The following is a 57,671-nucleotide window of genomic DNA, read 5'->3' as shown; positions in this document are numbered from 1 at the left end:
AAGGTGCAATCAGGTTGGCAAAGGCCTCTGATGTTTGTACCGATCCGCCACCATTATACCTTAAATCTACAATTAGTTCGGTAATACCATCCGTAGTGAATTGACTGAAAGCCTTATCTAACAAGGTTGCAGAATTTGTTGTAAATGTGTTAAAAACAATATACCCAACTTTTTTAGCGCCAATAGTATATGTCTTACTAAATAATATTGGGTTAACATTATATTCAGCCTTAGTTACCGTTACATCCTGAGTGGTCTGATCAGGTTTTAAAACAGTTAAGGCAACAGTAGTACTGGATCCAAAAATCGCATTCACTACATAATTAATACTGGCATCACTAGTATTTATGGTTGAATTACCATTAATTTTTATAATCTGATACCCTCTTTTTAGTCCCTGACCGGCAGCAGGTGATGCAGCATACACATATTTAATCCTCAAATCTTTATCTCCCGCAAAAAACACCGAAAATCCAAAATCACCATTCACGCCCCCCAGCTGACCAGCAACAGAGCCATCATCTATAAAAGAATATTTAGGAGAGGTTGAACGCTCTACATACTCGTATGGTTTGTTTGTTTGTGGATTAATTGCAATCTGAGTCATTGCATACAACAATTTCTCGTTGGATGAAAAAGCTCTTGGATTGAATTTATCGTAAGTAGGCAAACTCTTATTCCAATAATAAGTTTGCTTGGCGTACAGAAAGATAGAGTCTTTAGTGAGTAGTGCCCGATCGCTGGTTGGTGTTTGCAACAGATTGGATTCAACATCTGTATTGGCGTCAGGATTATTATTCGATTTTTTACACGACACGGTAAATCCAACCAAAATAAGCAAAGCATATAAAAATGCATTTTGCGAAATAAATTTTCTAAGCATATTTACTTGTAAATTTCTAGTGACACAATATACGGCAAATTAATTAGTTTAGATTGTTGCTCATCAAATTTATTTGCGCCAACAACTAACGCTTGGTTAGGCGATAAATTATTGCTGTTTAGTATGTTCTGAAAAATTTCTGCTTTAGATTGACCAAGTTCTTCAACAAAGTATACGGTTAGGTATTGCTCCAGCCCATTCCACTCTGTCTGCCTAATTTTATTAAGTTGTTGCTCAGGGTTTCCAGCCGTTACAATAACAATTTGTTTACGGTCTACTACAAGTTCCTGCATAAATTCGAGCATATTTTTATAAAGCAAAAGCTTTAAAGGCAAGCGGGCATTTTGATGCAGGAGGTCGAAATTATACTTATATTTTGGATCAATGCCGAACTGGTTTGCTGTTTTTTCAAAAAGCTTTTCTGCGCCATTATTTTCATATTCGCTACGCATAAACCCGAGAATGGGCTGTGCGCTTTTTTGCTCGGTGTACTCTATAAATTGGGCAAACAGATAATAAACCTGTAGTAAATAATCTTTCTCCGGAAATAACACATCATCCAGTTCAAAAATTACGATCTGCTTATCTTTAACGTATTGGTTGGCATCCATGTTAAATTGTAAAAAGTTTTAAATCATCGGCATTGTTAAAGCCAAAAACCCCATTCAGGCTTGAAGAAGCACTTACATGCACAAGGCGCTCTTCGGTTGAAAAAATCCGGTCACCATGAATAAACACCGCAAAATTCTGACGAGTAATTTTTTCTGTAGTTAAATAGTCAGCAATTACATCAGCATTGGGCAAAAGCACCTGGATTCCATACTCCCCAAAAAGCACTGCAGATTTAGCCAGGGGCAAAACCTCATACTTATGCAAAGGGATAATACAATCTATGGCTTCTGTGATGCAAAAATTTAATAGAATATGAGCAATGCTATCTTTATTGAGCAGCCCCAGCGATGAAAAGGCATAGTTTTCAGTAACTATCGCCGGCACATCACCATAATCAGCCAGTAGCACAAAATGGCTGGGGAAAGCTTTCATCAGCTTCAAAGCCTTGGCATTGTTCCCCCCTGTTATCAGTATTTTCAAGGTATAATGATTGAATGAATAAATTAGTAATTAATGAATGATCGAATGAGTGAATTAGAGAATAATCATGACCTTAGACAATTAAACCGTCTTTCATGCTCACTACACGGTCGCTGGTTTTTGCAAGGTGTTCGTTGTGCGTAACAATTACAAACGTTTGCTGGAAATTATCGCGCAACGTCACAAACAGCTGGTGTAATCCTGCTGCATTTTCAGAGTCTAAATTCCCTGAAGGTTCATCAGCCAATATAATTGAAGGGTTATTGATCAGCGCTCTGGCAATGGCCACCCGTTGCTGCTCACCCCCAGACAGCTGATTGGGTTTATGCTGCCCCCTATCTTTAAGCCCGAACAGATCTAACAGCTCAAGCGCCCTGTTTTCAGCCTGTTTTTTATTGGTTTTGGCAATAAATGCCGGAATGCAGATATTTTCAATGGCACTAAATTCTGGCAACAAATGATGGAACTGAAATACAAATCCGATATTCTGATTTCGGAAAGTACTCAATAAATCGCCATTCAATTTGTTTATAACCGTACCTTTTAATTCTACAAATCCTTCATCTGGTTTATCCAATGTTCCTAAAATATGCAACAAAGTACTTTTACCTGCACCAGACGGCCCAATAATACTTACAATCTCCCCTTTTTGTACTTCAAAATTTACGCCTTTTAAAATTTGCAGATTTCCGTACGATTTTCTTATTCCAGTGGCTTTTAGCATGCCTCAAATTTAGTAAAATGGTTTGTTAGTTCAATAGTTCATTGGCCAAAGGTTTATTGGTTCATAGTTGATGGTTTATGAGTTCATCGTTACTTTTCCAATAGTTTAATCGTTTATTGATTCATGAATAATCGCCTAATAGTTGATTAGCTTACGCTTTAACTGACAATAGTTTATTGCTTATTTCACATTGATTATTAAACAATTACCATTAAATATATCTCTTGAATATTCAGGCTATCAGCCATGAACTATGTGACCATTAACCAACTACTAACCTACCATTAACCAAAAAAAAACAAAAAAGATTTGCAGATATCAATTTTCTATTTAACTTTGAAAAACAAAGCACTTTTAAAATGAACACTCCGGAAGAACAATTGAATACCCTAAAAGATATCAGACAAATGATGGATAGATCATCAAGATTCATTTCTTTAAGTGGATTATCTGGTGTTTTTGCAGGCGTTATCGCTTTAATCGGGGCTTATTTTGCAAATGATGAAATTAACAAATTCATTAATAAACGGGGTTACGGTTATGGTGTAGATGGTGAAATGGACCTGGAATTTAACCTGATAAAACTCGGTATTTTTGTTTTGTTGATTGCTTTAGCCGGCGGCGTTTTATTTACCTATAGAAAAAGTCAGAAAAACAATCTTCCCATCTGGGATAAAACCTCTAAATCACTTTTAATTAACTTATTTATTCCGCTGTTTGCAGGAGGTTTATTCATCATTGCTTTATTGATTAACCATCCGAATACTTATACCATTATTGCGCCGAGCTGTTTAATTTTTTATGGCTTAGCGCTGATTAACGCCAGTAAATATACTTACAGCGATATTCGCTACCTGGGGCTTTGCGAGGTAATACTTGGATTGATATGCATGTTTTACGTGGGTTATGGCTTAATTTTTTGGGCTTTTGGCTTTGGTGTATTGCACATTGTTTATGGTCTTTTAATGTATTTTAAATATGAGAGAGGTCAGTAAGGATGAAAAACCCAATAGCAGATTTAAATAAAATATTCGATAGCCGGATTAGGTTGGGCGTTATGTCTGTCCTGGTGGTAAATGATGAAATTGGTTTTAACGACCTGAAACAAATGCTTGAGTTGACTGATGGCAACCTGGCCTCGCACCTGAATACTTTGGAACAGGCTGAATTTATTAAAGTACACAAAGGTTTTATTGGCCGCAAAACCAGCACCACCTACTCTATTACCGCTTTGGGCAAACAAGCTTTTAAGGCACATTTAGATGCACTTGAAAAAATGATTAGAAAGCTATAAGCTAATTTTTTTTAACTACTTACTTTGAAATACAAAGCACTTTTAAAAATGAAAAAAGAAGAAATAAAAAGACCTGAACTCATTGAAACTGGCAAATGGATGGCCGTGTGTTCTGCCTCGATTGGCACCATCATACTTGTGGCATATTTTGCGCTAAAAGTTAACGAACTTATGTTCGTCGGACTGTTCTACATTTATTTTGCTACCGTAATAAATGGTGTATTTTTCCTCGTCCTCCTCCTCAAGTGCTTCAGGCAACAAAACCATTGGCGAAAAATTGCGACTATAATGCTCTTCATGCTCCTAAACATTCCCCTAAGCATATTTTATTGCTTTTTAGCACTAAACTAATCATCAAAACTTTTAAAAAATGAAAAATAAGTCCAACCTCATGTTACTGTCTGTCCTACTGGGCGGCCTGCTGTTTACTTTTCTCTTTTGGGAAGAAAGACTTGCGCTCAATTTGCTTATTTACAGCATCTACCTGTTGGTAATCACCTTTATTAATCCGGATGTGGCCAAAAGCACCAAACTTAAAATTTATGGGCTGGCACACTTACTGGCTGTAGTGCTGGTGGTGGTTAACAATTCCGATTTATCTGTGGCAACCTATTACATCAGCTTACTATTATTTATTGGTTTTGGTCATCATCAACAAATCAGGACCGTTTTTACTGCTTTTTTAGCGGCCATTTTACAGATGGTAACAGTACCGTTTAATGCAATAAAACAACTAAGCCAAATCAGTATTGGCAATGTGAGCCTTAAGCCCGTTTTTACTTTGATTAAATATATTTTCATACCCATCATCATTGTAATCATATTTTCATGCCTGTATGCAGCCGCAAGTGATGTTTTTGCACATTATGCAGAGACAATCTTAACGAGCATTGGCGACTTTTTAGATAATGTATTCCACTTCTTTTTTAAAGACATGAGTTTTGATCGCATCATGCATTTTTGCTTTGGATTGGTTTTAACAGCAGGTTTACTGCTTGCATTTTTTGATAAAAGCCTCGAAAAAGCTGAATTGAAATGCAAAGAGCAATTGGTACGGATGAGAAGAAGCTTAGGTCAGAAAACGATATGGTACAATGTTGTAGAAACATTTACCGGCAACTTGCTGACCCGAAAAATGGCACTAAAAACGGAGTACATCGTGGGTATCATTTCATTCGCTGCACTTAACCTTTTATTGCTAATGTTAAATACCATTGATATTACCACACTTTGGTTTGGCTATGAACCTTCGGGCAATTTTTCGGGAGAACTCCACCAGGGCACAAACTCATTAATTTTCAGTATTGTAATGGCCATGGCTGTAATCCTCTATTATTTTAGGGGAAACTTAAACTTTTACCATAAAAGTAAAACCTTAAGGTTATTGGCCTATACCTGGATGGTTCAGAATTTTATCCTCATCATCTCAGTATTCATCCGCGATGGTTATTATATCGAATTTCATGGCTTAACGCATAAAAGAATCGGTGTTTTGGTATTTGCCACTCTTTGTATCATTGGTTTGGCAACCGTTTATTTTAAAGTAGCCAGACAGAAAACTATATTCTACCTTTTCAAGGTGAATGGGAATATCTGGTTTGCTCTATTATTGACTTTTACGCTCATTAACTGGGATGTCTTAATCGTGAAATATAACCTGAATCATGTTGATGCTGTTTCGATCGATCCTTATTATTTAACCTCTCTGTCAGAAAAAACACTCCCTATTCTTGATAAAAACCGGTCAAAAATCCATCCTTCGAAGAATAACGACTCGGAAATTGCTAAAGTAGATCAGCCGGAAGAAGCATTGATGAGAAAATTAGATCAACGGATTGGTTATTTTAAAGAGCGTTATGGTCAGCAAAGCTGGTTATCATGGAATTTACAGGATTGGAATACGGCAGAATATTTTGGCTTGAATAAATAAAAACTAAATGAATAGACGATATAAAATAATAGCCATGTCGTCAGCAATAATTGCACTAGCGTGGTTCGTTTTGAACCATACTGTTCACAAAATTTTCAACCTACACATCGACTGAAATATAAGTTAATTAGCTAATCCATGAAAACACAAACCTCAGCATATTGGACCAATTACTTCTCAAATAACAGCAAAATTAAGAGGATTGATTGGACGCTTAAACCGGAAATTTCTGATTTAGAAAAACAAAGCATACTAAAGTCTCTGCAGGCCTGGCAGCTTGGGGAAACGTCGGAAGGAAAGCACTTGATCAACGCTTCAAAAAAATATGCAAAAGCTATAAATGATTACGAATACCTAACCGCGGTAAAACTGTTTATAAAGGAAGAGCAAAAACATGGAAATAACTTAGGTATGTATCTTGATTTAATCGAAGAAAAAAGAATTAATAAAGATTGGGGAGACACATTATTCCGGAAAATAAGATACTTCAATACCAACATGGAGCTTTGGACAATCGCAGTAATTACCGTAGAAAGCGCCGCACAAATATTTTATCAGGCACTAAAAGATGCCACAAACTGCACATTACTCAAACAAATCTGCACAGATATACTAATTGATGAGGCTGCTCACATTACTTTTCAAAGAGAACGTTTGTATATCATTTTTAATCAAAAGAATGCTTTCATGAAATGGATTGCTTACCATGCCTATTCGTGCTTCTTCATTTGTACAAGTTTAGTGGTTTGGCAGGCACATAAAACATTATTTAAAGCAGGTAAGCTTAACTTTTATCGCTATTTAAACAAGATGAAATATAAATTAAGTAAGGTTGCAGGTAGCTCTGTACTTAATGAAAAAGAAAAGCAACAGCCACTTTCATTTAAAGAATTAAATCAAAATCTTTTATAATTAACCTCTCTCCTTTGCTAAACTTTTGTTGGATTTGGTTTTCCCGGTGCAATTTAGCACCGGGAAGCAAAGGTTTAATTTTCAACTATTTAAATCATATATTATAATTATAAAACAATGAAAAATCAAGAAACACTTAGCTCAGGCAAACTAAGGATGATCATCATTTTAAGCGTGACGGCATTTTTATTGGCCATTCCACTGGTTGCTATGCAATTTACAAATGAAGTGGATTGGACGCTATCCGATTTTGTAACCGCAGGAGTTTTATTGCTCAGCACGGGTTTGGCCATCGAACTGGTGATTAGAAATTTAAAAGCCGGCGCGTTAAGAACAATAGTTCTTGTTGTCATTTTACTGGCGCTATTTCTCATCTGGGCAGAATTAGCGGTTGGTATTTTTGGGACACCGTTTGCGGGAAGTTAAAGAACACTATTAACCGTTTTGTTCACGCAAACAAAAGATGATTAGCGCAGAGAAAATATTTTTTTTTGCATTTGCAGGAACCAACTTTGTTTTTAAGCCTGATTGCAGCGGTAAGCCCCGGAGCGTAGTGAGGACTTATAGCGAAAAGCAGGGCCACCAGCCGCCACGAAGAATAGGCCCCTCACTTTCAAATGAAAAATCTCTGCGAAATCAGCGGGATACCATAAACTACCGCACATTACCGGCGCTAATTTTCCGATTAACATAAAACGTTCATTTTCTGAAAAAATCGGCAATTTCTATTTGTTTAAAGGGTTTGAAATTGTAGCTTTGGGCAAATTTTGTAGCAAATGAATATTCACGAATACCAGGGTAAACAAATATTAAAAAGTTTCGGTGTTAACGTTCAAGAAGGAATAGTTGCCGATACTCCTGAGCAAGCTGTTGAGGCTGCTAAGCAACTTAAAATAGATTACAATTCTGACTGGGTTGTAATTAAAGCGCAAATCCACGCTGGTGGCCGCGGTAAAGGTGGTGGTGTTAAATTAGCCAAAAACCTCGAAGAGGTTAAACAACGTGCAACCGATATTATTGGTATGCAACTAGTTACTCCTCAAACCGGCCCAGAAGGTAAATTAGTGAGTAAAATTTTAGTGGCTCAGGATGTTTATTATCCAGGTGCTTCCGAAACCAAAGAATTTTACATCTCTGTATTATTAGACCGTGCTAAAGGCCGTAACATCATCATGTACAGTACCGAAGGTGGTATGGATATCGAAGAAGTTGCTGAACATACTCCACACTTAATTTTCAAAGAAGAAATTGATCCTAAAGTTGGCTTACAAGGTTTCCAGGCCCGTAAAATAGCATTCAACTTAGGTGTTAGCGGAGCTGCACATAAAGAAATGGTTAAATTTGTAACTGCTTTATACAAAGCTTACGAAGCTACAGATTCTTCAATGTTCGAAATCAACCCGGTATTAAAAACTTCTGATGACAAAGTAATTGCTGTTGATGCTAAAGTTAATTTAGACGAAAACGCGTTATTCCGTCACCCTGATTATGCAGCAATGCGCGATGTAACAGAAGAAGATCCAATGGAAGTTGAAGCAAGTGCCTCGAACCTAAACTTCGTTAACCTTGATGGTAACGTAGGTTGTATGGTTAACGGTGCTGGTTTAGCAATGGCAACCATGGATATTATTAAATTGGCTGGCGGTGAACCTGCTAACTTTTTAGACGTTGGTGGAACTGCAAATGCTCAAACAGTTAAAGCGGCTTTCAACATTATCTTGAAAGATCCAAACGTTAAAGCAATTTTGATCAACATTTTCGGTGGTATCGTTCGTTGCGACCGTGTTGCTCAAGGTGTAATTGATGCTTATAAAGAAATTGGTAATATCCCTGTGCCAATTATCTGCCGTTTACAAGGTACAAATGCTGAAGAAGCTAAAAAATTAATCGATGAGTCTGGCTTACAGGTTTACTCAGCAATCGCTTTAAAAGAAGCTGCTGATTTAGTAACTAAAGTATTGGCTGAACAAGCGTAATAAGCTTAAAGCAAAAAGACTAAAGCTTAAAGCATTAATCATATCATATAAACCTTTCAGTGAAAACTGGAAGGTTTTTTTTATTCCCCTCTTTTAAAGGGGTGTCCGCAGGACGGAGTGTTCTTTTAAATGTCATTACTAGAAATCTAATAACCTGAACTCGATTAATAACATGCCATTAAAGATCTTCTGCAGATATTTTAACTCACCGTCGTCACCCTGACCTGTAGCGAAGCGGAAAGCTACGAAGTAAACCGAGCCTTAAGCGAGCTCACCGAAGGTAATTTATTTCAGGGTCTATCTAGCAGGAAAGATGCTGACCACGAAGTAGCTATTAGACCTTTAAAAAGAATAGAAAACAACTAATAAAACAAGTTCAGCATGACGATCGCGTTAGGAAAAAGAGACAAAAAATTGATCACAATGGGTAAATATTAATCGAACTAAGGTTAATAGCAATTTCGCTTAAATGTACTAAGGTGCCTGAGATGTTCATTTTTTTTGGAAATGTAAGTTCCTGTGTTAATGGCAGAAGATAGTCCTGCTATCTCTTCAAGTCCTCGCTGCGCTGTGGGCTTTCCGCTCTATCAGGTTTATTTAACTTGGGTTCGTGGTACTTCGGCAAAAAACAACATCGCTAAACTGACGAAGTCCTTCCCAAGCTTCAGCCCTTTTAGACTTCGTAAGTTACTTTATACGAAATTCTAAAATATCGCCAGGCTGGCAATCTAAAACTGCACAGATAGACTCCAACGTCTCCAAACGGATTGCTTTAGCCTTACCTGTTTTTAGTATCGATAAATTAGACATCGTAATCCCTACCCGCTCACTCAATTCGGTAAGCGACATTTTGCGACGGGCCAACATTACATCTAAATTTATAATTATAGGCATGGGCTTATATCGTTAAATCGTTTTCTTGTTGCAACTCAATTCCTTTTCTAAATACAAATGCTATTGTTAAAAGGGTTAGACCAAAAATCAATAACCAGATCTGAAAATCAACATTTTCAATTACTTTAAATGCTAAATCCCGGCGATTATTTAATTGATTTGCATATACTATAGCGTTGTAAATAAACAGCAGAAATGGAATCATAGTGCAATACCATCCCATACGCGTAAGCCGCCCTGTATTTTCGGTACTGAAAACATTGCCCATCTCTATCGAATTAATAAAACGATAGAGATAAACCAACACCCTTGAGCTAAAGAACATAATTATCAATATAAATAAACCCTGTACCAGACCCAACAGACCGCCTTTCCCAGCGTCTGTATATCCTTCTTCAAAGCTCTTGGATGCATCTTTAAGCGAAAACAGTAATACGATTAAAAGTGTTACCAAATAACCCATTTTAATTAGTTTAATTTGATTCTGCGTTTTCATGTTAAATGGTTAAATCTTGTTCTTGTTTAAGTTTCCTCGAGTACGAGAGCAACTCATAAATAATACTGAATATGGTAATGATCGAGATTACACCTAAATTGATATTTCCGGCATCCATAGGCTGATATGTAAATGGCTTTACCAGTCAAATCCTCCACATAACCCTTCATCAGGAAAAAAAACAGAAATTTTAAAGCAAAAAATAAAATCCCCCCTGTTCCCACCAATTGCCATAATCTATTTTCAGTAAGATCTTCAAGCCATTTTGGTCTGGTATAAGCTATAAACAGAATCACACTTCCAATAATGAGGTAAAAAGCAGCATAGGCTCCAATGCCATCAAGTTCCTTGTCTGATAAAATAATGGCCTGCTTTAAAGTCGGTTTAAATGTATAAGTACCAAAATGACTATTGGTAAACTTGGCTGCCCCAATGGTTTTTACTTGCTGTGCAACATTATTTTCAGTTAGATTAATCGAAAGCTGTCCAGCGTTGTAATTATCAACAGCATTAATTAAACGATTGGCGATAGAAACCAGCGCTATAAAAATCAAGCTAAATCCGGCATACCTAAAAATTCTAAGAAGTTTATTCATAGTTATATCGTTAAATCGTTTTCTTGTTGAATTTCTATTCCTCTGTTTACAACCTGTACGATTATAAAAAGCACAACAGCCATAAAGAACCACACATCAGCCCCATCCATATTTAACGATTGGAGATTAGCGGCCATCCCCCCTTTTCCTGTGAACCAAACGGTAAATTTATAGCCCAAATGAGCAAATAAACCTATCCCAAGAGCTAAAAAAACCTGTATCAGAATAAAATGCCTCAATTCTATACTGAATGGTTGAGAAATACTGAGTTTTTTATCGGCAAACAATTTCACAATTAGATAGAACATGATTGCTTTTAGCACAGCAACAATAATCATAACGAGTGTAATGACCAGAAAATACCCTTGATCAAATTTGTATACACCTGACAGATAATCTGCTCCATCCCAAAAATTCCGCACACCCTCTGGGTTTATAAACGTTGTAATAATTGTATTAACAAGTACCCCGCCTGCTTCGACACACAAGCCTATAAAAATTATCCAGGAAAGTATCTGTAATACTTTCAAAATCTGATTGGTTGTTATTTTAATTTCCATAATACATACCAGTTTAAAATGTAATGCCTGAGATTTTAATTTACTGTTTAAATATTTAAGCCGATTTCTTGTTTTGATTTTTATACATACAACCTGACAAAAATTACATGATCAAAAACACCAAATAATATTGGCTTTTGTTATTTGCTTTAAATAGTTGAAAAATTAAGAAACGTCATATTTATTCAATCATTTATAGTACAAACATAAGTAATAAATTATTATAATTCAAAATATATTTATTGAATTAAAATAAATAATGATCGAAATACAGCTATAATACCATATATTGATCAAAACATGTCAAAAACTTTATTGGAATGATTTTTGTTGTAAGTAAAAGTGTAAAAAACATGTGCAAACGGTAACATTTTCAGCATTTTATCCTTTCGGATTGCCGTACAATTTCGTAACTTTGCACACTTCAATAATTAAAGAGCACACAAAACGTATAAATGAGACAACTCAAGATAACGCAATCCATAACCAACCGTGAAAGTCAGTCGTTAGATAAATACCTACACGAAATTGGTAAAGTAGATTTAATAACAGCAGAAGAGGAAGTAATTTTAGCAAGGAAGATTCGTGAGGGCGATCAGGCCGCATTAGAGCGCTTAACTAAAACCAACTTACGTTTCGTTGTGTCTGTTGCAAAACAATATCAAAATCAAGGTTTAACTTTAGGAGACTTGATTAATGAGGGTAACTTAGGTTTAATTAAAGCGGCAAAACGTTTTGATGAAACCAAGGGTTTCAAGTTCATTTCTTATGCAGTTTGGTGGATCCGTCAATCTATTTTGCAGGCAATTGCTGAGCAAAGCCGCATTGTTCGTTTACCTTTAAACCAGGTAGGTTCGTTAAGTAAAATCAGCAAAGCGTTTTCTAAGCTGGAGCAGGAATACGAACGTGAGCCTTCTCCGGAAGAATTAGCAGATATTTTAGAGACAACTGTAGATAAAATCTCAGATACTTTAAGTAACTCTGGTCGTCATGTATCTATGGATGCTCCTTTTGTACAAGGTGAAGAAAATACATTATTGGATGTATTGGAAAACCATGAGCCAAATACGGATAGTTCATTGATCAACGAATCTTTATCAGAAGAGATTAAACGTTCTTTATCTACCTTAACAGAGAGAGAAAGAGAAATCATCGTTTTATTCTTCGGCTTAGGTTCTAATCATCCACTTTCTTTAGAGGAGATTGGTGAGAAATTTAATTTAACACGCGAGCGCGTTCGTCAGATTAAAGATAAAGCATTACAACGCTTACGTCATACTTCAAGAAGCAAAATCTTAAAATCTTATTTAGGATAAGAGATTAGATTTATACAGTATTAAAAGATCAGCTAACGCTGGTCTTTTTTTGTTTAACAGCAACTTTTAACTCAGGTTAAAAAATAATAGTTAAATTTGTATATGGCAACACTAATTGTAGAAACAAAAAATACAGAGCAACTAACAGCTGTTGAAGCAGTATTAAAGCTATTGAAAGTAAGTTTTAGAAAAGCTGAAGATTCACCTTATGATCCGGAATTTGTAGAAAAGATATTGCAAGGTAGAAAAGACATTAAGGATGGAAAAGGAGTTAAAATCAAAACATCAGATCTGTGGAAATAATTTATACTCCACAGGCAATTGAAGATCTAGAATATTGGCGAAAATCTGGAAATAAATTAATCCAAAAGAAAATATCAGCTTTGATAGAAGCAATTGAATTAAATCCCTTCGCTGGCATTGGTAAACCAGAGCCATTAAAGCATAATCTTGCAGGCTCTTGGTCTAGAAGAATAAATAGAGAACATAGATTAGTCTATGAAATTTTATCTGAAAACGAAATTATTATTTTAGAAATACAATCGTTAAGAGGCCATTACTAAAACGCAAAACTAAATTTATCGTTATGATTTTATATCTTTAAATCATGTCGATTGGTTTACTCAAAAAATCCTTAACTGTATACAAGCCCATTTTTTTATGGAATGTATTGGTTAGCTTACTCACATCGGTATTTTTCATTTTAAATGGCTTTAAGGAGCCTGGAATTTACAGCTTTGCCCTATTCATCAAATTTATTGGCTGGTTATTTTCAATAGCCATCTACTTTATGTTTTATCAATCTACTGCATATTATTTCAAAAATCAGGGCATAGGATTTAGAAAAATCATGACAAACCTGGTTTTATATGATTTAATAGTTTTTATCGGAATTTTAATTGTATCATCAACATGCAGGGACTTTCTATCGACAGTGTTAACCAATCTTTTGCAGACCGCGAAGTATTAAGCAGTGTTTACTTAAACTGTAAAATTGGCGAAGTAGTCGGTTTATTGGGCAGGAATGGATCAGGTAAATCAACCTTATTAAAAATCATTTTTAGAAGTGTTAAAGCGAATTTTAAGTACCTTAATATAAACAACAAAGTATACGAAAAAGGTTACCTATCTAAAAACCTGTCCTATCTGCCTCAAGATAATTTTATCCCAGGCAAGATTTCTGTTTTGCAGGCCATTAATACCTTTTGCAAAAAGCAGCAGGCTGAATTACAGCAATTTGAATTTGCAAAAAATTATTCAAATGCTAAATTCTATGACCTATCTGGTGGAGAACGCAGGTTTATGGAATGTTTACTAATGATTTATAGCGATGCCGAATATATACTTCTTGATGAACCATTTTCACAATTATCTCCGATATGGATTGAAGAATTAAAGAAACACATCAATAGCACAAAAGCATATAAGGGCTTTATTATTACCGATCATTACTACAAGTCCATTTTGGATATTTCCGATAGAATTGTACTGTTGCACAACAAATGTAATTACAACATCGATAATGAGGATGACCTGGTGACGCATGGCTACTTGCCAGGTTTTAAAGCTTAAATATAGGCCAATTACCACCAAGACACTAAACACACTAAGAAAATGTCTTGGCGAGCTTTGAGTCTTTGTGGTCAGCTTAATTACACGCTAAAACAACAAGTGTTTAACTGTTAATCCATTATTGATTAACTGTTTTAATGAATCGATACCAATGCGCAAATGCGTTTCTACATATTTTTCTGTCACAGTGCTATCACTTTCTGCCGTTTTAACTCCCTCAGGAATCATAGGTTGATCGGAAACCAAAAGCAAGGCACCAGCCGGTATTTTATTCGCAAAGGCCGTGGTAAAAATCGTTGCCGTTTCCATATCTACAGCCATCGCCCTTAAAGTTTTCAAGTATTTCTTAAACTCTTTGTCGTGCTCCCAAACCCTGCGGTTTGTAGTGTAACAGGTTCCTGTCCAATAATCTCTACCATGATCACGTATAGTAGTAGAAATCGCTTTCTGCAAAGCGAATGCTGGTAAAGCAGGCACTTCTGCCGGCAGGTAATCGTTCGAAGTACCTTCTCCCCTAATGGCCGCAATCGGCAGGATTAAATCGCCCAATTGGTTTTTCTTTTTCAAACCGCCACATTTACCCAAAAACAAAACTGCTTTAGGTTTAATGGCCGTTAATAAGTCCATCATGGTTGCAGCCAGCGGACTTCCCATACCAAAGTTAATAATCGTAATGCCATTTGCGGTAACGCTTTGCATAGGCTTATCTAAACCCATAATCGGTGCATTATCGTTCCATTCAGAAAACATACTTACATATTTACTGAAATTAGTCAACAGGATATAATCGCCAAATTGATCTAAGGTCCTGCCAGTATAACGTGGCAACCAGTTTTTAACAATTTCATCTTTGGATTTTAATCCAGATTTAACAGGACTTTCTACTTCTTTTACTTTTTTAGATTTTTCTACAATTTCCTCGTTTTTTTTTACGTCTTTTTCTTCGTTCATATTTTTTGGTTTAGAGCATGGCGCATAGCGTTAACAATACTATATTACAAAAAATCCCTCCCGAATTACGGGAAGGATTGATTTTTTAAGCGGCCTGAAGCTTTTTAAAATCGGCCTTTTCAAATTTCTCTATCGCGTAATCGAGATTGATGTGCAACTCCTTGACATCCGTCTGCGTTGGTGTATCAAACATCGCATCCAACATAATCGCTTCGCAGATTGATCTTAAACCACGTGCTCCCAGTTTATATTCCATTGCTTTATCTACAATAAAATTTAAAACATCTTCATCAAAAGTAAGCTTCACGTCTTCATAAGCAAAAAGCTTCACATACTGCTTGATTAATGAATTTTTAGGTGCGGTTAAAATGTTTCTTAAAGATTCTTTATCCAATGGATTTAAGTGAGAAAGAACCGGTATACGACCAATTAATTCTGGAATTAATCCAAAAGATTTTAAATCCTGAGGTGTAATATACTTATAAAGATTTTTAAGATCTAAAACTGTCTCATCTTTCTTTACTTTATAACCTACAGCCTGTGTGCGTAAACGATTGGCAATTTTACGTTCGATACCATCAAATGCCCCACCACAGATAAATAAGATGTTATTCGTGTTTACCGGGATCATTTTCTGATCTGGGTGTTTACGTCCGCCCTGAGGTGGAACGTTAACTACTGTACCTTCTAAAATCTTCAATAAGGCCTGCTGAACACCTTCGCCTGACACATCACGAGTAATGGATGGATTATCGCTTTTACGCGCCACTTTATCTACCTCATCAATGTAAACGATACCGCGTTCCGCAGCCGTTACATCATAATCTGCAGCCTGAAGCAAACGCGTTAAAATACTTTCAACATCTTCACCTACATAACCAGCTTCTGTTAAAACAGTTGCATCGCAAATACAGAAAGGCACATGCAAAATTTTCGCAATGGTTTTAGCCAAAAGCGTTTTACCTGTTCCGGTTTCACCCACCAACATGATATTCGATTTTTCAATCTCAATCTCGTCTTTATCAATTTTTTGATTTAAACGTTTGTAGTGATTGTAAACAGCAACAGAAAGCACCTTTTTAGCATCATCCTGACCAATTACATATTGATCCAGGTGTTGTTTAATTTCAAGTGGCTTTAATAAGTTTATCGCCTCCTGAATATTTTTAGTTCCTTTGGTTCCTAATTCCTGAGCAAGCAACTGATTGGCCTGGGTAACACATTTATCGCAGATAAATGCGTCCATGCCTTCAATCAGCATTAAAGTTTCATGCTTGCCAGAATGGCAGAACGAGCAACGGGATTCTTTATTTTGTTTCGCCATCTTTCTTTGCGTTTCTCGATAATACTTCATCAACCATACCAAAACCTTTTGCCTCATCGGCAGTCATCCAGTAGTCGCGATCTGAAGCTTTCTCTACCCAATCATAAGTTTGACCAGAGTGTTCTGAAATAATATCGTATAATTCTTTTTTTAATTTCAACATTTCTCTTAAGTTGATCTCCATATCAGATGCCACACCTTGTGCACCTCCTGATGGCTGGTGGATCATTACTCTTGAGTGAGGCAATGCAGCACGTTTACCTTTTGCACCTGCCACCAATAAAACAGCTCCCATTGATGCTGCCATACCGGTACAGATGGTTGCTACATCAGGCTGGATATACTGCATGGTATCATAAATACCTAAACCTGCGTAAACTGAACCACCTGGTGAGTTAATATAAATCTGAATGTCTCTATCAGCATCTGCAGATTGCAAAAACAACAACTGCGCCTGGATAATATTGGCATTCTGATCGTAAATGGCATCACCTAAAAAGATAATGCGGTCCATCATTAATCTTGAGAAAACATCCATCTGTGCTACGTTAAGCTGGCGTTCTTCAATAATATATGGTGTCATGCTCTTAGGATCCAAATTAGCCTGAGCAATAAATTTATCTACGTGTAAACCACCAATTCCCTGATGTTTAACGGCAAATTTCCTGAATTCTTGTGAATCTATGTTCATGAGTTATGAGTTTTTAGCAGAGGGCATAGAGTTTTGAGTTCCTGTTCCCCATCGTTTCGTGAATAATAAAAAACCAAAATATAAATAATATTTTAATTATGTTGGTTTAGACAAAGAGTATACCACATCGAAATCTATGACAATATAGCACTCCGTTACTTCAAACTTTTAGAAAAGCTGGAAATCATCCTCGCTAAAATATCTAAATCTTCCAATAAATCTGCCAGATCCTTGTCAGAAACTAGTAATCTTAAATTTAACACCAAAAGAATATTCGCATTTTCGAAAATGGACCGATATGCATAGTTTAAAAAACGTTTGAAATCGGCAACAGAATTGGAACCAGACCCTTCTGCGATATTATTGGATACGCTAAGAGCAGCTCCTCGAAGCTGCTCTGCGAATCTAAACTTTTTTATTTCTTCTAATTTTTCAGAAATATCAATTAATTTGTTGCCTACTATGATGGCTCTCTGCCAAATTAGCAAGTCTTGAAATCTAAATTTTGCCATATAGCAAAATAAGATTTTATATTATGATATTAAAAGCTCTTGGCGCTATGACCTATGCTTTTTTCTCCACTAGCGCTAAAAACTTATCGTAATCAATATCTTTTTGCTCTAAAGTAACAACAGATTTGATTTGTTCGAAAGTTTTTAATGCTTTTACCTCTTCGAAAACACGGTTTGCATTTTCTTTTTCCTGTAAAAACTGAACAGCATATTGAGCCAGTTGATCTTCAGGAAGTGGGCTTGGGCTGTACATTCTGAACTGTGCATCTAATTTAGCTTTAGCCGCCTGAACTACATCCTCATATTTGATTTCAATACTATTATCTTTAATGATTTTGTTTTCGATTAAAGTCCATTTAAGGTTTTTAGCGAAATCATCATAACCTTCAGTTAATTCTTCGTCGGTTAATTTTTCGTTTGTAGCTTTTAACCAGCGACGTAAAAATTCATCAGGCAATTCAAAAGTGTGTTTAGTTAAAAGTGCTTCATAAATATCGTTTGATAATTTACGTTCAGCATCTTGTTTAAACATACCTTCTACTTCTTCGGTAATTTTAGCCCTGAAACCAGCTTCGTCAGTTACAGTACCTTCACCAAATAATTTATCAAAAAACTCCTGGTTTAAGTCAGACTCTTCCAAACGGTTAACGTTTTTAACGTGAAGTTTGAAGTTTGCTTTTAAAGCAGTAGCCTCTTCTTCTGAAATATTTAAAGCTTTTGCAATTACAGCAGCATCTTCAAATGCTTTTTGGATGTCGATGGTTACTTCGTCATCTTTCTTTAAACCAATTAGCGATTTAAGAATCTTTTTATCTTTAATTTGATCTAAACGAACACTTGCAGTACTGGTAATACCACCTTCAATAACGGCACCATCTTCAGCTACCTGAGTTAATTCGGCGTAAAGTACATCATCATCAGCCGAAACCTCCGGATTAGTCATTTTACCATAACTACGGCGGATATTTTTGACACGGCTTTCTAAAGTTTCCTGATCAGCTTTAATTACGTATTCTGTAAATTTATCTTTAGACGAAAGGTTTACATCAAAAGCAGGCGCTAAACCTAACTCATAATCGAATTCGAAATCATCTGTATTGTCCCATTTAAATTCACGCTCATCGTCCATTTTAGGAAGGGGTTGACCTAAAATTTCTAACTTTTGCTCAGCGATATAGTTAGATAAGGTATCGTTTAACAAGTTATTAACCTCTTCTACCAGGATACTTTTGCCATACATTTTTTTAATGTGGGCAGCAGGAACCATTCCTTTACGGAAACCAGGTAATTGTGCTTTTTTAGCTTGATCTTTAATGGCTTTCTCTACTTTTCCAGTGTAATCAGCAGGTGCAATCTTGATTTTTACAACAGCATTTAAGTTGCCGGTTTTTTCCTGTGTAATATTCATTTTTTCTGAGATATAGTAAGATGTACAGTTAGACGGGAGATATGAGATATGAGATTTAAGAAGAAACCATATATCGCCACAACCGGCAAAGCACATCAATTTTTATTAATCAATGTTTTTAAAAACAAAACCGTTCCGATTTTTAAATCGGAACGGCCTTTATCTTGTTGTGCGGAAGAAGGGACTCGAACCCCCACGCCGTGAAGCGCCAGATCCTAAGTCTGGTGCGGCTACCAATTACGCCACTTCCGCAGTTAGGATGTTGTAAGGACTGCAAAGATAGAAACAAGATTGAATAATCAAAAGGCATCTGCAATATTTTATTGATTATTTTGGTCAAAAACCGCTAACTCTTTAATTTTTAAGGAGAAAAAATTACTCAAAAGATTTGCTGGTTGCTTTTGTGATGATGTATGCAGACAAAAACCATAAATAATTTTTAAATTAAAGCAGGCCTATTGCTGAAATAAAATATTGGTTCATTTAAGCCTTTATTCTTTTTGGAAAGCAGATTCAATAGCGTTTAGGATGACACAGTCCCGCTGTACAGCGGGTTTAGATGGCAGAGCCGGCAGAGAGATTGATGTTTAAACACCAAACGTTCCTACGGAACGAAAATGCCAAATTTGCACTTGGCTACCAAGGAGTCGTTCCTCTGGAACGAAAAGGAAGTATTATTTAGCCTCCAGCATATAAAGGCAGGCGTAAACATCACTGACTAGTGATAAAAAAGATGCACACAGATATAAAATCCGTGTTTATCTGTGTGCATCTGTGGTTAAAAATAGCTAAGGCAATACTGATTACAAAAATTGATGGGCTGTGCCATAAAAAAACCGCTCTGATTTTTAAATCGGAACGGTTTATCTTTTGTGCGGAAGAAGGGACTCGAACCCCCACGCCGTGAAGCGCCAGATCCTAAGTCTGGTGCGGCTACCAATTACGCCACTTCCGCAGTTAGGATGTTTTAAGGATTGCAAAGATAGAAACTAAATTGAAAAATCAAATTTTTATAACTTATAAAAGTTTGATCAGAGATGGTCTGTGAGACGTAGTAAACTCAACCCGCTATCCTTCTTGCACTTCCATCTTACCTAAAATTTCACCAGCGTTACATCGATCAGTTCCGGGCCACCGTCAACAGGATAACCAGCAACCTTTTTTTCCTTTAATCGTAACCTTTTTATCTAAATAGTTATCAAGATTTATGGAACCACTTTTTATAACGTAAGTTTTATTGTCTGCTTTTAACAGGTGTGTGCCATATTGAAAGGTTGTCATTCCTAGTTTTTGGATAGTTCCGCTTGCGGTAACAGAACTGGTATGGTTTGCATCTTTCAAAGGGCTACAGCCAGAAATTACAGCAACAAACAGAGATAATATTAAGATTTTTTTCATGGTGGTGTAAACGGGTAATTTTATTTTATGCTACAATTTACAAAAATTAAAACGGGATGATTAATAAAGTTGTTTTTGGAATTCGAAAAAATATTGAACAGCTTTAACCAATCTGCTTCCATACCAACTGAACATTTCTCCATCAACCAGCATAATTTTGGCATCTGGTATGGCCGCTTGAATCTCTTCGATGTGTTTTTCACCAAAAGGATAAGGCTCTGATGAAAGTAAAATAAGTTCACAGTTTAAAGTTTTCAGTTCTGCTAGTGTAACCGATGGATAACGTTCTTCTTTAATCACATTCGTCATACCGTTAATCAGCAGAACATCATCAATAAATGTATTTTTTCCTGCGGCCATATACGGCTTACGCCAGATGAGATAGGCTACCTTTTTATCAATATGATTTTGGAGGGCAAGTGTTTTTAAATCGTTAAAACCTGCTGATATTAAATGATTGAGGTAACTCGCTTCCGGCTGCCGGTCTACCAGCTCCCCTATCTGTGCAATGGTTTTCATGGCATCATCCAAAGTAAATATATCACTCATCCATACAGGAAAATATTCGGCTAATTCTTCAATATCGCTTTGCGTATTTTCTTCCTTATTACCGATAATGAGATCGGGTTGCAAATCTTTAATCAAATGGATATTCAGCTTTTTTGTACCGCCCACCTTGGTACGTTCTGCAAATTTTTCTATCGGATGGATACAAAATTTGGTTAATCCGATGATTTCCTGATCCAGCCCCAGATCAAACAGCAGCTCTGTTTGGGAAGGAACAACAGAAATAATCCGTTTGGGTGGAAAATTAATTGTAATTTCTCTTCCGAGCTGATCGGTAAAGTTTTTTTGCATTTATTTCTATTTGTGAAATACAAATTTAATGAAAACATCCTGTCAAATGTTTTTTCATCCATTTTCTTCTATGCCACTGATTATCCCCAGCTGAAAAGCATGAATGGCCAGCCCAATTGAATTTTTAACCTGCATTTTTTCCAATAATTTGGCGCGGTATCCTTCAACTGTCCTGACACTAAGATAAAGCTGGTCGGCAATTTTTTTATTAGTAAACTCCTTACAGATAAGCTTAATGATTTCAATTTCACGTTCAGAAAAATTAGCATCACTAGGCCTGCCATCCTTTTTTGCCCTGCTTTTGGCAATCACGGTGGCCAATTTTGCAGAGGTAGTTTTGCAATAAAAATTATTGCCTATTGCTACTGCAGTAATGGCATCGTAAATATCATTTTTATCGGCATTTTTAAGCAGGTATCCTCTTGCCCCTGCTTCTAACATTTCTACAATCAGATCTTCTTCATCGAACATGGATAGTGCAATAATACCCAGATCCGGATTAAGTTTAACCATTTGTTTTGCGGCCTCAATCCCATCCATAACCGGCATTTTAATATCGGTTATTACGACATGGGGTTTCAAATTTATAGCCAGTTTTACCAATTGCTCACCGTTACCGGCAGCGCCTACCAGTTCTATGTTATCTTTATTGCTCAGCACCATGGCCAGTCCTTCTCTAAAAACCACATGATCATCGGCAATAATAATTCTGATTTTTTCTTCATTCATCATTTTTTATCAGCTTTAACCGGAATTTCAAAAGTGTAAGTTACTCCTTTCCCATTATTTGGTGAAGGTATCCTTACCGTGCCTTTCATTACCTCTATACGACTTTGCAGGTTAAGCAGACCAAGTCCGGAATTCTGCTTTATAATTTCCTGAAAATCGAAACCGATACCATCGTCGGTTGTCTGCAAACGCAGTACCTCATCATTTTCTTCCAAAACAATCATCAGTAGATTTGCTTTTGCATGTTTGATGGTATTATGCAAAATTTCCTGTACAATGCGGTACACGTTAAGTTCTATATCGGCTGTTAAACGTTTATTTAGATGATGTTTAAATACAATCTTAAGTGTTCCGTTCTGTTGCACACGGTTAATAAAATCCTGAATGGCCCATACCAGCCCCTTTCTTTCCAGCATATAGGGCATTAAATTGGTCGAAATTTCGCGCATCCGCTGAATAATGGTATCAATATGCTTTCCTGATGAGCGGATCAAGTGTTGCATTTCATCAGTATATGCATCCAGATGGGCGATCTGGAATTTTACGGTCGAAAGCAATGGCCCTATTTCGTCGTGCAGATCAGATGCAATCCTCCGCCTTTCGTTTTCCAGTGTTTTGATTTCTGCCAATATCCTGTCTTTTGATAACCGCCTGCTTTTTCGGTGCTGCATAATCATGGATACAATAAAATAAAGCATAATGAACCCAATAATTGAAGCAGCAATTAATACGGCATTATAAAATTCTTTTTCTTCGGTATCCATAACACGGCTAAGGCAAAAACCAGATTGGCAAAAACATTGATAACCCGCTTAATATCAAACACATTTTCTTTAAAGATAATACTAGAACTCGAATTAAAATAAATGATTTCGATAAAAATATTAAAGGTAAAAAATACAATCAGGGCTATGCAGATCAAAAATCTCGAATCTTTTAAAATATTCCCATCAACCAGGGTGATCAACTTATTTAAGCAGGTGATAGATAGCATTACCAGTATAAACGAGTACACGATCCGGAAAAAGCCACTATTATCCGATAGCTGGTGGAGGATAAAATAATCTACTCCCCAAACAATCATAAAGATGATGGCTAAGCCCAGCAATATCTTTGATTTTTTGCTAAAGATAAACCAGTTACCAAATTGCCATAGCAGCAATAAGGAAGATAAAAGCAGGTAAATATTGATTATAAAGCAAGGATTAATGCGCTTCACAATCAAAACAAATACGGTAATTTCAGTAAGGCAATCTAAAAAACAATAGAACAGGAAAGGCCTAAAGGTGGTGCCAATATTGTTCCACCTGAACAGACCTATTACACAGGCCAGTAGAATAGACTGGGATAATATAAAATTCTGGACTTGCTGCATCTAACTATGATATGGATACAACTGGCCAGGGTGGTACACGCTGAGAATCGTCTAAACTATAGGTATCCAAATTATCTTCATTGCCGTGATTGGTATTGGCAGATAAGGCCATTAATTTTGGTTCCTTTTTACCAGGTCCGGAAACCGGGCCTACAATATCGTTTCCAAAGCCATCAACGGCTCTTAACACCAGTACAACCTGCGAATGATCGTTGAGTCCAAAATGTACCCTAAGCCCTTCGCAGCCTCTCCTACTTAACAATTTTGAAACGCTTTTGATGTTAAAGGTTTCTGAAAATGGCAAAATGGCTACTCTCCTGTCTTCTTCCTGCAAATCTTTAGGAATAAGTGCGGTGCGGTTTTTATGGAAATTCTCGATGTACCGGTTTGCCGTTTCGAGCGGGATAAAATGTGTGCGGCTCCGGAGGTCTTCGGCCACAAATTCTTTTGCATAACGCTTTCTTTCCATTTTTTATTTGATTTAAGGTTCAGATTTACATGCTAAGTTAACAGGCAGGGCAAGTTGAGGCAATAGGTATAAATACTGTTTATTATAGGTAATTACACCTCATATTTAGCGTAATAACATACTGAATAATATCAAAGGAGCCATTATAATTTTGATTTCAATTCTAGAAAATTTATTCACCAATTAATTTTTAATCAAAATGAAAACATTAATTCAGTTCAGTTTATGGTGCAGCCTTATTGTTGGCGCACAAGTTTCGAAAGCACAGGTCAGCATTAAAGAGAATGGAATCTCCATTGCCCCGGGAACAAAAATATCAGCCCGGGATAAGGAGGCAGTAAACAATATTTTAAAACATTACGATGCATCGCTTTACCAGTTCAGAAGCTACGATGCAGGCGGAAAAATGATCAGTAAAAAAGGCAATCTGTCCAGAATCCAAATTACGGATAAAATATCATCCGATCTGGTTAACGGAAAAGCGAACATGGTTGCAGCTGATATGACCGTACAGGCTATACTCGACAATACTACCGACCCTACCAGAGATATCAAGGTGATCAATTCGATGCCTGCTACGCAAAAAACCAGGCAACGCTTAATCTCTCAATTGAGAGCTGTACTCTCCAAGTACCAATAATGGCCATTTACCCTATACGATAAGCAGCATCTGTACCAGGATCAACAGGTATAAATACGGTTAAGAAAAGTAGTTCCACGCATTTAAATGCGTAGTAATACACTAAAAACCGGAGCAGTTACCACCATAACTTTGGTATCAGATTCTAGAAAAATCTATAAACAATTTAATTTTTCACCTAAATCTTAATCAAAATGAAAACTTCTTTAAAAATTATCGCATTATTCGCATTCATCTTTTTTGCACAGCTTTCACAAGCTCAGGTAACCATTGAAAAAAATGGAATTTCTATTGCTCCGGGTACAAAAATCTCTTCCAGAGATAAAAGCGCTATGAACAACATCTTAAAACAGTATGATTCATCATTATACAATGTAAAAAGTTATGGTTCACGCGGAACGGTTCTTGCCTCTACCGGTAAGCTAACCAACATTCAAACATCAGGAAAATTAACCGCCGCAGTAATTTCTGGCAGGGCCGGTAAAGCCAGTATGGTAGCAGCCGATTGTACTTTACAGATTTCTGTTTGTCATGGTGATAATGGTTCTGTTGCAACACAGGGAAGTGTGGCTACAAAAACCAGTCAAGCAGGTGCTATAAATCAGAGATTAATTGCCCAACTCAGCACCGTACTTTCGAAGTACCAGTAAGTTATTCAGTTTCTGGCTTATTTGATTCTAGATAATGATAAGCCAGAAACTTCTTCAATTTTCAGCTTTTAATCAAAAAACCGCTATGAAAACTCCTTTAAAAATTATTCTGGGCGCTGGAATGCTGATTCATTACCTGCTCCTTTCTTTTGTAAACATAGATACCACGCTTGATTGCATTATGAGCAACAAAAGCATTTTATTGGTTGAAATGAATCAATCTACCTATCAGCCAATCAAAAACAAACTGGATCTGGTATTGGGAAAAACGGATTACAAATTTAACGATTACCTAAATTACTACCTCGCCTATACCGGCACAGAAACAGGGTACGGTTTTTTTGCTCCAAATGTACCAACTAGTTACAAACTCGTTTTTGAATACACGCTTAAAAACAAACAGAAAATAACCATGATACCGCAGATAAACAGCCATGAACTTGGACTTAGGCTTTGTAATTATTATGAAACCATTGGCAAAACTGATGTGGAACTCCTGAGAAATTCGCTGATCAGGTTTATGATGCAAGAGCAGATGAAGGGGCTGGAAAATGTGGTTTCTGCCAAAGCTATTTTCGGGCTGGTACTTACCCCTTCATTACGCAATTACATTCAATCAAAAAATACTACTTATCAATTTATGTATGCTTATGAATATCATATCGAAAACAAATAAGATTTTAGATCATTTCTTATTTAAACCTATAAAAACCAATGTCTTTGCTTTTTTCAGGATAGCTGTTAGCATACATTGCATTATTTTTGTACTGAGCATTTATGCTGAAATGCATCAGTTTTTCGGCTTATCGGGTTTTTCGAACCGCGAGGTTACTGAAACTTTTATCCGGTTGAAATTTATTCCGCGGCTGAGTTGGTTTAACGATATTTTGGGCGGTTTATTCAGTTCCGATACCCAAATGCTTCATTTCATTTTATTGATCCACCTGCTTTTTATCATCACGATGTTGTTTGGTCTCTTTACCAGGTTTTCTGCCCTTGTCACTTTATTTATCCACCTCTGTATCATACAATCCAATACGTTCTTTTTATACGGAATGGACTATTTCACCACCATTTCCCTGTTCTTCTGCAACTTTATGCCGGTTACTGATTTTTCTTTGGACGAATTTCTGCTCAAGCGTAAAACCTTCTCTCCGGAGTTTAGGAGGTTCTGCCTACGTTTTATACAGATCCAAATGTGTTTTATTTATTTTTTTGGCGGATTTCATAAAGCCATCGGCATAAACTGGTGGAACGGCGAAAGCATGTGGAAAGCTTTAACCCGTCCGCCATTTAATAATTTTGACTTTTCATTTATGGCACAATACCCAAAAATATTTATGTTGATGGGATGGGCTACAGTAGTGCACGAAATCCTTTATCCTTTTATGGCGTTCACCAGGTTCTTTAGAAAATATTGGGTACTGGCCATTATTACCATGCATCTTTGTATTGGTATTTTTATGGGACTTTACTTATTTGCATCGATCATGATCATCTTAAATATTACTGCATTTTTAAGCAAGGAGCTTGATGCGGTTTTGAGCAGCTCACAGCTATTCGCGGCAAGGATATTCCATAAAATAAAACAAATACATTATCCATACTTTAAATTCGCATTGCGGATATTTAGACATATCAAAAATTGATGAGTACGGTTTATCAGAAAAATAACTGTTACACTTATTTTACATGATAAACCAATTTGATGCCAATTTAACTGACCGCTACATCTTCTTTCACAAGACCATCAGCAATGTGTAAGATCCGGGTTCCATACTGCGCATTTTTTTCTGAATGGGTAACCTGAATAATGGTAATTCCTTCTTCTTCATTGAGCTTCTTAAATAAGCTCATAATTTCCTCAGCCTGTGCCGATTGCAAGTTGCCCGTTGGCTCATCGGCAAGAATAATAGAAGGCTGTGCAGCTAATGCCCGGGCAATACCCACCAATTGCTGTTGTCCGCCAGAAAGCTGGTTAGGAAACAGATCCTTTTTGGCCACAATATTAAAACGATCTAAAAGATCGGCTATTCTACTGGCGCGTTCAGAACTACCAATTTTTTTGTACAATAAAGGGGCTTCAATGTTTTCGTACACCGTCATCTCGTCAATTAAATGGTAAGCCTGAAATACAAAACCAATGTGATTGCGGTAAAGTTCAATGCGTTTACGTTCGTTAAGTGAAGTTACATCTTCTCCCAAAAATTCGTAAGTACCGTAGGTTGGTTCTTCCAGCATGCCAATGATGTTGAGCAGTGTAGATTTCCCGGCACCTGATGGCCCCATAATGGAAACAAATTCTCCCTGTTTAATCGTTGTGGTTACCAAACGGAGTACATAATTTTTAACGCCTTTGTTTGCGTAGTATTTTTCGATGTTGGTTAATTGTATCATATTTTTAAGGTTGAGCGCAAAGCGGTTGGCGGGAAATCCACGCTGAACGCCAAACGCTATCCGCAGGTATTATTCGTATTTTAAAGCATCAACTGCATTTGTTTTTGCGGCGCGATAGGTTTGCCAGGTAATTGTTAAAATTGAAATTAACAGTGTAAGTGTTGCAGTTGCCATAAGCACCCACAAATTTAAGCTTGTTCTGAGTTCGAAATGCATTAACCAGTTATTCATAATATAATAGGCAACTGGTAGTGCAATTATAATTGCAATAAATATTAATTTTAAAAAACTTAAAGAAAGTAAAGTCATCAACTCTGTAATTGAAGCGCCTAAGATTTTACGGATACTTACTTCTTTTATTCTTTGCGCTGTACTAAAAGATGAAAGACCGAACAAACCTAAACAAGATATGAAAATGGCCAAACATCCAAAAAGATTTGCCAAAGTGCCCAAAATCTTTTCATTTTTTAGTTTAATTTCGTTTAAACCATCAATAAATTTAATTTCGACAGGAAAATTTGGGTTTAATTCTTTTACCAGCTTATTAATAATACCGATGCTTTCACCTAAACTTTTGTCGGGATTTAGGCGCATGGTGATTACATCACTGATATCTGCATAAGCAATAACCATAGGTGCGGCAACTTTACTTGGGTTATCCCAAACAATATCATCAAAAACCCCTACCACATTTCTTTTTGTTCCCTGGTATACAATGCTGGTACCAACCGGACGTTTCAGGTGCATTACTTCAACCGCTTTTTTGCTCAAAAGTATTGCCGCTGTATCTGAAGCAAATTTCCGATCAAAATCCCTTCCGGCCAACAACCTGATGTTTACCGTTTTAGTAAAATCATAAGTGGTGTAGATCTGATCAAAATCGATCATTTTATCACTTTCGGACATCCCAACCCAGCCCAAACCTCTTACACTGCTGTTTTTGTTAGAAATACTGCCAGATGATTGTGTTATGCCTACAACAGCGCCACTAGATAGTAATCTTGTTTTTAACAGGTTGAATTTTTCATACAACAATCCTTCGTGAGCTACTTCCAGCAGTCCATTTGATCTGTAACCTAAAGGCATGTTTTCAATAAACTGGATTTGTTTATAAATGGTTATCGTTGCCACAATTAATACCACCGAAAAGCCAAATTGTATGACAACCAAAACCTGCCTGAAAGTTAAGGCATATCCTTTTTTAAAATTTAAGGATTTTTTGAGTGATTGTATCACGTTAAAACCAGAAAGGTAAAATGAAGGATAGCTTCCTGATATGAAGCCAGTTATAACCAAAACACTAAAAATCAATATCCAATTGGTTGGATTGAGGTAATCAAACACAATTTCAATCCCTAATAACCGGTTAAACATTGGCAAACTGAATTCGAGTAGAATAATGCTTAACAGAATGCCTATTAAGGTTAAAATGAATGATTCCAACATAAACTGAAAAACCAGATTTGATCTGGATGCACCCATAGTTTTTTTGACGCCAATTTCTTTTGCTCTGCCTTGTGTGCTGGCGGTTGCCAAATTCATAAAATTAATACAGGCAATAAGGAGGATACCTATCGATAAACCAACAAACAGTTGCAACTGCTTAATATTGCCCCCAATGCTTTTACCATTTAAAAATGTTCCGTATAGGTGTAATTTTGTTAAAGGATAAATAAATACATATTCTTTGGCAGCAGCAAAGTGTTTGCCTACAAACCCCTTTAACTTTATATTAAAGGCTTCTATATCTGTATTTTCATTTAATTTTATTAAAGTGTAATAATCATGACTACCCCAATTTGGTTTTTTGGGCCACTGGTTTAAATTTTCATATAAAGTAAATGTGGTTAACGATTCGAAACCATAGGTAATATTGGTAGGAAGGTCTTTTATTACACCTGTAACTTTTAAGTCAACCTGATTTTCAAATCTTACTTTTTGATTAAGCACATCTGTTGTACCGAATATCCGTTTTGCTGCTGTTTCAGTTAAAACAATAGAATTGGGATCATTTAATGCCTTTGTAGGATTTCCACTGATAAAATGATAATCAAATAATTTTAAAAAATCGGGATCGACATATCTGCTATCTAATTTTAAACTTTCTTGTCCATTGGCCACCAATCTTTTATAAACATCGGTAATTCTGGCACCGTATAATACCTCAGGAAATTCTTCTTTAAGTGCAGCCAACATCACATTCTGCGATTGGCTTATTGTTCTGATCACCTCTCCTTTCTGGTCATTTAAATTAATCATCGCCTGATAAATATCCGGTGAGTTTTTAAATTGCCGGTCATAACCCCACTCATAACCGGCATATAATAACAGTAGTAAGCAAGAGGTTAAACCAATAGCCAAACCACCAATGTTTATGGCTGCATAAACTTTGTTTCTAAATAGACTACGCAGTGCGATTTTTAAGTTGAGTTTGAACATTTTTGTAGTATCAAGTATTTAGTATCAGTCAATTCAGTATCGAGTATTCAGTATCGAGTATCAAGACTGGTTTTCGCTTTAGTCTTTTAGCTTTCGGCTTTATTCATATTTCAGTGCATTAATTGTATTAGTGACAGCCGCTTTATAGGATCGGATGCTTACTGTTATTAGTGTTATTGCCATTGATATTGCCATTGCCAATGCAAATGGCCAGACACTGATATCAACCCGATAGACAAAGCCCGAAAGCCATTTTGAAACGAATAAATATGCAAGTGGCCATGCCGCAAGATTTGCGATAAAAACCATAATCAGGAATGAACCGTTCAGCATTTTTACCAATTCGATGGTTGATGCGCCTAATACTTTTCTAATGGCAACTTCTTTGGTTCGTTGTGTAGCGACAAAAGAAATTAATCCAAATAAACCAATAAAGGAAATGAAGATGATCACGCCTGCGAAAACCTTAAATAATGTTCCCATGATTTGCTCACTTTCATAATAGCTATTTATACTTTCATTTACAAAACCCGAATCGAAAATCCCATTGGGAAAACTTTCTTTCCAAACCGCTTCAATTTCTTTCATTGAAGAAACCAATTTTTCAGCATCCATTTTTATCGCAACATTCCAATATTGATCATTACCAGGAAAAATTGCTAATCCGGAAATACGTTCTTTTAAAGACTGGTCGTTAAAATCTTTCACCACACCAGATATCGGAACTGTGTTTCCACTCGCACGAATCACTTTTCCAATCGCATCCTGCGGTTTGAGGATGTGCATCTTCTTCAAAAAAGTTTCATTTACTACACAAGCATTCGCCGTATCACTCTTACGAAAGATTTTTCCAGCTATCAATTTCAAATCAAAAACTTTGAAGAAATTTTCATCGGCACGCATATTTCTCAATTCAAAATCCTCATTTTTTATTCCGTTATAGGTAAAATCACTGGAATTAATATTGCTTGATAATGGGGCCGACTGACAAAAACTCATTTCTTTTACCCCCGGAATTCTAAGTATTCTTTCCTTAAAAGTGTTGTATTTGATTTTGCTTAAACTATCAGTCGGTATGCCAACCATCGCTACAGCGTTCGGATTAAATCCTAAGGGTTTTTCCTGAACATATTGCATTTGCCTAATGATTACTAAAGTTCCGATAATCAATATAACGGTTATTGAAAACTGAACCACAACCAGAATTTTCCGGAGACTTAAACCTCCGTTATTGAGCGAAATTTTGTTTTTGATGGCTAGTGCAGGATTAAACTTCGAAATAATTATTGCCGGATAAAAACCTGCCAGAAAACTCACAAACGCAACAAGAATGGCCATAAAAATGAATATTATCGGATGAGCGAACAGGCTGAATTCGATCCTGCCCTTAAACAAATTCTGCATCGGCGGAATAGCCAGTTCAGTGATAACACAGGCGATGAGCAAGGCAACCAGACTCACGGCGAAAGTTTCCGTCAGGAACTGGCTTACCAGTTGTTTTCTTTTACTGCCCATCACCTTGCGAACGCCTACCTCTTTTGAGCGGTTAACTGATTGTGCCGTAGTTAAATTAATGAAATTTATACAGGCTGTGATGATGAGAAACAAGCCAATTACAGCAAGTCCATAAAGTTCACTTTTATTAATCGATGAATCTGCGAAGTTGTCGTATTTTTCACTAAAATGTATATCTCTTAATGGCTGAAGCTTATTCGTTTGATTACCTGCTATTTTTTCAATTGGATAATATTTTTGATTAAACCTGGTTAACGATGCCTGAACATCTTCCGCTGTTAGTCCATCTTTTAATAATACATAACTCGAAGTGCTTGAATTTACAGAGTCCCAGTTCTCGTTAAATCTGCCGGCATAGGTTTCGTAGCTAATTATAACACCAAGCGGAAAACTACTGTTTTGTGGCTGGTCTTCAATTATTCCGGCAACCAGTAAATTGGTTTTATCTCCTATAGTTATGGTTTTGCCGATAGCACTTTTTACGCTACCAAAAAATTTAATCGCGTATTTTTCTGATAAAACAGCTGAATTTGGTTTTGACAATGCCAATTCCGGAGCACTATAAATCCATTTTATATCACTAAAAACATCAAAAAAATCAGGCTGGGTATAGTAAACGGCTTCGCGGGACTTAAGTTTCTCTTTACCAGTTGCATCTTTTACGCTGATAATCCCCCCCCTTTTTAAGATCGTTCCAACTTTTTCAAATCCTGCGATCTCATTTCTGGCGGCGGCAGAAAAAGGTATTGGAACACCTGCGGAAAAGTCATCATATGAATTGTATTTCCAGTTGGTAACAACTCTGAAGATCCTGTTCTCATTTTTAAATCCTTCATCAAAACTCATTTGATAACGGATAAAAATAAAGATCAAAATACAACTGGCCATCCCGATTGATAAGCCTAGAACATTAATAAATGTATAACCTTTGTTTTTCCAGAGGTTTCGCCAGGCGATTTTGAGGTTAAGTTTGAACATTTTCGTAGTATCAGGTATTTAGTATCAGGTATCAAGACACCAGCAAGTTACCTCAGTCTTTGATCTTTAAGTTTTCAGCTATTATTCGTATTTCAACGCATCAACAGGGTTTGCTTTAACCGCTTTTTTTGCCTGAATGCTTACAGTTATTACAGCTAATAAAATGGTAATTGTTGCGCTACTAACAAAGGGCAGCACAGGTAAATCAATCCGGTAGGCAAAAGTTTCGAGCCATTTTTTAGTAAGGATATAAGCTACCGGCCAGGAAATTACGTTAGCTACGAGTACCATGATAAAAAATGAACTGTTAATTAATTTGAAGATCTGAATATCACTTGCACCCAAAATTTTGCGCACTGCAATCTCTTTGATGCGTCCGTTGGTGATGTATTTTGCAAAGGCAAACAAACCCAAAATAGCAATGAAGATGGTGAGCAATGCGGCTGCGAAAAACACGGATTGTAACTGCTCCTGTTTTTTGAAAAGTTTGCCGTAAAGTTCATCTAAAAATTCATATCGAAAGTCTTCGCCGTCCTGAGGATTTATTTGTGGCCATTGTGCTTTCAAAGCAGCCAAAGCATCAGCCATTTTATTTTCCTCAATTTTAACCATAATTTGTGTTTTTGAATTTCCGCAAGGATTTTTAATTGCATAAATAGTAGGCTGAACGGCACTTTCAAATCCTTGTGCTTTAAAATCTTTTGCTACCCCTACAATCTTATAATCTATATTACAGCCTCTTATTGTTTGTCCGACTGGATTTTTAATTCCATATTTCGCAACAGCACTTTCATTTATCACAACAGAATTCGTAGTATCGGTACTAAATGACTTTGAGAAAAACCGCCCCTCTTTTAATTTAATATCAAGTGTTTCAAAGTAATCAAAATCCACATCGACAAAATCAATGCTTTTCTGCACACCATTTACGGTATAACCGTTACCTCCATTTTCGCTCCCATCAGGAACACCAGTAGCTACAGTTACTGATTTTATTCCCTGGATTTTTAAGATTTTATCTCTAACCGGAGCAAATTTTTCATGTTTATTGAAAAGGCTTATGTTTTTAATGTAAACAACCTGATTTGCTGTAAAACCCAGATCCTGAGTCCGCATATATTTCAACTGGGCGTTGATGATGAACAAACCGATTATAAAAATCACCGCAATGCTAAACTGAAAAATCAATAGGCCATTTCGCAGCCATGAACTTTGTTTACTGGTCGAAAAATTACCTTTTAGCACTAACGCAGGTTTGAAACCGGATAATACTAAGGCTGGATAAGTGCCTGCCACAAATGTAATCAGGCATAAAATTAAGGGCAATTGCCAGAATAAGTTATTTTCAATATTCCAGATGGATAAACTAACCTGAAAAAGGTTATTGAAATATGGCAAGGCTAATTCTGCTATTGTTAAGGCAAGAATTGTAGCGACAAAACATTGAATAAATATTTCGGTAAGAAATTGCCTGGTAAGCTGGAAACGATAAGCACCCATTACTTTTTTTATGCCGACTTCTTTGGCCCTTTTTGTAGCCTGAGCAATGCTTAGATTAGTGAAATTGATACAGGCAATAACCAGGATCAGAATTCCAAGTACAGAAAGGGCGATTAGTATTTTATAAGGCGCATCATTACCCGCCTTTGGCCTGAGGTGCAAATTTGCAAGCGGGTCTAAAAATGTTGAAACACCTTTTATTTCTTCTATTGTTTTCTGGTCAGTTTCGCCTTTTAATAATTCTTTCCGGTATAAGTCTGTGATTTTTTGTTCCAGATTTGCAACGTCAGTTCCAGGTTTTACCTGAATATAGGTCGTGTAATTGTTATATCCATAATTTTCACCCTGCCCTATTTCATTACCGATTGAAATGCCGTCGAAAGTAATATTTGAATGTAAATTATTTTTAATTGAACCATTAATTTTACTGGTAATGCCCGAATTGCTTGCTCCCATTCCTACCATTTCAGGCTTGTTATCTGTTTTATTTGGAAAAAGCACTTTCATGTTTTCCTCGCTCAGGTAAGAAAGTCTGTCAGCATCACCTGAAGGTTTCTCTAATCCGCCCGTAGGTTTTAAATTGAGAATTTTAGCTGCATTGTAATCAGCCTGCATAAAGTTTTTGGCAAATAACGTGTTCTTGCCATTCTTCATGGTAAATTCAAAAAACCCGCGTTTTGTAATTCCCGCATTTTCTACCTCCGGGAAATTCTGTTTTATTGCTTTTGCAAATGGCGGCGAAGTGTAGTTCGTTTTAAAATCAGGCTCAATCCGTCCAACTACATAAATATTGTTGTAGTTTGGATTGGTTTTATCGAAGCTGGTTTCGTAAGTAAAATAAAGCACAACTAAAATAAAAGCAGCCAAAGCAATGGCTAAACCACCAACATTAATTGAAGTAATACCTCTATTTCTCCAAAGGTTTCGCAATGCGATTTTTAAGTTTAATTTGAACATATTTTAGTATCAAGTATTTAGTATCTGGTATCAAGACTCTAGCAATTCGCTTTAGTCTTTAGTCTTTTAGCTTTCAGCTTTTATTCATATTTAAGTGCATCAACAGCATTTGCTTTGGCCACTTTAAAGGTTTGCAGGCTTACTGTTAAAATGGCAATAATTACCGAGGTTAAAAGGGCAAGCAAAAAAGGCCATGGATTAATCGTAATTTTATAATCATATTTTTCCAGCCATTTGGCAACAAGAATATAGGCTACCGGGATAGCGATCACATTGGAAATGATTACCAGTTTCATAAAATCTTTGTTCAAAAGGATCAGGATATCAGAAAGATTGGCGCCCAATACTTTACGGATACTGATTTCTTTACTGCGCTGTTCAGCGGTGTATAGCGCTAAACCCAATAAACCTAAGCAGGAAATAAAAATGGCAAATCCTCCAAAAATGTTCGAAAGGACGCTAAGTAACCTTTCGCTCCGGAGTTTTTCGGCCATGCCCTGGCTAACCATTTTCACTTCAATTGGATAAGCAGGATTTAAACGTCGACTTACCGATTTTATCGCTTCGATTGAATTAGAAAGCAATTGCTTAGGATTGAGTTTAAGCAGCAAAACCCGACTCGTTTTAACATTGTAATAATAAACTGTAGGCTCTATTTTAGAAGCAAGTGATTCGCTAGAATAATCCTGCACAACGCCCACCACTTTAAGTGGCGGGTTATCGCCCCAATGGATAACGGTACCGACAGGATTTTTTAACCCCATTATTTTAACAGCACTTTGATTGAGGAGCAGAGATGTAGAGGTATCAGCTGAAAATTTAGAATCAAAATCTCTCCCTGCAAGAATCTTTACACCAGTTGTTTTGGCAAAATCGAAACCTGTACTTCTATAATTAATAATAGAGACATCATTTTTAGGTTTGCCGGGCCATTGAATATCGCCAGTAATGTGACCGCTATTGGTAAAAGAGTTAGCATATTCCGTTGCGGCAACAATAGCCCCTTCCCTTTCCAGCTCATTTTTAAAGGTTTTGAGTTTTTCGGGTTTTGTCCATTCCCCTTCCAGGTCGATCTGTGCCAATGCCGTTTCATCAAAACCTAAAGGCTTATTTTTAAGGTGCTGGATCTGGCTATAAATTACAATTGCCGAAATAATCATGCAGATGGAAAGACTAAACTGTACCACCACCAGGATTTTACGAATTGATAATGAACCTGTTGAGCCTTTAAATCCCTTAAGTACTTTTACAGGGATAAAAGAGGAGAGGTAAAATGCAGGATAACTGCCGGCAAGCAGACCGGTAATCAAAATCATAGCAAGCAATACCGCCCAAAAGCCGGTTGCGCCATAATTAATTTTGATTGAAATATCGAGCAGGTTGTTAAAATAAGGTAATGAAACCTCGAGTAGCGTGAAAGCGATCAACATGGCTAAAAACGACAATAAGAATGATTCTACCATAAACTGCCCCATAATGGTGTTGCGGGTTGATCCTAAAGCTTTTCGCACCCCTACTTCTCTCGCCCGTTTTTCAGATTTGGCTGTAGAAAGGTTCATATAATTGATGCAGGCGATAAACAGCACGCATATAGCCAGAAAAACGAATAATCTTAACTGATCGATTTTACCCCCGACCACTTTTCCATTATCAAAATCATCATACAGGTGAAGTTTGCTCAAAGGAAAAAGAAAAGGTTCATAAGTCATTTCTTTTAAATCAGGCTCTTTATCTACAATAAAATGTTTTAGAGCCGCATTTGTAGCCTCCAGGGAAGCATTATCCTTAAGCTGAAATAAAGTTAAACAGGTAATGGCGCCCCAACTATTTTCTTTTTCAGAAGGATTTTCCTGTTCAAAAAAAGCCCATGGCTGCAACACATCGTATTGCATACTCTGGTTTTTGGGAAGGTCTTCTATAACGGCTGTCACTTTTAAACTGATCCTGTTATCATATTTGATGCTTTGTCCGATCGGGTTCTCCTCGCCAAATAGTCTTTTAGCAGTAGATTGGCTGATCAATACATTATTCGGTTCGTTTAAAGCCGTATTTAGATCTCCGTAAATGAATTTGTGATCCAGGATCTTTAAAAAATCCGGATCAACATTCATCCCTGAAAGTTTAAAATTATGCTGATTACGGCTGAACAACTTCTCTCCGTTATTCATCGACATGCGGGCTGCACTTTTAATGCCCGGCAGTTCTGAAGCGCCTGCTTTGGCTAGTTTATTCGGAACCGCCATGGTAGTAGCCAGTTTGCCGTTAAACTTTAAGTTTAATGCAGCAATATATACCTTATTAGCATTTTTATATTGCTTATCGAAGCTCCATTCGTAGTATACATACAAAAGTAACATCAAACAACAGGCCATGCCGATTGCCAATCCACCAACATTGATCAAGGTAAAGCCTTTGTTCTTCCAAAGGTTACGCAGGGCTATTTTAAAGTTGAGTCTAAACATGATAGGTTAACTGTATTAATTGTTAAACTGGTTAATTGTTAAATTGTTAACTGAAAACTGCCAACTGGATTACTCGTATTTAAGTGCATTTACAGGGTTTGCTCTTGCAGTTTTATAGGCCTGAAAACTTACCGTAATCAATGCCATTAGTAAAGTACCAAACCCGGCTATCGGCATAATCCACCATGATATTTCGGTGTGGAATTCGAATTTCATCAGCCATTTATTCATTAAATAATAACTCAAAGGAATAGCGATAACGATAGCAACTACAATCATTTTCACAAAAGAGAGCGACAGCAATTGCATTAAATTAAGTAAAGATGCTCCTAGCACCTTGCGTACCCCAAATTCTTTTGTCCTTTGCTCAGCACTATAAGCTACGAGACCAAAAAGGCCTAAACAGGAAACAAAAATGGCCAGTCCACCGAAAAGATTAGACAGGATACCTAACGTTTTTTCGGCATTGTATTTTTCAGCATAAACGTTATTTAAAAAATTAATCTCTAATGGATAAGCCGGATTTAAAGCTTTTGTAATTCTGCTGATGGTTTCAATATTACTTTGAAGGCTGTTATTTTCATTTAGACGCATCGTGATGTTTCCCGTTTGTTTCTTATCAAAAAACACCACCATCGGGTTATTCGATTTATAAGGCGAATCCCAGACATAATCGTCGAAAACACCTATGATGTTAAATTTATCGCCAAAAATGGTAATTGTTTTGCCCACCGGATTTTTATAGTCAAAAATTTTCACTGCCGAAGCACTTACCATCACAGCACTGGTATCTGAAGCGAAGTTCTCCGAAAAATCTCTCCCCCTAGTTAATTTGATGCCATTGGTTTTGATAAAATCGTAAGTGGTAATTACCTGGTTAAACATTTGATTGTTTGTCGCTTTCAACATTCCTTCCCATTCGATACCTGCAAAATTTTGTCCATGATGCGATAAGCTAACTGATGATTGGAACATGGAGGTAACTGCCCCAGATTTTAGGAGTTCATTTCGCAGCAGCTCATATTTTGTTTTCAGTTCCCCATCCTGCGGCATTTCTACCAAAGTGTTCACATCAAATCCTACTGGTCTGTTTTTAATGTACTGGATCTGTTTGTAGATAACTAAAGTGGAAATAATGAGGATAATAGCAAAACAAAACTGCCCTACTACCAATACCTGCTTTAAACTCACCGAAAAGAAACTTTTCGTTTTAATTTTTCTTTTTAAGGTTTGTATGGGGTTAAAAGACGAGAGGTAAAATGCAGGGTAACTGCCCGCGATTAATCCGGTGACTAAAACAATCCCAAGAATGCCTAACCAGCTGGTGCTGTTGAAATAAGAGATATTCAATTTTATATTCAACAGGTTGTTAAAAGCGGGCAAAAAGATCTCGAGGATGGCAATCGAAAAAATCACCGCAATAAATGTTAACATCATTGATTCGGTTAAGAACTGTACAATCAGCGAACTACGGTTGGCGCCAATAGTCTTCTTTATGCCAACCTCTTTTGCGCGTTTTTCGGACTTGGCTGTAGCCATGTTCATAAAATTAATGCAGGCTATTAAAAGAATTCCAAAAGCGAGTCCAACAAACAGATAAATCTGTTCTATTGCGCCACCAATACTTTTGCCATCTTCGAACTTACCATATAAATGTAGCCTTGCCAATGGGAACAGCACCTGTGATTGTTCATTATTTATATTATTTTTTTTCTCTATCTGATTGATTTTTTGGTTAACCAAATTTAAGTTTGCTCCATTTTTTAGCATCACCAGTGTTACAAAACTAAAATTGCTCCAGTTTAGATCTTTGGCGCTTGCATCAATCGTTTCGTATAAAGACCAGGGCATTAAATAATCAAATTTATTGGAGCTATTATCAGGTTGATCTTTAATTACACCGGTTATATTCAAATCCAAAAGATCTTTAAAACGTACGCTTTTATTCAGTACATCTGCTGTTCCGAACAATACTTTAGCGGTAGATTCAGTTAAAATAACCGAATTTGGATTACTTAACGCTGTGCTCGCGTTGCCATAAATAAATTCATAATTGTACATTTTTAAGATATCAGGCTCGGCGAATTTAGATTGACGTTTAAAGGCGTTCTGTCCGTTCGCTATTAAATTCTTGCCCCCATAGTCCATCCTCGCCATGTACTTCAGTTCTGGCAAACTTTGTTTAATTACGGGGCCGAAAGCAGTGGTTGAGCCTTCAAAAGTTCCGAAAATCTTACCGTTGTCTCCCGGAATATTGGTCATAGTGGTAAAAACGTTAGCCGATTCTTTAGCCTGCTTATCAAAGTTCCATTCGTAAGTAACATACAAGAGCAACATTAAACAGGCAGCCAAGCCAATGGCCAGCCCAATTACGTTAATAAAGGAGCTCACCTTGTTTCGCCAAAGGTTACGCAGTGCAATTTTTAAGTTAAGTCTAAACATATTATTGAGGGTTGGCGTAAAGTGTTTGGCGGTTAGCGGTAAATCCACGCTGATCGCCAAACGCTAAGCGCATGGCTTATTCATATTTAAGTGCATCAATCGGGTTTGCTTTCGCTACTTTAACCGATTGCACACTTACGGTAAGTATTGCTATAATCACCGATAGGCTTATGGCCACAATAAATGGTAGGGCGGAAACCGAAATACGGTATTCGTAAGCAGAAAGCCATTTATTGATAATAATATAAGCCAACGGAAATGCGATCAGGTTTGCAATGGCAACCAGTTTTATAAAATCTTTGTTCAATAACGTGAGGATGTTGGCTGTACTGGCGCCCAAAACCTTGCGGATGCTGATTTCTTTTTTACGTTGCTCGGCCATAAACAGGGCTAATCCCAATAAGCCTAAACAAGAAATGAAGATGGCAAAGCCACCGAACCAGTTGGAAAGTGTACCCAAAAGTTTTTCATTTTGAAATTTTACTTCAAAAGAATCACTGACAAATCTCCTGTCTACGGGATAATCTGGGTTTATAGCTTTTACTAGCGCATCGATTTGTGCCAGCGAAGTGCTGATGTTTTGTGCCTCGTTTAATCGAATTAAAATTACTCCTCCTTCATCTTTATAAATTCGATTAAAAATCATTGGGGCAACTTTTTGATACGGAGATTCTGCGACAAAATCTTTCATTACGCCAATAATTGTAGATTTGGATTCATCATAATCAATTACTGTACCCACCGGATTTTTAAGTCCCATTATTTTAACAGCAGCTTCATTTATCAAAACCTTGTTAGAATCACCTGGAAATTCAGCACTAAATTCTCTTCCTGCTATCATTTTTGTACCAGTAGTGGCTATAAAATCGTATCCTATCCCTCTTTGGTTAAACAATACTTTTTCATTGGGATTTTTGCCACTCCAATTAATAGCAGATGTATTGTTGCCACCTTCATCAATATTCATACTGAGTAACGAAACATTTTGGGCGGCACCTGATTTGATTAGCTGCGTTTTTAATAAGTCGATTTTTTTTGAACTCATTAAATTACCCATAGCTGCCATCTGCATCAGGTTACCTTGATTATAACCTATTGGTTTATTTTTAATGTAATTCAATTGCTGATAGATAACCACAGTGCAAACAATTAAACTTGCTGCAAATACAAATTGAGATAACACTAGTACCTTTCTTATTGAGATAGCTGAGCCAGCTCTGAAGCTGAAGCCCTTAAGCACTTTTACAGGTTCAAAAGACGACAGGTAAAATGCAGGATAACTACCCGCTAGTAATCCTGTAAATAAAATTAATCCAATTAATGTAGTCCAATACCTCCAGTCATTGTATTGAATAATCAGGTTAATATTTAACAAGTTGTTAAAGTAAGGCAGGCTAATTTCAACTAGGGTAAAGGCAACAACAGTTCCGATTAAAGAGAGTAAAGTACTTTCGAGGATAAACTGAGCTATTAATGATTTTCTACTAGATCCAATCGCTTTGCGAACGCCGACTTCTTTTGCTCTTTTCTCAGATCGGGCGGTTGAAAGATTCATAAAGTTTACACAAGCAATTAGGAGAATACAAATAGCCAGCATAAAGAAAATCTTCAGCTGTCCTATTTTTCCACCTACAGTTACACCATTTTCAAATTCATCGTACAGATGCCATTTCGATAAAGGATGTAAAAACAATTCGTTAGTATTCGATTTACCATCATGGGTTTTATAAATAGTTTTAACCTCGGCATTTACCTTATCCAACAAATTACTATTTTGAAGTTGAACGAGGGTTAAACAGAAATTACTCCCCCACCCTTGTTTCGTTACCCATTCATTCAATTTTTCATTTAATTTCCAAGGCATGATATAATCGAATCTGATGCTGCTATTTGCTGGTAAATCAGCAATTACTGCTTCAACTTTTAATCCGTCTTTATTATCCAGCTTTACAATTTTACCTACAGGATTTTCGTTTGCAAATAATTTTCTGGATAATGATTGAGTTAAAATAACGCTGTTAATATCCTTAAGTGGTGATACAGCATTACCACTTAAAAATTTATAATCCAATATTTTCAGGAAAGACGGATCGGCAAACAAACCTCTATTTTTGATCTTTATATCTTTATAGCTAATTAATTGCTCAAATGGATAAGTAGATCTTGCTGCGTTTACAATACCTGCATATTTTTCTTTAAGCTCTGGTGCCAGTAAACCAGGGGTCCAGGCCCAGCTGTGTACTTTATTATTGGCATTCATATTGGTGTGGGCAACATAGGTTGTGCTGTAATTCTTAAATTGCTTATCAAATCCAAACTCGTAGGATATATACAATAATAGAAGCATACAACTTGCTAACCCTAAAGCTAAGCCACCAATATTTATTAAAGAAAATCCCTTGTTTCGCCAAAGGTTACGCAGTGCAATTTTTAAGTTAAGTTTAAACATATTATTGAGGGTTGGCGTAAAGTGTTTGGCGGTTAGCGGTAAATCCACGCTGATCGCCAAACACTAAGCGCATGGCTTATTCATATTTTAAAGCATCAATTGGATTTGCTTTCGCTACTTTAACCGATTGCACACTTACGGTAAGTATTGCTATAATCACCGATAGGCTTATGGCCACAATAAATGGTAGGGCGGAAACCGAAATACGGTATTCGTAGCCCGAAAGCCATTTATTGATCATAATATAAGCCAACGGAAATGCGATCAGGTTTGCAATGGCAACCAGTTTTATAAAATCTTTATTCAATAACGTGAGGATGTTGGCTGTGCTAGCGCCCAAAACCTTGCGGATGCTGATTTCTTTTTTACGTTGCTCGGCCATAAACAGGGCTAATCCCAATAAGCCTAAACAAGAAATGAAGATGGCAAAACCACCGAACCAGTTGGAAAGTGTACCCAAAAGTTTTTCATTTTGAAATTTTACTTCAAAAGACTCTTCAACAAATTTTCTGTCGACAGGAAAATTAGGTTCAATACGCTTAACTATGTTATCAATATCAGAAAGTGATGAACTAATATTTTTCGTGGTGTTTAATCTAACCAGGATCACTTCTAACCCATCCTTAATACCAGCATAGAAAATCATTGGTGCTACTTTCTGGTAAGCCGATTCTACTACAAAATCTTTAACCACACCAACTACGGTATTATCAGATGTACCCCATCTAACTATGCTTCCTACAGGATTTTTAAGCCCCATCATTTTTACTGCCGATTCATTAAGCAATACACTATTTGTATCATTAGGGAATTGGGCGGAAAATTCTCTACCGGCTATCAATTCCGTTCCAATGGTTTTAATAAAATCAGCACCTATAGCCCTAAAATTAAACAGGGCTTTTTCTTTTGGATTTTTACCTTGCCAGGTAATATCTGATGTATTATTTCCTCCCTCACTAATGTCCATGCTGAAAGTAGTTACACTTGCTGCAGCTCCGGATTTTAATAGTTGTTCTTTAAGTAATGCTGCTTTTTTCTGGTCTTTTAAATTTCCTTGTACGGCTATCTGTATAAGGTTTCCTTTATCATATCCGATTGGCTTATTTTTAATATAGCTTAATTGTTGATAAATAACTATGGTACAAATAATTAGACATACCGCAAAAATAAACTGAAAAACAACCAATATTTTACGGATAGAAACAGATGAGCCCGCTTTTGCACTAAACCCTTTAATTACTTTTACCGGTTCAAAAGATGAGAGATAAATTGCGGGGTAGCTGCCGGCTAATAATCCCGTAAAAGTGATTAACACCAAAAGCCCAAACCAAAACTTCCAGTTCTGGTATTCTATAACCAGATTTATACCTAATAAATTGTTAAAATAAGGTAGGCTTATTTCTGCAAGTACAAACGCAAGTACGGTACCTATCAACGTAAGTAAAACCGACTCAAGCATAAACTGGCCAATTAATGATTTTCTGGATGAACCGATTGCTTTGCGGACACCAACTTCCTTAGCCCTTTTCTCTGAGCGGGCAGTTGAAAGGTTCATGAAATTTACACAGGCGATTAATAAGATACAAAACGCCAGCATTAAAAATATTTTTAACTGATCTATCTTTCCACCAATTGATTTTCCATTTTCAAACTCATCATATAAATGCCATTTTGCCAAAGGATGCAAAAATGCTTCATTGTTTACATCTTTATCATTTCGTTGATAAATATATTTTATGGCGGCATTGGCTTTAGCTAATTGGTCAGAGCTCTGTAATTGTACCAAGGTTAAACAAATGTTATTTCCGAAAGTAGAATTTTTAACCCAGGGCTCTCTTTTTTCGTACAAAGCCCATGACATTAAATAATCAAATTTGACACTGCTGTTTGCCGGGACATCTTGAATTACCGCTTCTACATTTAAGAGATCATTGTTATCCAGCTTTACCACTTTATTAATGGGATCTTCTCCCCCAAATAATTTTTCTGCCAGTGTTTTTGTTAAAATAACAGTATTGAGTCCTTGTAAGGGTTGTTTAGGCTGGCCACTTATAAATTTATAGTCAAGAATTTTAAGAAAGTCAGCACCTACAAAAACACCCTTAGCCCTTAGCTTCCTGGCATCATGTTCGATTAATAGTTGATTGGGATAACTTGATTGCGCAGCATAAGCAACTCCAGGTATCTTCTCTTTTACCTGATCTGCCATTTTTCCCGGTGTCCAGGCCCAGCTAAAAGTTTTACCATTTGCAACAGAGTTATCATAAACAACATATGTTTTATCATAATCTGTAAATTGTTTATCGTAACCATATTCATAAGCTACATATAACAACAAAACCATGCAACTGGCTAAGCCAATGGCTAATCCACCCAGATTAATCAGGGTAAATCCTTTATTCCTCCAGAGGTTGCGTAGTGCAATTTTTAGGTTGAGTTTAAACATATTTGTGAGGTTTAGCGTAAAGCGTTTGGCGGTTAGCGATAAATCCACGCTGATCGCCAAACGCTACACGTATTAGTTATTCGTATTTCAAAGCATCAATCGGGTTAGCCTTGGCCACTTTAACCGATTGCAAACTCACCGTTAGAACTGCAATTACAAGGGAAATCAGGATCGCCAGCAGAAAGGGTAGAAATGAGATGGCAATACGGTACTCAAAAGCGGAAAGCCATTTATTGATAATAATATAGGCTAAAGGAAATGCGATCATATTTGCAATGGCTACCAGTTTTATAAAATCTTTATTTAGCAATACGAGGATATTGCCTGTGCTGGCACCTAAAACCTTACGGATACTGATTTCTTTTTTACGTTGCTCTGCCATAAAAAGTGCCAGGCCTAATAATCCTAAACAAGAAATAAAAATGGCAAAACCACCAAACCAGTTTGAAAGTGAACCTAGAATTTTTTCATTTTTAAATTTCACTTCAAAAGATTCGTTCACAAATTTGCGGTTAACAGGATAATTGGGTTCCATTTGCTTTACTATATCATCAATTTTAGCCAGTGATGAACTGATGTTTTGATTTGGATTTAAGCGCGCAATGATAACCCTCGCATCATACTTTCCATTTGCCCTAAAAATCATTGGGGATACTCTTTGGTAAACACTTTCTACCACAAAATCTTTTACAATACCAACTATTGTTAGCTTTTTATCACCCCAGAAAGTAATTACTTTGCCAATCGGATTTTTTAATTGCATCATTCGCACAGCCGCCTCATTTAACAATACGCTGGCTGTATCATTAGGAAATTTCGCAGAAAACTCCCTGCCACTAATCATCTTGGTGCCAATCGTTTCAACAAAATCATACCCTATTGTTCTATGGTTAAAAGAAATTTTCTCATTCGGATTTTTACCTTCCCAGTCTATACCCGTTGTATTGTCTCCTCCTTCAGTAAAATCTGTACTAAAAGAAGTAACATGAGTTGTTGCACCAGCTGCTATAAGTTGTGTTTTAAGCAATTCTAACTTAGCTGCATCGTTCATTTTACCAACTACTGCTATCTGAATTAAATTGGATTGATCATAACCAATAGGCTTGTTTTTAACATAATTAAGTTGCTGATAAATTACTGCTGTGCAGATAATTAAACTTGCGGCAAAAACGAATTGACCAACCACTAGTACTTTTCTCACCGAAGTGGATGAGTCTGATTTAAGGGTGAAACCTTTTAACACTTTTATCGGCTCGAAAGAAGACAGATAAAGCGCCGGATAACTACCCGCAATTAATCCGGTTAAAATCATTAGCCCCACCAGTGTTAACCAAAACAGGCCGTTATGATAATCTATTGTTAATTTAATATCTAACAAACTATTAAAATATGGTAAACTAACCTCAATTAAGATAAAAGCTAAAACTGTGGCGATAAATGTGATGAGCAGGGATTCTAAAAAAAACTGGTTAATTAACGATTTACGTGTTGATCCAATTGCTTTACGAACGCCAACTTCCTTTGCCCTGCGCTCTGAGCGTGCTGTAGATAAATTCATAAAATTTACACAGGCAATTAACAAGATACAAAAGGCCAGCAATAAGAATATTTTAAGCTGGTCTATTTTTCCACCTACCGATTTACCGTTAACAAAATCATCGTATAAGTGCCATTTGGTTAAAGGATGTAATAAAGCTACGGACGTATTATCTTTCTGATTGCGTTTGTAGATCCCATGCATCAAATCATTTGCATTAGTAAAAAAATTATTATCCTTTAACTGAACAAGCGTTAAGCACATATTATTTCCCCAATTGCCTTCCTTCATCCAGGGTTCTCGTTTTTCGAACAATGCCCAGGGCATGATGCATTCAAAAGTTAAACTACTATTTGCTGGTGCATCTTCTATTACCGCTTCAACCTTTAATGCTTCCTGATTTTCCAGCTTTACAGTCTTATTAATAGGATCTTCGTTTCCAAATAATTTTGTTGCAAAAGATTTGGTCAGAATAATGGTATTTACATCTTTTAAAACCTGTGCTGAATTACCTTCAAGAAATTTATAATCCAATATTTTAATAAAATTTTGGTCGGCAAATATTGCACTGCTATTTATTTTATTATCACCAACGGTAATTAATTGTTTTCTCGGATAAGTAGTGTGTGAGGCATATTTAACGCCAGGGATTTTTTCCTGCACTTCTTTAGCCATCACATTTGGTGTCCACGCCCAGCTAAAAGTTTTACCACTTGCCTCCATGTTTTGGTAAACAACATACGTTTTATCGTGATTGGAGAATTGTTTGTCGTAACTCCACTCGTAAGCGACATAAAGTAACAAAACCATACAACTGGCTAAGCCAATGGCTAAACCCCCGATGTTAATCAAAGAGAAGCCCTTGTTTTTCCAAAGGTTACGTAAGGCTATTTTAAGGTTTAATTTGAACATATTGTTATTGTTTGGAGATAGGTGGTTAGCGTGTGGCGTTCAAAATGCCTATCTGGTGTTTTTTACTATTTCGCCCTCCCAAATCTTCCCATCCAGGAAGATTTTTGGGCAGACTTATCATTAACTAAACTAAAATCTTTTTTTATAAGGTGTAAGGTTTAGGGGCTGAAGGTTTAAGGTGGACTAACCCTTACGCCTTAAACCTTTTACCCTAAGCCTCTATATGAGTTCTTCGTTCCTGCTTTTATTGATCTTCTCCGATATTACATGTCCATCTTTCAGGTTGATGATTCTGTTCGAAAAACTGGCATCATGACTAGAGTGGGTAACCATTACAATGGTAGTCCCGGTTTCGTTCAACTCGCAAAGCAGTTCCATTACTTCGTTACCATGCGAGCTATCCAGGTTTCCGGTCGGCTCATCGGCAAGAACCAGTTTTGGTTTGGTTACCAAAGCCCTTGCTACTGCTACACGCTGCTGCTGTCCACCCGATAATTGTTGCGGAAAGTGACCACTTCGGTTTACAATATTCATTCTTTCGATAATTTCGTTCACCAATTTCTTGCGTTCTGGGGCAGGAATTTTATTATAAATTAAGGGCAGTTCGATGTTTTCGAAAACCGTTAATTCATCAATCAGATTGAAATTCTGAAAAACGAATCCCATATTTCTTTTACGGAAATTTGAACGCTCTCTATCATTAAGCGTTAAAAGTTCTGTATCGATAAATTTGTAGCTTCCACTTTCAGGCTTATCCAATAAACCCATTACATTTAACAGGGTAGATTTTCCGCAGCCTGATGGACCCATGATGGAAACAAATTCGCCTGATGCCACGTGAAGGTTAATTCCGTTAAGTGCAGTAGTTTCTACTTCTTCTGTTTTGTAAACTTTTTCCAGATTTTCTATTTTAATCATAGCTTTTTAGTATATAGTACCAGGTATCAAGACCTGATTATATTGTTAATTTATTGTCTATTTGGTTAATTGACGCTAAATGTCTAACGCCAACCCTATTTATTAATCTCCACCTGATCGTACTGGTTAAACTGATCGTAAGATGAAGTAATTACTTCGTCGCCTTTTTGCAAACCGTCCAAAATTTCATAGTACAGATAGTTTTTCCGACCGATTTTAACATTTTTCTTGGTGGCTTTACCATTGTTTACTACAAATACCCAAGAGCCGCCTGTACTCTGGAAAAACTGTCCTTGTGCCAAAAGCAATGATTTGCTGTTATCCGATAATGTCAATTTGGTCTGTAATGATAAACCACGGCGTAAACCTTCAGGTGCAGCACCTTTAAATACCATTTCTACCTGAAACTGGCCCGCAGTAACCTCTGGAATTACTTTACTTACGGTTAAGTTATAAGTTTTACCATTAAACTCACAGCTAGCAGTTTGTCCTTCTTTTACACGATTAATATAATATTCATCAACTCCTGCCTGAAGTTTATAACCTTGTAACACGTCGATCTTTCCGATCATTTCGTTAGAATTATATGATTTACCAATTACAGGATCGTAAGATGACAATTTACCAGATACCGGAGCTTTGATCGTCATATTTTCGATGTTTTTACGGATCATTTCCAAACTTTCGTTCATTTGTCCCATCGATTGATCAATCTGTGCCAGTTGCATTTTACGGCTTTGATTTTCCTGTTTAACTGCCTGACGCACAATTTTAAGCTTGCCCTGGTAATATTCAAAATCCTGACTGGATTTGTTAAATTCTTGTAGCGTAATTACTTTTTTGGCGAAAAGTGAACTATCTAATCTATACTGACGGGTTGCTGTTCTTAAGCTATTTTCTACATCTAAAACATCCTGATTTAAAACCCGCTGATTTTGCTCTAAATCCAACCGCGATTTCCGCAACTGGTTAATCTGCTCGGTAGCAGCAGTTTGACTAGAGGTATAACTCAACATCGCATTTGAATTGGAGATTCTTAATAATGGCGTTCCTTTCACAACCGAAGCCCCATTCTCAGTAAAAATTTCTGCTACCGTACCCCCTTCTGACGAACTTACAATTACCGAAGTTAAAGGCACTACACTGGCGTTTAATAGCACCACATCTTCAAAATCGCCATATTCTACTTTACTGATGGTTAATTTATCGGCATCGGCACTGTAAACTTTTTTGAGGGACAAAGTATAGCCATAAATTACAACTGCTACAAAAGCAATTGCACCACCAATAATAATTAAGGTTTTAGTGCTAAATCTTTTTTTCTCTATTTTCTTATCCATGTGTTCGGTTGTACTGTTCGATTTCCCTTATGCCAAGCTTGTGCCAAAACCTAAAAACACATTTAAAATACTAACAATCAAAATGTTAAAAGTTTTTATTATTTTTATATGTTCATTATCGAACAGTTGATGTGCGGGAGCGGACAGTTTTATTACTTTTGCCTCTCCACTTGATCCCCTCTCCTAGAGGAGAGGGGGCAGGGAGGAGATAGTAGGGTGCAGAAAGAGAAGGTTAGAAACAACAACGTAAAAACAAAACCATTATCTTTAATAGGTTAAGATTAATCTGTAAGATACGGAGGAACATAAAAACAACCTATTTCATGGTGCCAATTCGAAATTATTTGAATTTTCAAAGGCACTACGAAAGAATCAAACGGAGACTGAGGAAATCATTTGGCAATGTTTGAGAAATAGAAAACTTTTAAATTTTAAAGGCAGCATCCATTACATCAATATATTGCAGATTTTTACTGCCATGAGGCTAAATTAATCATTGAAATTGACGGAGGAATACACAACAATCCCGAAAATCAAGAATATGATCAAAATCGAACTATTGAACTTATGAAGATTGGTATAACTGTAATCCGGTTTACGAATGAAGAAGTAAATAATAGCTTGGATAGAGTTATAAACCCTATTAAAAGCTACCTTTCTCCTTAAAAGGAACGCAAAAAATTACACCCAACAAGGACGATGGGTTCAAAACACAGAAACACAATTCCCTCTCCTGCAGGAGAGGGAAAGCAAAAAAGAATAAAAATATACTAACTTTAATAGGGAGAGGTTATGCTAGACGCCACAGTTTTAATTATCGATGACGACGACGATATCCTGCTTAGTGCCCGTTTGTTTTTAAAACAGCAGGTTAAGCAGGTAATTACCTGTAAATCGCCTAAAGAAATCAATGTTTTACTAAGCAAAAATGAAGTAGATATCATCCTGCTTGATATGAACTATCAAAAAGGTGCAAGTGACGGTCGTGAGGGATTATATTGGCTCGAACACATTTTATCTATTGATAAAGATTATGTAGTCATTTTAATGACAGCCTTTGGAAATGTTGAACTTGCGGTTAAAGCAATTAAAAAAGGTGCGACAGATTTCATTTTAAAACCCTGGGAAAATGAAAAACTTTTCGCCACCATTTCTGCGGCCTCAAAACTACGGGAATCGACCAGAAAAGTTAAAAAACTCGAAAAAATACATTCTTCCTTGCAAAAAGACCTTACCCGTGGTTTTGAGAATATCGTTGGTCAGGCTGATGGCATTAAACACTTACAGGCCACTTTGGTTAAAGTTGCACCTACTGATGCAAATGTATTAATTTTAGGAGAAAATGGTACCGGAAAACAGGTTTTTGCTTATGAAATTCACGGAAACTCGCAGCGCAAAAATCAGGTTTTTATGCATGTTGATTTAGGTTCCTTGAACGAAAATTTGTTCGAAAGTGAGCTTTTCGGTTATGCCAAAGGTGCTTTTACCGATGCAAAAGAAGATAAACCCGGACGGTTTGAACTGGCAGATGGAGGAACAATTTTTTTAGACGAGATTGGAAATTTAACGCTACCGCTTCAGGCCAAATTATTAAGCGTTTTACAGAACCGTACGGTTACCCGTTTGGGCGAAAGTAAAGAACGTAAAGTAAATGTACGCTTAATCACCGCCACCAACATGCCACTAAACGAAATGGTAGCAAAAAACACGTTTCGACAAGATTTACTTTTCCGTATCAATACTGTTGAACTCCTATTGCCTCCATTACGGAAACGTGGAACCGATATTTTATTGTTAGCGAATCATTTTATGCAGGTTTTTAGTTCAAAATATCACAAAGAAATCCGTAAATTAAGTCATAAAGCAGAAGATGTACTTTTAAATTATAAATGGCCGGGCAATGTGCGCGAATTGCAGCATGTTTTAGAACGTGCAGTAATTATGAGCGACGGAAACGAAATTTCGGAAGATGATTTACAGTTAAGTCCGCAGCGTTTTGCACAGAACAATTCAATGCCCGACGAAATGGCGCTCGAGGATATGGAAAAAATGATGGTGCAAAAAGCCATTGATAAACATAAAGGAAACATATCAAGAGCTGCAGCCGAATTGGGTTTAACCCGCGCAGCACTGTATAGAAGAATTGAGAAATTTGGAATCTAAGCTGAAAGCTAAAAGACCAAAGCTTAAAGCTTTAGTCTTTCGCCTTTAAGCTTTCAGCTTTAAAAACATGTTTTACCAACGCTTTACCTTCCGTTTAATATTCCGCCTGCTGATCATCAATCTGCTGGGCTATCTCCTGTTTTACCTGATTAAAAATACTCAACTCTGGTTTACTATAATAGGAGTTGCACTGATTTTTTTGGGTACTATTATTTCACTTTACTATTATATCAATCAGATCCGGTCGGATATTAACCGTTTTATCTTAGCTGTTAAAACGAGAGATCATACCTTGAACTTTAAAAATAAAGTAACGAGGGGAAGCTTTCCTGAATTATACGAATCGTTTAGTGATATTTTACAGGTGCACAAGCAGATCAGATTAGAACAGGAAGCCATGTTTCAACTGATTAAAACCATTTTAGAACAGGTTCCGGTTGGTGTAATCGTAGTGAACAATACAAAAGAAGAAAAAGATGAGGAAATTGCCTTTTTCAACCAGGCTGCGTCAAACCTTTTGGGTGTACCCGCTTATAAGTACTGGCACCGGTTAAAACAGCATCTCCCGGCATTTGGAACAGAAATAGAGCAAATTTTAACGGGCGGAAAGCGGTTTTTGGAACTAAAAATCCAGGATAAACTGATCCAGTTATCAACAGAGGTAATCCCCTTAAACCTTTACGGGAAAAATTATACCATCATCAGTTTCCAGAATATTAAAGATGAAATTGAGCAAAAAGAAACTGAAGCATGGAACAGGTTAATCGGCGTTATTTCGCACGAAATTTTAAATTCCATCACACCCATCAGCTCATTATCAGATACAATCAATAAAATGGTAACCGATAAAAAGAACTTGACCGAGGATGAAATGGACGACCTTAAAACAGCGCTACAGACTATCCAAAGGCGTTCATCGGGTTTATTGGATTTCGTAAAAGATTATCGCTTAATTGCCGAACTGCCTACTCCAAACCTCGAATCGCACACCATTGGTGAAATATTAAAGCACATTAAAGTTTTAATGCAGCCATTTGCAAAAGTTAAAAATGTGGTGCTGGATGTAGAACAGACTTCCTCAAAAATCACCGTTCAGCTGGATCTGAAATTAGTAGAGCAAGTATTGATCAACCTGATTACCAACAGCATTTATGCAGTCGAAAATAAGGAAATGCCTTATATCAATGTAAATTACCGTTTAGAAAACACTAAACTGTATATTGATGTTACCGATAACGGAAAAGGTATTGATGCCAGTGATCTGGAAAAAATATTTGTTCCATTTTACACCACCAGGAAAAACGGATCGGGAATTGGATTAACGATTAGCCGCAACATTATGAAGATGCATAGAGGCAGTATCGAAGTAATTTCTACTCCTGAAAGTGGTACCACTTTTTCATTGGTGTTTAACTACGTTTAATCATTTGAATGTTTTTTTGACCTAAAAATTCAAACAAAACCAATTTGATATGCTTTTAAAGATATAGATACATCAAATACAAGCATGAAAACAGTTATAATATCGAACAGACTACCCGTTAAAATCATCGAAGAGAACGACGAATACACGTTTATTCCCAGCGAGGGTGGCCTTGCTACCGGACTTGGCGACGTGTACAAATCAGGCAACTCCATCTGGATCGGATGGCCAGGAATCGAGGTTCCGGAAGAACGTCAGGAAGAAGTTACACAAAAACTCGCTGCATTAAACCTCTATCCGGTTTTCCTCACCCAAAACGAAATCAATTTATATTACGAAGGCTTTTCAAATGAAGTATTGTGGCCGGTATTCCATTATCTGGTTACTTACGCACATTATGAACAAAGTTATTGGGACTGCTACCAATCTGTTAATGAGAAATTTGCAAAAAGTGCCATGCAGGTATTGGGCAGAAAAGATAAAATCTGGATTCAAGACTACCAATTACTCCTTCTACCGGGTATTTTGAGGGAAAAACTCCCTAATGCAACCATCGGTTTTTTCCAGCATATTCCCTTTCCATCATACGAAATATTCAGGTTAATTCCCTGGCGCGAAGAACTTTTAAATGGACTTATAGGTGCTGATTTAATCGGTTTCCATACTTTTGATGATGTTCGCCACTTTATTAGCACGGCAACACGCTTACTCCCCGTAAATTCATCATCAAACGTACTCAATAGCAACGAAAGGCAGATTGTGGTAGAAGCTTTCCCGATGGGAATTGATTATGATAAATTTTCGAGCTTAACTGCTACCGAAAAGGTGAAAAAAGAAATTGATTATTTCAGGACCGGAAAAGAAGAGATGAAAGTAATCCTTTCTATCGACCGCCTGGATTATAGCAAAGGTATTTTGGAACGGTTAAAAGCTTTAGAACTTTTGCTTCAGGTCCATCCCGAGTATATAGGGAAAATAGAACTTTTTATGATTGTCGTACCTTCTCGCGATACGGTACCTCAATATAGTGAGCTAAGGGACCAAATTGATCAGTTTGTAGGTAATTTAAATGCGCGTTACCGATCTATTAACTGGATTCCGGTTAATTATTTTTACCGTTCCTTCCCTATTGAAGTGTTATCGGCACTTTATGCCTCAGCCGACATCTGTTTGGTTACGCCGATGCGTGATGGCATGAACCTGGTAAGCAAAGAATACATTGCCAGTAGGAACAATAATGACGGTGTTCTTATATTAAGTGAAATGGCCGGTGCTTCTAAAGAATTAACCGATGCCGTAATCGTTAACCCCAACAACCTTGGTGACATTATGGAGGCCATTGTAACTGCATTAAAAATGCCTTTGGATGAGCAACAGCAACGAATGATAGCCATGCGGGCAATTGTAGAAAAATTCAATGTGAAACATTGGGTAAACAATTTTATTTTAAGATTAAACGAAGTGAAAGATTCTCAAAAATCGTTACTAACGAAACATGCGGTAAATACCATTAACGAAGTAATTGCTGCAAAATATGCCAAAACAACCGACAGGGTACTGTTTTTGGATTATGATGGTACACTGGTAGATTTTACCGGAAATATTGATGATGCCTCTCCTGATGATGAACTTTACGATTTAATAGAAAATCTGACCATTGATAACGCTAATAAAGTAGTGATTATCAGCGGAAGAAGACATGAAACTTTAGAACAGTGGTTTGGGCATTTAAAGGTAGACCTGATTGCAGAGCATGGGGCCTGGCAAAAATCGTACGGAGATAAATGGAACAGCCTGCCATTACTCACCGACCAATGGAAACAGGAAATAAAGACTTTATTAGAAACATACACTGACCGCACTCCAGGATCGTTTATTGAAGAAAAAAGCTACTCCTTAGTTTGGCACTACCGAAAAGCAGAAGAAGGATTAGGCGATTTAAGGGCCAATGAAATTATCAGCCACATGAAAATACTTGCTGCAGATAAAGGCTTGCAATTGATGCCGGGCAATAAGGTAATTGAGTTTAAAAACATGGAGGTTAACAAAGGCAAAGCAGCCTTAAATTGGCTTTACGATAAGAAACCAGATTTTATTTTGGCGCTTGGCGATGACCATACCGATGAAGATATTTTCAGGGTATTACCAGATGATGCTTTTACCATCAAAGTTGGCAATAACATTTCGGAAGCCAAGTATTACCTCAATGATTTTAGAGAGGTCAGAAAGCTGCTTTGGAGTTTGGTGAAGGAAGAATTTGTGGAGCGGAGTTAACTTCTCGGTAGCGTCATCCCCAGCTCGATTGGGGATCTTAATGCTTATTGCTTTAAGATTCCCGTATGCACGGGAATGACGTAACTTAAATAGAAATATTTTTATAAAAAGGTCTGTGTCCTACAGACCTTTTTATAATAGCTTTGGCAACTTTAATATGCGTTGTGCACGTTAAAGTTGTCAAAGCTTTTTTACGAAATAAATCGTCATTTCGAGCAGAGTACAACGCAGTCGAGAAATCTATATTGAGAAATCTTGCTAGATAAATCTCTCCATTCCACTGCGTTCCAGTCGAGATGACGATACTTTTACGATCTTACAAAAATATCGGTCTGTCCAGTTTAATGGCAATACGGTAAGCCGCATTCATTAAACCCACATGGCTATAAGCTTGTGGGAAATTTCCCCACTGGCTGCCTGTTTTAGCATCAACATCTTCGCTAAATAACAGCAGATGGTTACAATACTTAATAATGTTTTCAAATTCCTTAATCGCTTCATCAGTACGTCCTACGCAAGCCAACGCTTCCACATACCAGAAAGCGCAGATTAAAAATGTTGTTTTCGGCTTCCCGAAATCATCAGCATGCAAGTAACGATAAAACAGTCCGTCTTCAGTTTTCAATTCTTTTTCCAAAGCAATTAAATGATCCTTTGCCCGATCAGAAGCCGGATCAAGATAATTCATCATAATCAATTGTAAAGTACTCGCATCTAAATGTGGACTTCCAACGGCATTGGTATAAACTTTTCTTTCCGGATCATAACAAGCTTCAATGTGTGCCGCAGCCTTATCGATTAAAACCTTTGCCCGTTTTTCAAAATCTTCATTCCCTATAGTTTTAGCCATTTTTAAAGCCGCCTGCGCTCCTGCCCATTGAAATAAGTTACTGTAACAATGTACATTGGCAATATTTCTAAATTCCCAAATTCCGGCATCCTTTTCGTCAATGGTGCGTTCAATTTTAGAAAGTACACTTTCAATCCACTTTACTGAATCGCTGCGTTCAGAAAAAACAAAACGGTGATCGGTATAAAGCGGTAACATTGAAATTAAAACCTGTCCATAAATATCATTTTGAATATGTTCGTAAGCCTGGTTTCCTATCCTGATTGGTTGCTCGCCTTTGTAGCCTTCTAAATGACTTAGCGTATGTTCGGTAATTTGCCTTTCTCCTGCAATACCGTATAAAGGTTGGTAGCGTGTATCTTCCGCATGAGAAATATCAGAAAGGTAATTGAAATACTTCTCCATTTCTTCAAAATGACCGATATGATTGAGTGAAGTTAATACATAATGTGAATCTCTTAACCAGCAATAGCGGTAATCCCAATTTCGCGTGCTACCCGGCGATTCTGGTAAACTGGTGGTACTTGCGGCAATAATTGCCCCAGTATCTTCGTATTGGTGAATTTTTAAAACCAAGGCCGATCGGATGACAAAAGGTTGGTAAAAACCAGCAATAGAGGAATGTTTAATCCATAAGCGCCAATAAGAAATGGTTTCACGAAGAAAATTTTCGGCCGTACTCACTACAGGCGCTTCAAGGTTTTGTCCGTAAGTCATAACGAGGTATTTTGCCTCATTTAGTACAAATGCCTTTTCATCTATGATATAGGTAAGCGACACATTGGTGCTTAAACGAATATTTTCATCACAGCCCAGATAATCAATGTGATTACTGCCCCGGCTAGATTTCATTTTACCTTTTCCGTAGTCACAAACCGGCTCGCATTTAATGGTGATGCGTGGATTACCCTCCAAAGGTTCGATCTTTCTGATCAACATTAGTGGTTTAAAATAGCGATCGTATAGGCGAAAACGTGGTGCAAAATCTGTAATCCGGTATTTCCCGTCTTCAGCTGTAATTTCTGTCCTTAAAACATTGGTATTTTCGATATAATATTGATTTGAACTGAATTCACCCTGTGGTAAAATCGAAAACTCCCCTCCTTTTTTCTCGTCCAATAAACTCCCAAAAACAAACGGACTATCGAAACGTGGCCAGCAAAGCCATGAGATATCAGTATTTTTATTTACGTGTGCAATGAAAGCGCAATTTCCTATAATTCCTGTTTGATAAAGGTGCTGTTCGGCCATAGACTATATTTTTTATTTATTTTACTAACAAGCCGATGGGAAAAAAGTTAGGGAGAAAATTTAAAAAAGCCTTTAAAATGATTAAGAGTATGTTTTTTTTTTGAAAATGTAAGGTCCTACTTCAATCACTTAATTACAGCCCTGCTATCGTTCCAAGTCCTCGCTCCT

The 57,671-nt window shown here is 36.8% G+C and carries 49 protein-coding genes, 2 tRNA genes and 1 pseudogene (1 of these 52 running past the window's edge); 19 read left to right on the top strand and 33 right to left on the bottom strand.

Annotated features, from left to right (window positions below):
- The 4 genes from IM793_RS21410 to IM793_RS21395 all read right to left on the bottom strand — a co-directional run.
- Positions 1-883 carry the 5' portion of a S41 family peptidase gene (locus tag IM793_RS21410; protein ID WP_193424892.1) on the bottom strand. The gene continues 659 nt to the left of window position 1, outside the view, so the window shows 883 of its 1,542 coding nt (coding positions 1-883); the start codon lies at positions 881-883; the stop codon falls past the left edge of the window.
- 2 nt (positions 884-885) lie between these two features.
- Positions 886-1,494, bottom strand: a complete 609-nt coding sequence (locus tag IM793_RS21405) for an HAD family hydrolase (protein WP_193424890.1) — start codon at positions 1,492-1,494, stop codon at positions 886-888.
- Position 1,495: 1 nt separating this feature from the next.
- The gene (locus tag IM793_RS21400; protein ID WP_193424888.1) at positions 1,496-1,975 is read right to left on the bottom strand and encodes a hypothetical protein; all 480 of its coding nucleotides are present in this window, start codon (positions 1,973-1,975) and stop codon (positions 1,496-1,498) included.
- Positions 1,976-2,048: 73 nt separating this feature from the next.
- Positions 2,049-2,699 carry an ABC transporter ATP-binding protein gene (locus tag IM793_RS21395; protein ID WP_132401095.1) on the bottom strand — a complete coding sequence of 217 codons (651 nt, stop codon included), beginning with the start codon at positions 2,697-2,699 and terminating at the stop codon, positions 2,049-2,051.
- A 359-nt stretch (positions 2,700-3,058) separates the two neighbouring features.
- Between IM793_RS21395 and IM793_RS21390 the strand changes: the two genes are divergently transcribed.
- The 7 genes from IM793_RS21390 to sucC all read left to right on the top strand — a co-directional run bounded on the left by IM793_RS21390 (position 3,059) and on the right by sucC (position 8,811).
- Complete coding sequence (locus tag IM793_RS21390; protein ID WP_193424886.1) at positions 3,059-3,694, top strand: hypothetical protein; 636 nt, start codon at positions 3,059-3,061, stop codon at positions 3,692-3,694.
- 2 nt (positions 3,695-3,696) lie between these two features.
- A complete protein-coding gene (locus IM793_RS21385; protein WP_132401101.1) occupies positions 3,697-3,993 on the top strand; it encodes a transcriptional regulator in 297 nt (98 codons plus the stop codon).
- A 48-nt stretch (positions 3,994-4,041) separates the two neighbouring features.
- Positions 4,042-4,344 carry a hypothetical protein gene (locus IM793_RS21380; RefSeq protein WP_193424884.1) on the top strand — a complete coding sequence of 101 codons (303 nt, stop codon included), beginning with the start codon at positions 4,042-4,044 and terminating at the stop codon, positions 4,342-4,344.
- 19 nt (positions 4,345-4,363) lie between these two features.
- Positions 4,364-5,923, top strand: a complete 1,560-nt coding sequence (locus IM793_RS21375) for a DUF4173 domain-containing protein (RefSeq protein ID WP_193424882.1) — start codon at positions 4,364-4,366, stop codon at positions 5,921-5,923.
- Between the two features lie 138 nt (positions 5,924-6,061).
- On the top strand, positions 6,062-6,835 hold the full coding sequence (locus IM793_RS21370; protein WP_193424880.1) for a ferritin-like domain-containing protein: 774 nt from the start codon (positions 6,062-6,064) through the stop codon (positions 6,833-6,835).
- Between the two features lie 117 nt (positions 6,836-6,952).
- Positions 6,953-7,261, top strand: a complete 309-nt coding sequence (locus IM793_RS21365; RefSeq protein ID WP_193424879.1) for a hypothetical protein — start codon at positions 6,953-6,955, stop codon at positions 7,259-7,261.
- Between the two features lie 350 nt (positions 7,262-7,611).
- Complete coding sequence (sucC, locus tag IM793_RS21360) at positions 7,612-8,811, top strand: ADP-forming succinate--CoA ligase subunit beta (RefSeq protein ID WP_121282766.1); 1,200 nt, start codon at positions 7,612-7,614, stop codon at positions 8,809-8,811.
- 687 nt (positions 8,812-9,498) lie between these two features.
- Here the strand turns inward: sucC and IM793_RS21355 are convergent.
- From IM793_RS21355 to IM793_RS21340, 4 genes are read right to left on the bottom strand one after another with little or no spacing between them, the layout of a single operon-like run.
- Positions 9,499-9,705, bottom strand: a complete 207-nt coding sequence (locus IM793_RS21355) for a helix-turn-helix transcriptional regulator (RefSeq protein WP_193424877.1) — start codon at positions 9,703-9,705, stop codon at positions 9,499-9,501.
- A gap of 4 nt (positions 9,706-9,709) precedes the next feature.
- A complete protein-coding gene (locus IM793_RS21350) occupies positions 9,710-10,201 on the bottom strand; it encodes a DUF2975 domain-containing protein (protein WP_193424875.1) in 492 nt (163 codons plus the stop codon).
- Positions 10,202-10,254: 53 nt separating this feature from the next.
- A complete protein-coding gene (locus IM793_RS21345; RefSeq protein WP_193424873.1) occupies positions 10,255-10,797 on the bottom strand; it encodes a hypothetical protein in 543 nt (180 codons plus the stop codon).
- A gap of 2 nt (positions 10,798-10,799) precedes the next feature.
- Entirely contained in the window at positions 10,800-11,357 is a 558-nt protein-coding gene (locus IM793_RS21340; RefSeq protein ID WP_193424871.1) for a DUF2975 domain-containing protein, read from the bottom strand.
- A 455-nt stretch (positions 11,358-11,812) separates the two neighbouring features.
- On the opposite strand from IM793_RS21340, the gene IM793_RS21335 reads away from it, so the two are divergent.
- The 4 genes from IM793_RS21335 (at position 11,813) to IM793_RS21320 (ending at position 14,245) form a co-directional block, all read left to right on the top strand.
- Entirely contained in the window at positions 11,813-12,673 is an 861-nt protein-coding gene (locus IM793_RS21335; RefSeq protein ID WP_010601359.1) for an RNA polymerase sigma factor RpoD/SigA, read from the top strand.
- Positions 12,674-12,775: 102 nt separating this feature from the next.
- Positions 12,776-12,976, top strand: a complete 201-nt coding sequence (locus tag IM793_RS21330; RefSeq protein ID WP_193424870.1) for a DUF2683 family protein — start codon at positions 12,776-12,778, stop codon at positions 12,974-12,976.
- The gene (locus tag IM793_RS21325; RefSeq protein ID WP_121282760.1) at positions 12,967-13,236 is read left to right on the top strand and encodes a Txe/YoeB family addiction module toxin; all 270 of its coding nucleotides are present in this window, start codon (positions 12,967-12,969) and stop codon (positions 13,234-13,236) included. Before IM793_RS21330 ends, IM793_RS21325 begins: the two co-directional genes overlap by 10 nt.
- A 349-nt stretch (positions 13,237-13,585) precedes the next feature.
- Positions 13,586-14,245, top strand: coding sequence for an ATP-binding cassette domain-containing protein (locus IM793_RS21320; protein ID WP_193424868.1), 660 nt, complete (start codon positions 13,586-13,588; stop codon positions 14,243-14,245).
- A gap of 87 nt (positions 14,246-14,332) precedes the next feature.
- Here IM793_RS21320 and IM793_RS21315 read toward each other — a convergent pair whose 3' ends face one another.
- From IM793_RS21315 to IM793_RS21255, 13 genes are all read right to left on the bottom strand, one after another.
- Positions 14,333-15,196 (bottom strand): AMP nucleosidase, encoded by an 864-nt coding sequence (locus tag IM793_RS21315; protein WP_193424865.1) that lies wholly within the window; start codon positions 15,194-15,196, stop codon positions 14,333-14,335.
- Positions 15,197-15,281: 85 nt separating this feature from the next.
- Positions 15,282-16,550: an ATP-dependent Clp protease ATP-binding subunit ClpX gene (clpX, locus tag IM793_RS21310; protein WP_370629841.1), complete on the bottom strand. Its 1,269-nt coding sequence runs from the start codon at positions 16,548-16,550 to the stop codon at positions 15,282-15,284.
- A complete protein-coding gene (gene clpP / locus IM793_RS21305; protein ID WP_025142954.1) occupies positions 16,504-17,211 on the bottom strand; it encodes an ATP-dependent Clp endopeptidase proteolytic subunit ClpP in 708 nt (235 codons plus the stop codon). The genes clpX and clpP overlap by 47 nt, the downstream gene beginning before the upstream one ends.
- Positions 17,212-17,366: 155 nt before the next feature.
- Positions 17,367-17,723 (bottom strand): four helix bundle protein, encoded by a 357-nt coding sequence (locus IM793_RS21300; RefSeq protein ID WP_193424863.1) that lies wholly within the window; start codon positions 17,721-17,723, stop codon positions 17,367-17,369.
- A 52-nt stretch (positions 17,724-17,775) separates the two neighbouring features.
- Positions 17,776-19,131 (bottom strand): trigger factor, encoded by a 1,356-nt coding sequence (gene tig, locus IM793_RS21295; protein ID WP_193424861.1) that lies wholly within the window; start codon positions 19,129-19,131, stop codon positions 17,776-17,778.
- 170 nt (positions 19,132-19,301) lie between these two features.
- Positions 19,302-19,383: transfer RNA gene (locus tag IM793_RS21290), tRNA-Leu, on the bottom strand.
- Between the two features lie 621 nt (positions 19,384-20,004).
- Positions 20,005-20,086, bottom strand: a tRNA-Leu gene (locus IM793_RS21285).
- Between the two features lie 182 nt (positions 20,087-20,268).
- On the bottom strand, positions 20,269-20,529 hold the full coding sequence (locus tag IM793_RS21280; protein ID WP_193424859.1) for a hypothetical protein: 261 nt from the start codon (positions 20,527-20,529) through the stop codon (positions 20,269-20,271).
- Positions 20,530-20,589: 60 nt separating this feature from the next.
- Positions 20,590-21,387, bottom strand: coding sequence for a helical backbone metal receptor (locus IM793_RS21275; protein WP_193424857.1), 798 nt, complete (start codon positions 21,385-21,387; stop codon positions 20,590-20,592).
- Positions 21,388-21,441: 54 nt separating this feature from the next.
- Positions 21,442-22,119, bottom strand: a complete 678-nt coding sequence (locus IM793_RS21270) for a response regulator transcription factor (protein ID WP_227256341.1) — start codon at positions 22,117-22,119, stop codon at positions 21,442-21,444.
- The gene (locus IM793_RS21265; RefSeq protein ID WP_193424855.1) at positions 22,116-22,880 is read right to left on the bottom strand and encodes a sensor histidine kinase; all 765 of its coding nucleotides are present in this window, start codon (positions 22,878-22,880) and stop codon (positions 22,116-22,118) included. Before IM793_RS21265 ends, IM793_RS21270 begins: the two co-directional genes overlap by 4 nt.
- Entirely contained in the window at positions 22,841-23,491 is a 651-nt protein-coding gene (locus tag IM793_RS21260) for a hypothetical protein (protein ID WP_193424853.1), read from the bottom strand. The genes IM793_RS21265 and IM793_RS21260 overlap by 40 nt, the downstream gene beginning before the upstream one ends.
- Positions 23,492-23,495: 4 nt before the next feature.
- On the bottom strand, positions 23,496-23,960 hold the full coding sequence (locus tag IM793_RS21255) for a hypothetical protein (RefSeq protein ID WP_193424851.1): 465 nt from the start codon (positions 23,958-23,960) through the stop codon (positions 23,496-23,498).
- Between the two features lie 199 nt (positions 23,961-24,159).
- Here IM793_RS21255 and IM793_RS21250 point away from each other — a divergent pair, with 199 nt between their 5' ends.
- From IM793_RS21250 to IM793_RS21235, 4 genes are all read left to right on the top strand, one after another.
- Positions 24,160-24,600 carry a hypothetical protein gene (locus tag IM793_RS21250; protein ID WP_193424849.1) on the top strand — a complete coding sequence of 147 codons (441 nt, stop codon included), beginning with the start codon at positions 24,160-24,162 and terminating at the stop codon, positions 24,598-24,600.
- Between the two features lie 194 nt (positions 24,601-24,794).
- Positions 24,795-25,250, top strand: a complete 456-nt coding sequence (locus tag IM793_RS21245) for a hypothetical protein (RefSeq protein WP_193424847.1) — start codon at positions 24,795-24,797, stop codon at positions 25,248-25,250.
- An 85-nt stretch (positions 25,251-25,335) separates the two neighbouring features.
- Positions 25,336-25,926: a hypothetical protein gene (locus tag IM793_RS21240; protein ID WP_193424845.1), complete on the top strand. Its 591-nt coding sequence runs from the start codon at positions 25,336-25,338 to the stop codon at positions 25,924-25,926.
- A complete protein-coding gene (locus IM793_RS21235) occupies positions 25,901-26,899 on the top strand; it encodes an HTTM domain-containing protein (RefSeq protein ID WP_193424843.1) in 999 nt (332 codons plus the stop codon). Before IM793_RS21240 ends, IM793_RS21235 begins: the two co-directional genes overlap by 26 nt.
- Before the next feature lie 67 nt (positions 26,900-26,966).
- On the opposite strand, the gene IM793_RS21230 is transcribed toward IM793_RS21235, so the two are convergent.
- The 11 genes from IM793_RS21230 to IM793_RS21180 all read right to left on the bottom strand — a co-directional run bounded on the left by IM793_RS21230 (position 26,967) and on the right by IM793_RS21180 (position 49,542).
- Positions 26,967-27,647 (bottom strand): ABC transporter ATP-binding protein, encoded by a 681-nt coding sequence (locus IM793_RS21230; protein WP_193424841.1) that lies wholly within the window; start codon positions 27,645-27,647, stop codon positions 26,967-26,969.
- A gap of 69 nt (positions 27,648-27,716) precedes the next feature.
- Positions 27,717-30,086, bottom strand: coding sequence for an ABC transporter permease (locus tag IM793_RS21225; RefSeq protein ID WP_193424840.1), 2,370 nt, complete (start codon positions 30,084-30,086; stop codon positions 27,717-27,719).
- A gap of 99 nt (positions 30,087-30,185) precedes the next feature.
- On the bottom strand, positions 30,186-32,579 hold the full coding sequence (locus tag IM793_RS21220) for an ABC transporter permease (RefSeq protein ID WP_193424837.1): 2,394 nt from the start codon (positions 32,577-32,579) through the stop codon (positions 30,186-30,188).
- A gap of 81 nt (positions 32,580-32,660) precedes the next feature.
- Entirely contained in the window at positions 32,661-35,036 is a 2,376-nt protein-coding gene (locus tag IM793_RS21215; RefSeq protein WP_193424835.1) for an ABC transporter permease, read from the bottom strand.
- Positions 35,037-35,116: 80 nt separating this feature from the next.
- Complete coding sequence (locus IM793_RS21210) at positions 35,117-37,498, bottom strand: ABC transporter permease (RefSeq protein ID WP_193424833.1); 2,382 nt, start codon at positions 37,496-37,498, stop codon at positions 35,117-35,119.
- 69 nt (positions 37,499-37,567) lie between these two features.
- Positions 37,568-39,940, bottom strand: a complete 2,373-nt coding sequence (locus tag IM793_RS21205) for an ABC transporter permease (RefSeq protein WP_193424831.1) — start codon at positions 39,938-39,940, stop codon at positions 37,568-37,570.
- A gap of 76 nt (positions 39,941-40,016) precedes the next feature.
- On the bottom strand, positions 40,017-42,389 hold the full coding sequence (locus tag IM793_RS21200; RefSeq protein ID WP_193424829.1) for an ABC transporter permease: 2,373 nt from the start codon (positions 42,387-42,389) through the stop codon (positions 40,017-40,019).
- Between the two features lie 76 nt (positions 42,390-42,465).
- Positions 42,466-44,835, bottom strand: a complete 2,370-nt coding sequence (locus tag IM793_RS21195) for an ABC transporter permease (protein WP_193424827.1) — start codon at positions 44,833-44,835, stop codon at positions 42,466-42,468.
- A gap of 76 nt (positions 44,836-44,911) precedes the next feature.
- Positions 44,912-47,284 (bottom strand): ABC transporter permease, encoded by a 2,373-nt coding sequence (locus IM793_RS21190; RefSeq protein WP_193424825.1) that lies wholly within the window; start codon positions 47,282-47,284, stop codon positions 44,912-44,914.
- A 219-nt stretch (positions 47,285-47,503) separates the two neighbouring features.
- The gene (locus IM793_RS21185; protein ID WP_193424823.1) at positions 47,504-48,202 is read right to left on the bottom strand and encodes an ABC transporter ATP-binding protein; all 699 of its coding nucleotides are present in this window, start codon (positions 48,200-48,202) and stop codon (positions 47,504-47,506) included.
- A gap of 95 nt (positions 48,203-48,297) precedes the next feature.
- Positions 48,298-49,542, bottom strand: coding sequence for an efflux RND transporter periplasmic adaptor subunit (locus IM793_RS21180; RefSeq protein WP_193424821.1), 1,245 nt, complete (start codon positions 49,540-49,542; stop codon positions 48,298-48,300).
- Positions 49,543-49,894: 352 nt separating this feature from the next.
- On the opposite strand from IM793_RS21180, the pseudogene IM793_RS25065 reads away from it, so the two are divergent.
- From IM793_RS25065 to IM793_RS21160, 4 genes and pseudogenes are all read left to right on the top strand, one after another.
- A pseudogene (locus IM793_RS25065) lies at positions 49,895-50,208 on the top strand (endonuclease domain-containing protein); the annotation flags it as partial.
- Positions 50,209-50,334: 126 nt separating this feature from the next.
- Complete coding sequence (locus tag IM793_RS21170) at positions 50,335-51,705, top strand: sigma-54 dependent transcriptional regulator (RefSeq protein ID WP_193424819.1); 1,371 nt, start codon at positions 50,335-50,337, stop codon at positions 51,703-51,705.
- A 67-nt stretch (positions 51,706-51,772) separates the two neighbouring features.
- Positions 51,773-53,128: a PAS domain-containing sensor histidine kinase gene (locus IM793_RS21165; protein ID WP_193424817.1), complete on the top strand. Its 1,356-nt coding sequence runs from the start codon at positions 51,773-51,775 to the stop codon at positions 53,126-53,128.
- Between the two features lie 84 nt (positions 53,129-53,212).
- Entirely contained in the window at positions 53,213-55,402 is a 2,190-nt protein-coding gene (locus tag IM793_RS21160) for a bifunctional alpha,alpha-trehalose-phosphate synthase (UDP-forming)/trehalose-phosphatase (RefSeq protein ID WP_193424814.1), read from the top strand.
- Between the two features lie 316 nt (positions 55,403-55,718).
- Here the strand turns inward: IM793_RS21160 and IM793_RS21155 are convergent, their stop codons facing one another.
- Positions 55,719-57,503, bottom strand: a complete 1,785-nt coding sequence (locus tag IM793_RS21155; RefSeq protein ID WP_132401178.1) for a glycoside hydrolase family 15 protein — start codon at positions 57,501-57,503, stop codon at positions 55,719-55,721.
- Positions 57,504-57,671: the final 168 nt, after the last annotated feature.

Source organism: Pedobacter sp. MR2016-19, from assembly GCF_014947265.1.
Classification (GTDB): Bacteria; Bacteroidota; Bacteroidia; order Sphingobacteriales; family Sphingobacteriaceae; genus Pedobacter.
Note: the sequence above shows the minus strand (reverse complement) of the source record. Positions and strands in the feature narration are given on the sequence as shown.

What these genes read in the sequence shown, in the direction of transcription:
- IM793_RS21405 (WP_193424890.1), bottom strand. Translation starts at nt 1,494, where the DNA reads ATGGATGCCAACCAATACGTTAAAGATAAGCAGATCGTAATTTTTGAA.
- IM793_RS21395 (WP_132401095.1), bottom strand. Translation starts at nt 2,699, where the DNA reads ATGCTAAAAGCCACTGGAATAAGAAAATCGTACGGAAATCTGCAAATT.
- IM793_RS21390 (WP_193424886.1), top strand. Translation starts at nt 3,059, where the DNA reads ATGAACACTCCGGAAGAACAATTGAATACCCTAAAAGATATCAGACAA.
- IM793_RS21385 (WP_132401101.1), top strand. Translation starts at nt 3,697, where the DNA reads ATGAAAAACCCAATAGCAGATTTAAATAAAATATTCGATAGCCGGATT.
- IM793_RS21380 (WP_193424884.1), top strand. Translation starts at nt 4,042, where the DNA reads ATGAAAAAAGAAGAAATAAAAAGACCTGAACTCATTGAAACTGGCAAA.
- IM793_RS21375 (WP_193424882.1), top strand. Translation starts at nt 4,364, where the DNA reads ATGAAAAATAAGTCCAACCTCATGTTACTGTCTGTCCTACTGGGCGGC.
- IM793_RS21370 (WP_193424880.1), top strand. Translation starts at nt 6,062, where the DNA reads ATGAAAACACAAACCTCAGCATATTGGACCAATTACTTCTCAAATAAC.
- IM793_RS21365 (WP_193424879.1), top strand. Translation starts at nt 6,953, where the DNA reads ATGAAAAATCAAGAAACACTTAGCTCAGGCAAACTAAGGATGATCATC.
- sucC (WP_121282766.1), top strand. Translation starts at nt 7,612, where the DNA reads ATGAATATTCACGAATACCAGGGTAAACAAATATTAAAAAGTTTCGGT.
- IM793_RS21355 (WP_193424877.1), bottom strand. Translation starts at nt 9,705, where the DNA reads ATGCCTATAATTATAAATTTAGATGTAATGTTGGCCCGTCGCAAAATG.
- IM793_RS21350 (WP_193424875.1), bottom strand. Translation starts at nt 10,201, where the DNA reads ATGAAAACGCAGAATCAAATTAAACTAATTAAAATGGGTTATTTGGTA.
- IM793_RS21345 (WP_193424873.1), bottom strand. Translation starts at nt 10,797, where the DNA reads ATGAATAAACTTCTTAGAATTTTTAGGTATGCCGGATTTAGCTTGATT.
- IM793_RS21340 (WP_193424871.1), bottom strand. Translation starts at nt 11,357, where the DNA reads ATGGAAATTAAAATAACAACCAATCAGATTTTGAAAGTATTACAGATA.
- IM793_RS21335 (WP_010601359.1), top strand. Translation starts at nt 11,813, where the DNA reads ATGAGACAACTCAAGATAACGCAATCCATAACCAACCGTGAAAGTCAG.
- IM793_RS21330 (WP_193424870.1), top strand. Translation starts at nt 12,776, where the DNA reads ATGGCAACACTAATTGTAGAAACAAAAAATACAGAGCAACTAACAGCT.
- IM793_RS21320 (WP_193424868.1), top strand. Translation starts at nt 13,586, where the DNA reads ATGCAGGGACTTTCTATCGACAGTGTTAACCAATCTTTTGCAGACCGC.
- IM793_RS21315 (WP_193424865.1), bottom strand. Translation starts at nt 15,196, where the DNA reads ATGAACGAAGAAAAAGACGTAAAAAAAAACGAGGAAATTGTAGAAAAA.
- clpX (WP_370629841.1), bottom strand. Translation starts at nt 16,550, where the DNA reads ATGAAGTATTATCGAGAAACGCAAAGAAAGATGGCGAAACAAAATAAA.
- clpP (WP_025142954.1), bottom strand. Translation starts at nt 17,211, where the DNA reads ATGAACATAGATTCACAAGAATTCAGGAAATTTGCCGTTAAACATCAG.
- IM793_RS21300 (WP_193424863.1), bottom strand. Translation starts at nt 17,723, where the DNA reads ATGGCAAAATTTAGATTTCAAGACTTGCTAATTTGGCAGAGAGCCATC.
- tig (WP_193424861.1), bottom strand. Translation starts at nt 19,131, where the DNA reads ATGAATATTACACAGGAAAAAACCGGCAACTTAAATGCTGTTGTAAAA.
- IM793_RS21280 (WP_193424859.1), bottom strand. Translation starts at nt 20,529, where the DNA reads ATGAAAAAAATCTTAATATTATCTCTGTTTGTTGCTGTAATTTCTGGC.
- IM793_RS21275 (WP_193424857.1), bottom strand. Translation starts at nt 21,387, where the DNA reads ATGCAAAAAAACTTTACCGATCAGCTCGGAAGAGAAATTACAATTAAT.
- IM793_RS21270 (WP_227256341.1), bottom strand. Translation starts at nt 22,119, where the DNA reads ATGATGAATGAAGAAAAAATCAGAATTATTATTGCCGATGATCATGTG.
- IM793_RS21265 (WP_193424855.1), bottom strand. Translation starts at nt 22,880, where the DNA reads ATGGATACCGAAGAAAAAGAATTTTATAATGCCGTATTAATTGCTGCT.
- IM793_RS21260 (WP_193424853.1), bottom strand. Translation starts at nt 23,491, where the DNA reads ATGCAGCAAGTCCAGAATTTTATATTATCCCAGTCTATTCTACTGGCC.
- IM793_RS21255 (WP_193424851.1), bottom strand. Translation starts at nt 23,960, where the DNA reads ATGGAAAGAAAGCGTTATGCAAAAGAATTTGTGGCCGAAGACCTCCGG.
- IM793_RS21250 (WP_193424849.1), top strand. Translation starts at nt 24,160, where the DNA reads ATGAAAACATTAATTCAGTTCAGTTTATGGTGCAGCCTTATTGTTGGC.
- IM793_RS21245 (WP_193424847.1), top strand. Translation starts at nt 24,795, where the DNA reads ATGAAAACTTCTTTAAAAATTATCGCATTATTCGCATTCATCTTTTTT.
- IM793_RS21240 (WP_193424845.1), top strand. Translation starts at nt 25,336, where the DNA reads ATGAAAACTCCTTTAAAAATTATTCTGGGCGCTGGAATGCTGATTCAT.
- IM793_RS21235 (WP_193424843.1), top strand. Translation starts at nt 25,901, where the DNA reads ATGAATATCATATCGAAAACAAATAAGATTTTAGATCATTTCTTATTT.
- IM793_RS21230 (WP_193424841.1), bottom strand. Translation starts at nt 27,647, where the DNA reads ATGATACAATTAACCAACATCGAAAAATACTACGCAAACAAAGGCGTT.
- IM793_RS21225 (WP_193424840.1), bottom strand. Translation starts at nt 30,086, where the DNA reads ATGTTCAAACTCAACTTAAAAATCGCACTGCGTAGTCTATTTAGAAAC.
- IM793_RS21220 (WP_193424837.1), bottom strand. Translation starts at nt 32,579, where the DNA reads ATGTTCAAACTTAACCTCAAAATCGCCTGGCGAAACCTCTGGAAAAAC.
- IM793_RS21215 (WP_193424835.1), bottom strand. Translation starts at nt 35,036, where the DNA reads ATGTTCAAATTAAACTTAAAAATCGCATTGCGAAACCTTTGGAGAAAT.
- IM793_RS21210 (WP_193424833.1), bottom strand. Translation starts at nt 37,498, where the DNA reads ATGTTTAGACTCAACTTTAAAATAGCCCTGCGTAACCTTTGGAAGAAC.
- IM793_RS21205 (WP_193424831.1), bottom strand. Translation starts at nt 39,940, where the DNA reads ATGTTTAGACTTAACTTAAAAATTGCACTGCGTAACCTTTGGCGAAAC.
- IM793_RS21200 (WP_193424829.1), bottom strand. Translation starts at nt 42,389, where the DNA reads ATGTTTAAACTTAACTTAAAAATTGCACTGCGTAACCTTTGGCGAAAC.
- IM793_RS21195 (WP_193424827.1), bottom strand. Translation starts at nt 44,835, where the DNA reads ATGTTTAAACTCAACCTAAAAATTGCACTACGCAACCTCTGGAGGAAT.
- IM793_RS21190 (WP_193424825.1), bottom strand. Translation starts at nt 47,284, where the DNA reads ATGTTCAAATTAAACCTTAAAATAGCCTTACGTAACCTTTGGAAAAAC.
- IM793_RS21185 (WP_193424823.1), bottom strand. Translation starts at nt 48,202, where the DNA reads ATGATTAAAATAGAAAATCTGGAAAAAGTTTACAAAACAGAAGAAGTA.
- IM793_RS21180 (WP_193424821.1), bottom strand. Translation starts at nt 49,542, where the DNA reads ATGGATAAGAAAATAGAGAAAAAAAGATTTAGCACTAAAACCTTAATT.
- IM793_RS21170 (WP_193424819.1), top strand. Translation starts at nt 50,335, where the DNA reads ATGCTAGACGCCACAGTTTTAATTATCGATGACGACGACGATATCCTG.
- IM793_RS21165 (WP_193424817.1), top strand. Translation starts at nt 51,773, where the DNA reads ATGTTTTACCAACGCTTTACCTTCCGTTTAATATTCCGCCTGCTGATC.
- IM793_RS21160 (WP_193424814.1), top strand. Translation starts at nt 53,213, where the DNA reads ATGAAAACAGTTATAATATCGAACAGACTACCCGTTAAAATCATCGAA.
- IM793_RS21155 (WP_132401178.1), bottom strand. Translation starts at nt 57,503, where the DNA reads ATGGCCGAACAGCACCTTTATCAAACAGGAATTATAGGAAATTGCGCT.